The following is a 57671-nucleotide window of genomic DNA, read 5'->3' as shown; positions in this document are numbered from 1 at the left end:
TTTATCACGGAAAATTAGTGCACTCTCGGAGAAACGTACATCACGATATTTTTGGCATCAGTGACGGAATCATCATTCCCTCTATTTATATACGATGCGATGAAATTTAAGCGTGTGTTTACCGTTCTCTTAGGACAATTTTAAACGCATTTAGGCGTTAAGCGTCGTTGACGTAGGCTAACTATGCCTGTAAATCAGCGTCTTGTCTAAATCGTTTTAACGAACTAAAGAGTGCCGACATTAATATTTGCATAACTTTTGGCTTGAAAAGTTATTTTACCGACCCAATATACAGGTTAAGCCATTAACAAACCAGCAATGGCAGCCAAACTGGAGAACGACATGAGCGACAAGATTGTATACCTAAGCGACGATAGCTTTGAAAATGACGTAATTAATTCAGAACTACCAGTTCTGGTTGATTTTTGGGCTGAACGGTGTGGTCCATGTAAAATGATTGCCCCAATCCTAGATGACGTAGCTGAAGAGTACGAAGGTAAGATCACCATCGCTAAATTGAACGTTGACCAAAACAACGTTTCACCAGCTAAGTATGGCGTTCGTAGCATCCCAACATTGCTACTTTTCAAAGCTGGCGAACTAGCAGCAACTAAGGTTGGTGCATTATCAAAGACTCAACTAAAAGAGTTCATTGACGCACAAATTTAATCACCAAATTACCGTTTTATACTAGATAAAGCGGTATATAAGTGACTCCCGACACAGCTTCAATAAGAAAATGTGTCGGGTTTAGCTAAACTTCTAGACGCCCCGCCCTGTTAGTGCTACTTTAATAACCAGAAACATTCTTAATTAACCCACTTCTCGCTATCCGATCGATACTCTAGTAAGCTACAAACCTTTGATCGTAGATGGCATTGCCACGTACAAAACAAGACCCACCAAGATGAATTTATCAGAATTAAAAGACACCTCAATATCAGATTTAGTCCAGCTTGCGCAGGACATGAAGCTAGAGAATATGGCTCGTGCTCGTAAGCAAGACATTATTTTCTCTATTCTTAAGGCCCACGCTAAAAGCGGTGAAGATATTTTCGGTGGTGGCGTTTTAGAGATTTTACAAGATGGCTTCGGCTTCCTTCGTAGCTCTGATGGTTCATACTTAGCGGGCCCAGATGATATCTACGTATCACCTAGCCAAATTAGACGCTTTAACATGCGTACTGGTGACTCGATTTTCGGTAAAATCCGTCCACCAAAAGAAGGCGAGCGTTACTTTGCCCTTCTAAAAGTTACCGAAGTTAACTTCGACAAGCCTGAAAATTCTCGCAACAAAATCCTTTTTGAAAACCTTACACCGCTACATGCACAAGACCGTCTGCGCATGGAACGTGGTAATGGTTCAACTGAAGACATCACTTCACGTATTCTGGATTTATGTTCACCAATCGGTAAAGGTCAACGTGGTCTAATCGTTGCACCGCCAAAAGCCGGTAAAACCCTTCTTCTACAAAACATGGCGCAAAGCATTACTAACAACAACCCAGAAGTGGTGTTGATGGTATTGCTAATTGACGAACGTCCAGAAGAAGTTACCGAGATGCAACGCATGGTAAAAGGTGAAGTAATTGCTTCTACTTTCGATGAGCCAGCAAGCCGTCACGTGCAAGTTGCCGAAATGGTGATTGAAAAAGCTAAGCGCCTAGTTGAGCATAAGAAAGACGTGGTTATCTTACTTGACTCTATCACGCGTCTAGCACGTGCTTACAACACCGTAATCCCTTCATCAGGCAAGGTACTTACTGGTGGTGTTGACGCTAACGCTCTACACCGTCCAAAGCGTTTCTTTGGTGCAGCACGTAACATCGAACATGGCGGTAGTTTAACCATTATCGCAACGGCGCTAGTTGATACAGGCTCTAAAATGGACGAAGTTATTTACGAAGAATTTAAAGGTACAGGTAACCAAGAGTTACACCTTTCTCGTAAAGCGGCTGAGAAGCGTGTATTCCCTGCAATCGACTTTAACCGCTCTGGTACACGTCGTGAAGAGAAGTTAACGACGCCTGACGAACTACAGAAGATGTGGATCCTACGTAAGATCCTTAATCCAATGGATGAAGTGACAGGTATGGAGTTCCTTATCGACAAATTGGCAATGACCAAGACTAACGATGAATTCTTCACAGCGATGAAACGCGCTAAAAGCTAATTAGCTTTTACATTATTCGCCATAAACGAATAACACTAAAAAACCGCATTCGTGCGGTTTTTTTGTCGCTGCGATTTATACCAATCGTCACTCCATCAAGTGGCTCACCCTTACTAAACGTTGCTTGCAGCGCTCACGTAACATATCTCGTAGCAACAGGATCACTGGCGTTACATGCTCTCTTCCTGGGCAAACTAAATATAGGTCAGCCTCTTCGCCTCGATAATCACTAAGCAATGGCACCAAGCGTCCAGACTCAATATCGTCGGTTAGGTCAAGCCAAGACTTAAACACTAAACCTTGACCCGCGACCGCCCAGCGCCGGGCAATGTCGGCATCATTACAAGTGCGATTAGCGGTGACTCTTACCTTATGCTGCTGGCCATCTTTGTTAAAATTCCATTGATCATGAGTCCGCTCATCTAACATAAAAAATAAGCAGTTATGATTAGGTAGTTGCTCAAGTGAAGTGATGTTACCAAAGCGGGCTATATAGTCTGGCGATGCACACAGTACTCGGTGAGAATTACAGATTTTAAAGGCCACCAGCGACGAGTCTTTAGGTACACCTGAGCGCAACGCGACATCGATTTTGTCATGATAAAAATCAGAGAGGTTGTCGCCAATATGCAACCTAAGTTTTAGCTCTGGATACTCCTGCAAAAAGTCATCCAACCACGGCAGCAACACATTACGGCCGACATCAGATGGCACTGAGAGACTCACTGTTCCTGAAATACTCGCTTGGGTGCTTTCAATCGCGCGCTGACCCACTTCTAGATCTGATAAAGCGCGGCGGCAATGAATGAGATAGCGCTCACCCGCATCAGTTAAGCGTAAGCTGCGCGTGCTTCGAATAAATAATGCCGTACCTAATTCCTTCTCTAACCGCTTTAAGCCAGCACTTGCCACAGCTGAAGAGATATCCAGCTCAACTGCAGCAGCCGTTAAGCTGCCGCAGTCAGCAACGCGTACAAATAGCTTCAAGTCGTTAAGTTGCATTATCAATATTCCGTATATAAATATAACTTTATTATAATCTAACTGTAGATAAATAAAGATTAAACGTCATCCACAAAAAAAGCCTGCGTTAAGCAGGCTTTTCGATGTTATTTAATAAGAAATAACGTAACTTAGACTAGCGTAACCGCCATCTTACGGCGAAGGTAAGCAATCTGCTGCATGTGCGGCAAATCTTTCGGACAGTTGTCCTGACAACCTAATAAGGTCATACAACCAAACACACCGTCTTGGTTACCAATCACATGGTAGAAGTCTTCTGCATTACGCGCATCACGGCTATCAAGCTCAAAGCGCGCAATCTTCATTAAGCCAACAGCGCCAACAAAGGTGTCACGCATCTGCTTAGTTGCGCACGCTGACACGCATACACCACACTCAACGCAGCGCTCTAACTCGTATAGCTTTGCCGCTTCTTCTGGTGACATTGGCGTTTCTAATCGATGAATATCATCGTCGCCAACTTTAGGGTGCAGCCATAGCTTTAGACGCTCGGCAATTTCACGCATAAACTTACCTGTGTTTACAGATAAATCACCAATCAATTCAAAGCCTGGTAGCGGCATTAACTTGATTTTACCGTCAGCAAACTTGCTGGTTAGGGTGCGACATGCGAGCGTTGGCATACCGTTAATCACCATAGCGCAGCTACCACAAATACCTGCACGACAAACAAAGTCAAACTGCAGCGATGGATCTTGCAACTCACGCAACTGATTTAGCGCAATAAAGACCGTCATACCAGGCGCTTCTTCGATCTGGTAATCCACCATCTTCGGCTTATCATCCGGCATTTGCGGATCATATCTGAAAATACTGAAAGTTAAGGTGCGGCCCTTAGCCATTTGTTGGCTCATTTAGCGATCTCTCCTGCGCCTGATTGAAGTTTGTCACTCAAGCGTTCGTTCTTTGGTTTTAATGATTCTGGTACGTCAAATGGCATAACCGCCGCTTGTTTTTGATGTCTGTCGGCATCAGGACCTAGCTGGCTAATAATCTCTGCAATTTGCTGTTCACGCTTTTCAGTGTCTGGATGGGCAATAGCGTTGTCGATACCGTAACCACGGTATCCTGGTGGCAATTCCATCTTCATCACATCTAACTGCTCATACTCAAGCAGTGGTGACAAGCTGTTAGCATCTGGCCAGCTTGATAACGTGCGGTTTAGCCAATCTTTGTCGTTACGCTGTGGGAAGTCCTCACGAGCGTGCGCTCCGCGGCTTTCTGTACGCGCAGCAGCGCCTGCTGCAACGGTTAGTGCCACTTTAAGCATACGCTTAACACGCAGTGCTTCGACTAGCTCAGGGTTTGCATGGCGCTTCTTACACTTAAGGCCTAATGCATTGGCTCGCTTAAGCAAGTCTTGTAGCTCACTTACCGCTTTTTCAAGCTCAGGGCCATTACGGAAAATACCCACGTAATCCATCATGATGCGCTGCATCTGCTGTTTAAGCTCAAATGGATTCTCTGTGCCGTCACCATCAATTAGCTCGTCAATTTCACCTTGTAATTTACCCACAAAGGTCTCAACTAGATTGGTGTCGATTTCAAGGGTATTTTGCTCACAGAAGTCAGCAACATACTTACCGATGATCATGCCGCCAACCACAGTCTCAGCTAATGAGTTACCGCCTAAACGGTTAAAGCCGTGCATATCCCAACATGCTGCTTCACCGACACTGAATAGGCCTTTAAGCTGTGGGCTCTGGCCGGCAGCATCAGTACGAATACCACCCATAGAGTAATGCTGCGTCGGTCTGACTGGGATCCAATCTTTAGCAGGGTCTATGCCTAAGAAGTTCTCACAAATTTCTTTTACTTCACGCAGATTCGTTTCAACGTGCTTACGGCCTAGCAAAGTAATGTCTAACCACAAATGCGGACCGTACGGGCTATCTACGCCCTTACCTTTACGCATATGCTCAGTCATGCGGCGCGATACCACGTCACGTGAAGCCAGCTCTTTCTTTTCTGGCTCGTAGTCAGGCATAAAGCGGTGACCATCTTTGTCACGCAATAAACCACCATCACCACGACAACCTTCAGTGGTTAGAATGCCCACAGGTACAATTGCGGTAGGATGGAACTGCACCGCTTCCATGTTACCTAGCTTGGCAACACCGGTTTCTAGTGCTAGTGCTTGACCCACACCTTCACAAATAATCGCGTTAGTCGATACTTCATAAATACGCCCATAGCCGCCCGTCGCAATCGTGGTCGACTTAGCAACATAAGCAATAAGCTCACCGGTAATTAAGCAGCGTGCAACCACACCGTGACAACGCTTGCCATCATGGATCAGCGACAATGCTTCCATGCGCTCATGCACAGGAATATCCATTGCAATCACTTTGTTATCAACCGCATACAACAGCGAATGTCCTGTACCGTCAGCCGTGTAGCAAGTACGCCACTTTTTAGTGCCACCAAAGTCGCGGGCGTTAATTAAACCGTGCGCCTCTTCTGCTTCTTCAATGGTGACTTTCTCTGCATTCACCACCACCTGCCGTGGTCCTTTAGTAATCCGCGTCCAAGGTACGCCCCAATTAGCCAGTTCACGCACAGCTTTAGGTGCACAATGAGCAAACATACGAGCAACATCCTGATCGCATCCCCAGTCAGACCCTTTTACAGTATCTTGGAAATGCACATCTTCATCATCACCCATGCCCTTAACAGTGTTACCAAGACTTGCCTGCATACCACCTTGCGCAGCCGCAGAGTGTGAACGTTTAGCAGGGATCAGAGAAAGCACGACGGTGTCGAGCCCTCTCTCTTTCGAAGCGATGGCGACCCTTAGTCCAGCCAGACCGGCGCCCACGACTAAAGAATCGGTATATATGAGTTTCACGCTTGCTCCTTAAATAGGAATAGGTCGATGTTCTATTGCGCTGTGTCGTGGTTATTACCACCCACAGCGCTATTTTTATTGGTTTTATAGATGCCGATTAACCATCAATATCAGGCAATCAATCTCAAGGCTCAGCATCAAAGAATTTAAGTTAATCGTGCTCTTTATGGGCGAAACGGCTCAACAGGTAGGGTTAACTCGCTACCGATAATCATGTACTGGGCTAGGCTTAACAGGCCAATCACCATTAGGTACACCACTAACACGTGAGCCAACTTACGTAGACCGTTACGATTAGCGCCAATGCCCCACTTCACCGCAACGCGGTATAAGCCAAACATGGCATGAATAACCACGGCAGGTAGTAACACGATATACAGTAACCAAGCTTTATCGTGATACACGCGCTCAGCACTTAAGTGCGGGCCAATTTCTGGCGTGGCGATCATGGTGTATAAGTGCACAGGCACAAGGAAGAATAAGATAAAGCCGCTGACTAGCTGCCAAAACCACACACGAGTATCGCTATGGTTAACCACTTGCATTTGGCTGCGTAGCGCACGCCATTGGCCAATTTGTGCAGGGAAGCGACGTAGTGCAAATGCCGCATGGACTAAAACCACTACTAATAAGAAAATTGAGAATATGCTGGTCAGTAGCGGATAACCATGGCCGGTTTCGCTAAACATGCCGCCTTCTAGAAATTGCACCACATGGTAAAAAGCTTCTTTACCAAACAAGATGCTAGATTCAAAGTGCAGATGCACTAATAGAAAGCATCCTAATAGAATGCCGGTAGCACTTTGTAAACGGTCAGCTTTAGCAGACCAAGCGCTAGCCACTTTTTGTTGAAATAGAGCGGTAGTGTCAGTTAGGGTTCTCACGGTTATTTTTCTTTTATAGTGCCTATTGTCGGGACTTACACCATAACAGGAAGATTTACCCTACAAATATTCGCCATTTTAAAGCGTGAGCTTACTCACCCTTAAGCGCAAAACTCTTTGAGGGCGATCACAAATAAGCACCATCTAACCGAACACTGGTAAAAACTTTTTACCAGTGAAATTCAATAACTTGCAAGCAGATAATAAACATCAAAAACCTAATTTACACTTTCCCATTCAAGCTTTGAAAACACCACCTTTTTAGTAAGTTAATTACAAATTAGTTATTCACTATCTTGGCACAGCTGTACACCTCAACTCAGTGACGATAAAAAACGGCGCTTTTTACTGTTGGCGCTGACGAAAATCAACGAGATGGTTTACAATAACGCCATTATATCTAGCAACAGAGACGATCCCATGCCTTGGATCCAACTAAAAGTCGACACCGACAACCAGCACGCCGATGCCTTAAGTGACATGCTTATGGACCTTGGTTCACTATCTATCACTTATGAAGATGGCAAAGATACCCCAATCTTTGAGCCAACTTTAGGCGAAACACCGCTGTGGAACCACACAGTACTAACGGCATTGTTTGAAGCCGATTACGATCTCGCCCCAATCGTCGCCATGCTGAAAGGTTTGCCATACTTAGGCGAAAACTTCAGCCACAAGATTGAACAAGTTGAAGATAAAGACTGGGAACGTGAATGGATGGATAACTTCCACCCAATTCAATTCGGTGAACGCTTGTGGATCTGCCCAAGCTGGCGTGAAATCCCAGATCCAACCGCAGTTAACGTGATCTTAGATCCTGGTTTAGCATTTGGTACTGGTACTCATCCAACAACAGCACTTTGTTTAGAGTGGCTAGACGGTCTAGATTATACCAATAAAGACGTTATCGACTTTGGTTGTGGTTCAGGTATTTTAGCCGTGGCAGCGCTTAAACTAGGTGCTGAGCGCGTTACCGGTATCGACATCGACTACCAAGCAATTGAAGCCTCAAAAGCAAACGCTGAGCGTAACGGTGTTGAAGATAAGTTAGACCTATACCTACCTGAAGATCAGCCAGCAGATTTGCTTGCAGATATCCTAGTAGCTAACATTCTTGCAGGCCCGCTGCGCGAACTGGCGCCACTTATTGCTGAAAAAGTAAAACCAGGTGGACAATTAGCACTATCAGGCTTACTACAAGAGCAAGCTGAAGAGATCTCAGCTTTCTACAGCCAGTGGTTCGATATGGATGCACCGGCTCACAAAGACGACTGGAGTCGCTTGACAGGTATACGCAAATAGCGGTAACCCGCGGCGCTTTTAGCGCCGCGACTGACTTCTCAGTCAACAAAAGTCAAGCAAAAAAGTTGCCCTCAGGTCATTTATTGACCTTTTCACAGGCTTGAAAAAGGCGTACTATAGCGCCCCTTTGACGAGCAAGGTGTTTTGATAAATGCAGATTGGACCCTATCGCCTGAAAAATCAGTTGATCGTGGCGCCAATGGCAGGTGTCACAGACCAACCCTTTAGAAATCTCTGCTTACGTTATGGCGCAGCCTTAGCCGTGTCAGAGATGCTTTCGTCTAATCCTGAAGTTTGGGATACAGATAAAAGCCGCTTGCGTATGACACACGCAGGTGAAGACGGAATACGTTCGGTTCAGATTGCCGGAGCAGATCCTGAGTTAATGGCCAATGCCGCTGTTGTCAACGTACAACAAGGGGCGCAAATCATTGACATCAATATGGGCTGCCCAGCGAAAAAAGTGAATAAGAAGCTTGCAGGATCGGCTTTGCTACAAGACCCAGTACAAGTAGAAGCAATTCTACGTGCTGTTGTAGCCGCGGTTGATGTGCCTGTCACGCTAAAAATTCGAACGGGTTGGGCTCCAGAGCACAGGAATGGTGTTCATATCGCCCAGATTGCAGAAGATTGCGGTATTGCTTCATTAGCCGTTCACGGCAGAACGAGGCAGTGCATGTACAAAGGCGATGCCGAGTACGACACAATCAAAGCAATTAAAAAACAGATCTCGATACCTGTTGTCGCCAATGGAGACATTTTAACGCCAGAGAAAGCACGTTTTGTGTTGGATTATACTGGTGTGGATGCCCTGATGATAGGACGAGGAGCTCAAGGAAGGCCTTGGATATTTAGGGAAATCCAACATTACCTGGATACAGGTAATAAGCTAGCGCCCGTTGAGATGGATGAAAAGCGTCAAGTTATGCTTGAACACCTGGAACTACTATACAAATTGTATGGTGATTTTAAGGGCATCCGCTTCGCAAGAAAGCATGTTGGCTGGTACCTAGACCAAGAACATCAACGACCTTTTAGGGCCGAATTTAATCGACTCGAAACCGTTGAAGAACAATGTTCCATGGTGGAACGCTATTTTGATGAATTTGTTGCATATTAATAAAGAGCAGAATACGAATGTTTGATCAGACTACTCACACTGAAGTTCACCCACTTACTGTTGGCAAAATCGAAACCGCAAGTGGCGCTATCAAGCCACAATTACTACGTGATGCGGTAAAGCGTGCTGTCACTAACTTTTTCGCTCAGATGGACGGGCAAGAAGCTGAAGAAGTATATGAAATGGTGTTAAGCGAAGTTGAAGCACCTCTGCTAGATATCATCATGCAACACACTCGTGGCAACCAGACTCGCGCTGCCAACATGCTAGGTATCAACCGTGGTACTCTACGCAAGAAATTAAAGAAATACGGCATGAACTAAGACTAACGTCTTAACGTGTTGTATAGAAACGGGTTTTTTGGCGACAAAAAGCCCGTTTTTGCTTATATGTACCCCCATATGTACCCCCGTTGTTTTGTTGCCCTAGCCCTTATCCCCTCTCAGTTTTCGCAATTTCACCCATAAAAAATATCATGTGAAAAGATCTGCCACTTTTCATACTAAAACCCTTCATTTGCTAAAAAGCCCTAAAATTTCGTTTTTACTTGCACTCTCCTCAAAATCCATATCCGCGCAATCAAGCGCTATGAATACGAGGAAATACCAATGAAAGACGTCAATTTAGCTTTAACGGATATCGGTGCAGCAAATGAATTAGTGTTTGACCGAATGGTTAAAGAGAAAGAGCGAAAGCTCATCACCTCAGTAAGTAGATCTGAAGCCTTCCAACTAGAACGCAAAGGCCTATTCCCTAGTCGCAGAAAAATCTCTAACCGCTCCGTAGGTTGGTTGCTCTCAGAATTGCTAGAGTGGGTAAAATCTAGAGATGCTGTAGTGTCATTAGATAATCATAAGCAGGAGTCAGCATTATGATTATTGTCAAAGGTGCAATACACTCGCCACAAATTGAGATTATGCCGCTTATTAGCATTACAGAGATGTGCACGAAATTGCATAAGAGCCGTGCAACTATCCATCGATGGGTAAAAGCTCGTAAGCTGATAACGCCTGTATATCAAAACCATCGAACCATTGGCTGGTGCCCGCTTAAGTTCGAGCAATGGCAATTAGCTCAAAAATAATAACAGCTGATTTGCTGGTGGTGATACATAGCCCTTTCACCATCAGCACCTCCCCTAATCACGACCTAAATAGTTATACAATGTATAACTCAAACTCAGCTATCTTCCCCGCAACGCCTCTCCAAGACAGTCCAAAACACTAAAACCCCCTAAAATTTAGTTTTTACTTGCAAGTTGAGCAGAATCCTTCAACCAAGAGCAATAAAGCCCTTTGGAGCCGAGGAGAAACAAATGCAAACATCGATATTCACGCAATCAATCGAAGACAGTATTGATGAACCTATTATCAATGAGCAGCAACGTAGGTTCATCACATCGGTTAGTCGAGCCCACGCCTTCCAACTAGAGCGCCAAGGCCTATTTCCTAAACACCTAAAGCTAGATAACAACACCAATGGCTGGAAGTTAACAGAGATCCTAGCTTGGGTGCGTTCCCGCCCAATTGCAGAGCTTAAACAAGAGGCTACCAATAATGACTAAATCACCTAACGCAAATACTAGAAACGATAGAAAAGTCAGGCTGTGCCAATTAGTCGCCTCAACCCATACCGTTGAACAAGTGCTCACAGTGGCTCAAATCGCAACTCGACTAGGTAAAAGTACTAAGACCATCAGAAATTGGCTAAGACAAGCCACTGATGCGCCTAAAGCCTTTAAAGACCAGAATGAATGGTTTGTCAGTATATCGGAATATGAAAAGTGGGAAGTTCGCTCACAGCTGTAGCTTTCGACCAATTTAGAAGAGGGCAATGTGTTGCCCTTTTTCAAGGGTAAGGATGAGACAAAATGGGCTGTTATAGTGCTTTATCAAACCTAAAAAATCGAAAAAATCTGTCGATAAGTCAACAACCATGCGGCTTTGAAAGCAAGGTGCTCACAAAACAAACTAGGTTTTAAATATTATTATGTCTTTACTCTTAATAAGTACACCTGAAATAGAAGATGCACTGGAGCATTTACACCATACAGATAAAGCTATAGATGTTGTTCTGGGTGAGTTCATATGGAAAGTAATGCTATTCCAAGAAGGGTTAAACCGCAGACTTCTCACTAAGTTGTATAACGCATTAATGGCCTATATCTCATGCCACTCTAAAGTATTAGTGATCCGCTTCGATGTCTCATTATATGATTCATTACCCAACAACAATACCATCAGTAAGCTAAGAAATTATATTCTGAAGCAACTTAACTCTCATTACAATTCTAAGGCAGAGTTTTGCTGGGTCAGGGAGCAGAACCGACATGATGATAAGTGCCACTATCATTGCTTCATCTTATTGGACGGGCAAAAGGTCAGGAGTAGCTACAGAACGTTCGATCTAGCCCTAAAGGCAAAAGAGCTAATCATCGATATCAATATCCATTTCCCTGAAAATTGTACCTACATGATATTGCCTAACACCCTAAGTAGTATCCAAGCCGCTTTATACAGGCTCAGTTATTTAGCCAAAAATTGGACTAAAGAGAATAATCCAGCTTTAGCCAAAGGTTATTACTTTGGTCGCACAAAACATAAAGCCTAAACAACATGACTTTCAGCCAGACCACCAGCAGCCAACTACAGGTCGTATTTTTACAACAAAAACAGTTAATTAATTGTTAACCATTTCAGTATTTTTTTGATCACAAGCTTATTTCTGGGCTAGTTTAACTTAGCCCCCCTGTGCAACTATTTACATTTCAGTATGTTAGGTTTTAAGTGGGTGTTCCAAAATAGAAATTAGCTAAGAGAGGTAAGAGTGATCACTTTTTTGTGATCACTCCGAATATGCTGAACCTGAGACTGCAGCGATTAACGTCATGAAAGTCGCTTACGAGCGGTTACAAGATTTAGCATTCTAACAACGGTTTGAACGAATAGTGCTATTGATCCAGTCAAGGTGATTAGATTTAAATAAATCAACACCAATCTGTCTAATCCTATCAACCCACATATCTGCATCAAAGCAACCAACATCCAACTCTGAAATTGCTGTTTGTTTTAGGATTCGATGTTCATTTTCAATAGTTGTGGGCATAAGTCCTGCATCGTCAGTGTTTATACAAACATTAATCGGTCCTTTTCTGATCCCAAAAGTATTAAACCTCCCCCCGGGTTGAAGCCAATCAGCAATAGGAGGATTCCACCTAAAAATGGGATGCTCTACATATCGTTTGAATCGACCTATAAAGATATTAGAAGTGGGGCATGCTTCCAAAACAACTTGGCGCTTGCTATATCGCTCAATGAGTAAATCTTGTATTGCATGCATTAATCGTAACTCAGCCCTAGATAAAGTGTCACACAGTGCATCTTCATCTTCATTCCGATGAGTTAAATTACGACAATCTATAGTGACAATATCATCGCATCGTAAAGACCCCACAGAGTCTCTAAAAAGCTCTTTATTTAGGTAGCGCTGCCAAACTCTAACTGCCACACTAGATTTATTTTTTTCTAAATAAAGCATGTCAGGAACCCACAGTTCCCATTCTGAGCCAGCAGCTTGATTTGGCAAAGTCTGCATTAAAGGACAATTACGTCTTAGTTTCCAAGCTTGATATAAATCAGAAGGTGTAGCTTTAATTTCATCACCGAAAATATAGCCTGACCAACGATGTATCTTATTCTCAAGAATAGACAAAATAGGGTTAAATTCAGATTGATGCTGAGCAACCTCTAAAGCTTGAAAATAAAACCACACTAAATTATCTAGATGCTGACCAGCAGTGAGGTACACACGTTGCTGCTTCCTCGCCCAATCATAGACATCGACCCCTAATGCTAATCCGTGCCCTAAACGGTCACCAGCCTTAAAGTTACAAAATTGAACGGCTTCATCAATAGCACGTAAGCCTGAAAGTAAATGTCCATAATCTTCCCCTGCATGAATAGTTAAAAATGGCTGACGTAAACGACTATCATATTTAGATTGATGCTCATGCTTTCCTGCACGCAAAACTCTTAATGTGGGAGCAAATACTTCTATTGGTAACTCATTCTCGTTACCAGCCACATCAAAGCCACGAACTAAAGCTCTTAAGTCCGCATATGTAGAGTCTGAGTCTGAGTCTGAATGGAGTGCAATATCACTATAAGTCGTTGAACTAAAGAATTGCTGTAGTTTCCTAACCTGTGTTAATAACTGCCCCCTGTAAGCTAGCTGATATTGGTCTCCTTGACGAGCTAACGTCGAGTAACCACGAGCAAAATGAATGACAAAATGACTGCGTGCATCTAGGTTTTTTGATGTTAGCTCATTCGCAAATTGAGTTAATTCTTTCGGCAATAATTTAAAATTAGACTTATTTTTTTTCCACTTTTCATGAACAACAAGATTTGGAGAACCTCGAAATTCTCGATAAGTGCTAGCTGAAAAATCATGCGATAAAGAGTGAGCTTTATAGCTAAGGTTTGCACCCGTAGGTTTTCGTAGCTTAAAAGAAAAGTAATCAACAAAGCGACCTAACCCCACTCCAGAAACAACCATGTAATTCCTTAGTAAATTACATGCTCGTATAAAAGCTGTTAGCTTTTTAGTATATTCTAGACCTAGGTCGCGACTTTCCAACATTACAGCAATTGGAAGTATTAACCATCGGACAGGTTCAGAGACCTGAATTAAGTGACTACTAGCCAACAGTGATTGTGCTTGCGTTTTCGCTTCCTGCATCTCTAATGTTACGAGAATATCTGTATTGAATTGTACGAATTCAAGATCGCCCCAATTTGGAATACCAAAGTCACTTTCGCCCCAATGTTCCTTCACCAAAGATGAGAAAAGTTGATTAACCATTACAGGTAACAGAGTTAAATCTAATTTTTCACTATTAAATAAACTGCATTCTTGCCGGTATGGCCATTTACAACGCTTTGTTTCAGGCTTCTTTGTTAGATACAAAGCAAAATCCACCAAAGATAATGAGTTATGACCATGTCCATTTAAATGGACATGATTATCAGCGACCGGTTTACCATCAAAACGTTTAGGCAAAGCAGAAGGACATTGATGCTCAATAACGCCATACAACTGTTCTAAACCTAGAATATGGCCCTTTAAAAGCTCTACATACCCAAAACCAATAATCCATGCTGGATCCAACATAGCAACTACGGATAACCACTCTTCAAGTCTTTCAGGTTTAACTTCAAAATGGTCGCCGCACCAATCTAGAAAATATCGGTACATTTTTTCTAAAATGATATTTATATCTATATTGTTTTCATCGTCTAACCAATTCCCTAAAGCAAATTCGACATCTTCTTTACGTAAAGGCGTTTCCAGATAACACTGATAATCCTGTAGCGCTAAAGCTAAATGATTCTTTAATTTCTTAGTTGTATTTATTTGATCTTCAGGGTTACTTGATTGCAACCCAACGTCTAATAATCGATCAGAACTAAGCAGTACAACTGGAACTAGCCACTGAATATCAATTGTTATCATTATGGTTTTCCAAGTTTATATCTAACCATTTGCATATATTTTGATAAACCACAGCTAATTCAGATAATTTAAATTTATTTTTATTAATTTCTTGTATCATCTGACCTTTAATTTCTTGCGCGACATCACCATTGGGGTTATTAGAAATAAAGTCTAAAATATCCTTCGAACTTTCAAACCCTTTACTTCTAGCCAGCTCTAATGTTTCCGGTAAGGATCTTCTCACTCTTTTGGAAGATTCTAATTTCTGGTTGTCGATATTCTTATTTAAGTCATCAAACTCTAATGGTTTAATATAAACAAACGGTGCTCTTGGGGTTAAACAGTCTTCTTTAGAGTTGTTTGCTCTAAAAATAGGGTGATCCCAAATAGCCGCAATCAACCTACCAGCTATTTCCCCCTCAGCATCCCCTTCCTGTTCAGCAGAATGAGCAATCCCTGTGACAAGATTGACAAAAGAGCCAACATTTCTTGTAAACACATGCTCAGTACGAATAAATTTTGAATGGTTTCTAATTGTGTTCAACGCTGCACTACTTGCTACATTTGACTTGACGACATGAGACTTCTTTAAAAAACTAGCAAATGCATTAACCACTATGTACTCAAAACGGCGAGTAGAGTCACTTAGATGCTCTTTATCTAAACGATTATCCAATTTACCATGAGACTCTCGAAGCAAATGTAGCTGCGTAAAAACCTTATTAAATACTGCGTGTAATAAAGGAATTAAACTCTCTTTCTCTAACAACAATAAAGTATTTCGATGGGTGGTTGCCCACTCGAATAGCTCCTCAGAAAAAGTTACCGAAAATTGAAAATTATCAATCCTTGGCTCTTCTGCTTGTTCTGCCTCAGAAGTGCTTGCAAAAGACTCCTCATTAGAAGTATATCTAGTTGGGTTAATCGCATGAATACTGTAAAACGGAGGCTCATCCACCATATTATTAATCAAGTCAAACCAGACAGCTTTAAACTCTTCACTATTAGCAGGATTTGATGGCATTAACAAAGATGTTGCTAATAACTCAAATGCTCTACTGAAAAACACTTTGTGTATTTGATTGCCCTGAGCACCATAGTAATCCTTATATGTATACAAGTTATAAAGAGCCGTATTATTTTCAAGCTCGTCTTTAATAGCATTGCCAGATAAGGTCATTCTTCGAGTATGCATTTCGAGCGGAGGCATACTGCGCAAAACACATTTATCTATAGCGCCATCTAAAATAAAACAATTAGTTTTAGTTGTTTCATCCTGTTTGAAATATTCGATGGCTTCCAACTGCTCTGCATAAAAATTTTTGTTAGCCCAAGATAACCCTAAGCTTGCTTGATTTTTGGGAGAAAATGGCAATAAACGACTCAATCTCATATCATTTGGATCAGTGGCTCTTGATAAAGCTTGAGCTGCATCAGCATTCGTGTACGCAGCACCATGTTTTTTTGAAAGCGCCCATATCCTAAACGACTCCCACTCCTGCCATGAAAAGCTTTTTTTCAATTTTGATGGTGGTAGTAATCTTATTAACTGAACAACCTCTCTAGAGTTCGCTGGTAATGGAAAATCTGTACTTTTCTCTTGTCCATTAGTTAACCCAAAGAAAGTAATCTTTATTTTATCTACATACTGCTGAAATGATACCTCTTCAAGGGACGAGCCTTCCCCTTCTAGAATTTTAAGCATTGGTAAAAGATGCGAAGCAGGAAGAAGAGATATTCGGTGCTGGTTAGGAAAAACTTTGGTTAAATATGAATCTTGTAATTTCGTAGCAAGCTCAATACCTTTCCTTGCTTCGTCTGAATATGCCTCAAATTTATAAAATGCAGAACCAGTGTCATTAACAAAGTGCTGCTTAACCATATGTTGATAGAGACTCTGATCGCCACTCACTATAGGTATGATAAATGGGCAGCCTAACATTCTACGCACAACATCTAAAACCTCAAATGCACGCTTTAAAGCCATATCTACGTCATCAATCGGAACAACAATTGCGTCTACATCTAATATTTGTATACAAATTTCCACAAAGTCATGAAAAAAACGCTCAACCTGTATGCCAGAGCGATACTTAATAATGCGGTCGATACCTACTCTATCTTCATACTCACTCTCTTGACCAAGCGCTTCAGCAAGTTGTTTTAATCGTATATAAAACTTTGACTTTAGCTCTTCGTGTCCAAATTTTCTTTTACTAAATTCAGTTTCTATTTCGTTGTATAAATGAGCAACGACTACGTTAGTGAAATTGTCATGATCAATCAATAATGTAGGGTCAATTGTAGAGCAAAAATGCAGTTTCCCATCATCACATTTGGAGTGTGTATCCCAGATTTTTTTAGCATTTTTTAGAAAAACGGTCTTGCCAGCACCTCTTCCACCGCTAACAAAGATAGTATCGTGCAACTGAATAGGTTCAGCACCTTTATCAGCTTTCCTTTTCTCTGAATACTGAACAGCCTGCTTTGTAATTGCTTTTAAATTACGATGTAGATCTTTTCCTGCAAGGCTTTGCCATAATCCAGCATTTTCATAACTATCTTCAAAATCAATTTTATTAAGGTTCAATTCAATTAGATTACCCATGGGCTTTCCTTAGCATTCTTCATTTATAATTATTTAAATGATATCTTCAAAAAAAATTAAAAGTCTTTATTTTTTATGCGTCTACAGCACTCGTCACCTTTTATAAAGTTACTCGATGACAAACTAAACAACCAACTTCCCTAAGTTCACTTTGAGCCACTCTTTGTGCTCGGCATAATCAGGCATGACTCGCTCTACTTCTTTCCAAAACTTGGGGGAATGGTCGAGCTGTTTCAGATGGCACAGCTCATGGATCACCACGTAATCCACAACACGATTGGGAGCCATCACGATAACCCAATTAAAATCGAGTTCCCCCTTAGGACTACAGCTACCCCAACGGCTCTTAAATGTTTTGATACCGATAGATTTAGGCTCTAAGCCCATAACCTTTGAGTAGCGCCTCACCTTCTCTTTAATCTTGCGTAAGGCGTTGAGCTTGTACCAACGGATCACTGCATCTCGGACTAAATTACTACGCTTAACGCCATCAGGTAGCGTAGCCACCAAGCGCCCTTGGATAAGCTTTACGGGGCTATAAGCTCCTGCTACTACCTTGAGGCGATAATTACGCCCTAGATAGGCGTAGGCCTCTCCAGAGATAAACTCTCTATCACTGGCAGGCTTTGAAGCTTCATGCAGTGCAATCTTTTGGATTATCCAAAGATACTTGTCAGCCACCAGCTGCTGAATACGCTCAATATCTAATGCTTTAGGCACCACTACAGAAACCAAACCATCATCGACTTTAATCGAGGCTGTTTTGGTTCTGCTGGTACGAACAACATCCACACAGAGTCCTTTAACTTCAACTTGCTCAGGTTTCACTGCCTTCACCGTTACTTATTCCCGAACTCTTTACTTCCGAACTTGGTTTTCGCCAATTCCATAAAGCGGTCTTGCAGAACACCAACGAGTGCCTTACTTTTTGCGATATCTTGGTTGGCGAAAGGTTGATCTAACACGGCACGTTTAATCTCTTTCTGCATACGCTTAACCTCATCGCCCTTATTGAAGAAGTCGATGATATCGGTCGCTTCATCCAGCATAGCGACTAAGGTTTGTGTCATTGCCTTAATAGCATCGTGAACGGCTTCATCAATCACATCACCGTCACTGACTTGAGTCACTTCAGCCATCAAAATACCGTAGAACGCAAACTCTGTTTCGCTTAAGCCAACATCTTGAGCGGCTTGCTGGTGGGCACTACTGATATCGCCTGCAAACTCAAAAAGCAGTTCTAGCTGTTGCGCCCACTTACCATGGGTCTTTTCAATAATATCGCGTAGACGCAAACTCAACGAGCGATAGTATTCAGGGTCTTCATCAAGGTTAATCGTAATATGGTGCTTAATCGCGCTCTCGATTTCTGATGCCTTAGACTCATCAGACTTAGTAGGCTTAATGCTCTCTTTGAAGTTAGCAGCCAATAGGTCAACAGGTGGGATTTTAGGATCAACTCCAGTACTCAGAATATGCTCATCCACCAGCTGCCTAACTTTCTCACCAACTTCACGCATATCCAAGCCTGCGTCGCGGTATAGAGTTTTAGATGCGTTATGGATTTTACCCAGTAACTTCATATCTGGGATGAAAGGTGCTGCTGCGGCATCAGGTAAAATCACATTAAGCTGCTTGGCAAACTGCTTAAATGCCATATCAAATTGGGCACGAACAGCCTCGTCTTTTAAAAGCAGTACACACTCATCAATATCGCGGCTCTTTACGTCCTTGAAGAAAGACATAGCACGGGTATGCTTAGCCTTTAATTTAGGGATCTCATCTTTCAGGCTTTGAATCGTTCCCTCAACATCCTCACTACTAAACAGATCTAAAGCTTCGGTTAGATGAGTCGCCAAGCCATAATAATCGACGACATAGCCACAGTTTTTACCTTTGTAAGTACGGTTCACACGGGCAATGGCTTGCATCAAAGTATGGTCTTGCAGCTTACGGTCGATATACATTACCTGCGCAATCGGCGCATCGAAGCCCGTTAGCAGCATGTCTTTAACGATAAGAAAGGCGGTATTATCAAACTTCTTATTCTTCTCTTCAGTACCCTGCTTATCGATACCGAAAGGCTTTTTGAAGTTGCTAATAACTTTCTTCTGATGAACCTTATCTGTGTATTTAGCGATATAAGCTTTATCGTTATGGTCGCCAGAGATAATCACTTCAGATGGCGGCGCTCCCAGCTCATCTAAGGTCTGCTTAAAAATGGCTGCCGCATGGCGACTTCCCACCACTATCATGGCTTTAAAACCATCGGGGCGAATATGTTCTCTATAGTGCTTAAGCAGATCGATACACACCCAACGAATACGGGCAGGCGCTTCCCTTACAGCACGTTCTACACCATATTTCTTTTTGATTTCACGCTGCTCTTCTGCAGTGTATTCACCAAAGTATTCTTCAAACAGCTTATCCAGTGACTCCCCTGCAACTTCAGAGATCACTTCACGCCCTTCGTACAACAGTTTAACCGTTGCACCATCTTCTACCGCTTGGTTAATCTTGTATTCATCGATATAACCACCGAAGGCTTGCCCCATCTTCTGGGTCTTGAGTAATGGCGTACCAGTGAAGCCTATCTTTGGCGCATTAGGCAATGCCGCATTAATGGTCATAGCCAAGCCACCAAATTGTGTTCGGTGCGCTTCATCAGCAAGCACAATAATCTTGTCGCTAGGGTTAAGATCGGTAAAACCTGCAGCAACGCCTTTTTGCTTTGTTTGCTCTTTTTCCGTCTCTTTCTCTAAATCGGAGAACTTCTGTACCATGGCAGTAACAAGATCAGAGCTATCTTTCTTAAGCAGCTCTTTCAACTGAGCTACAGAGCCCGCGTTATAGACGGTTTCACCCTGAGCATCACGGAAGGTATTAGAAAGCTGTTCGTCAAGCTGAGTACGGTCGGTAATAAACACCAACTTGTATTGTTTAAGCTCTGGGTCACGGCGCATCTTCACCGCTAGCATCACCATCGTGAGCGATTTACCACTACCTTGAGTGTGCCAAACAACACCAGACTTCTCTTTTCTATCAGTACCACTCTTAAGGCGCTCAATGACCTTATTCACTGCACGATATTGCTGATAACGCGCCACTTTCTTAATCATGCGACCATCATCAGTTTCAAACAGAATGAAGTTTTGCAGAATATCGAGAAAGTTAGCCGTACTGAACATACCCGCAAGCAATCGCTGCTGCGCAGTCACATGGGTTAGAGTTTCATAGCTAGCTGGTGGCTTATCGTACTGAGCTAATGGCTGTTGATATTTAGCTGAAGGCTCTGCCACTTGCTGCAGTTCTGCTTCAGAACCAAGGTCACTATCTACAGCATTAGACAGCGCATCTTCAGGTAATTCAATCTCAATACGAGAATGTAAACCTATTACGTTACTCTGCAATAATTGCTGCGAGAGCTGTTCATCAGCTATTTGTTTATCAGAGAAGGGGAAAGCATCCTTCCAATCACCATAATGCTGCGCGCTTGAGCTGATGGTGCCAACTTTAGCTTGGTCTCGACAGGTCGACACCATGAGTTGGTTATACCAGAACAGCTTTTCAGCGCCTTCATCATCTTCACTGTGGCGCAAGTTTGCATAACGACGTAACTGATTGATGCCCTCACTCATAGGGCTTGAGATATAAGGCGACTTACACTCAATCACAGCAAGCGGGATACCATTAACAAAGCAGATAATGTCAGGAATAATCTTCTGATTAACGCCTTCAACCTTGAACTGGTTTGTACAGACAAACTCGTTGTTTTCAGGTCGCTCAAAGTCCACCAGCTTTACCGTTTGCCCTTTACGTCCCTTACCTAAGTCCTGCTCAACCGATAGATAGCTCACCAAGGTTTGATAAAAGGCGTGATTGTATTCCATTAAGCCCGCAAAGCTCGGATGGGTGACTTCACGTGAGACCTTACGTAGGTTCTCATCACTTATCCAAGGGTTAATCCGCTTTATGGCAGCTTCAAGACGCTTAACCAACACCACATCACGTAGATAAGTTCGCTCCGGATGCCCATCAAGAGTTACATGGTCTGGGGAAAGCGCCTTACCAGGAATATATCGCCAACCTAGGCTTACCAACTGCTCAATTGCAGGGGCTTCTACTTTGTTAAATTCATCGTTTTGCATTTATCTTCAGGACTCACTTTTATGAGCGGGTAACTCTACTTGCTTGGTCTTAGCTAGATAATGCTCTATCGTCTCTTTTATTGAAGCGACACCGCATTCAGTCATTAACGACTCTAATGGTATTTCAAAGCCATATTTTGCAAATTTATTGTCAATTTCAATATCAACGCCATCACTGTAATCAGGGTAACGTCCAGCTTCCCACTCCTGATAAAAGCCCGCATCCACATCTTCAAGCGCTCGATAAATGGCAACTCTTAAGACACTTTTAGCATCAGCGACAGCCACTTTTAGGTTTAAAGCATCTGGCTGTCCACTGCACTGCTCATCGTTGACACCCGAGTCATTGATCACAATAAACTCAAGAATATAATCACCCTTCGTCACTGTTTTCAGCTCGTTTACGTTCTTGAAAACATAACGCGTCACTACAGCGGGGAGCAGATCCCACTGCCACTTTTTAAACGGATTTGAGTTACTTTGTCCCGGCGCAGAAAAGCACTGTGGCTTCCAAAAATAAAACTCTGTATCCGCTTCGAGTGCAATCTGTTCAATGGTAGGCAGCAAGCGTTGATAATACGCAGCGAGTAGACGGTGCGCGGTGCGAACTTGAGAAAAGAGTTCATCCATTTCGTTAATCATGACTAATCCTTTATATCGTTCTTTAGATAAGGTTGAATCGACTGCAAGTCGAGAGGTTGAAACTTATTAGCCAGTAGCTCACTCATCGACGGAGGAGCTACGGCGATATTCGCAGCGTTAAGAGAAATAGACTGTAATAAGCGATGCTCTAGAGTCAACTTAGGCAAAGGGTAAGGATTAAACTGCGACCATTTGAAGGGAGAAGTTTGCAAGCCATAAAGGCTTAGCCCTTCCAATATGTCCAATAAAATACGCCTGTCTTGTTGGGTAATAGATAGCTCAGGCGCAGAATTGCCTACATAAGTGAGTCCCATTATATAGGAGCTAACTTCCTTCCACTCCAAAGCAGCCAAACCTTTTAGCTCATCAAAATACTGTAACAACTCCCCTGCCCAGCACTTAGCATCAGCCTGCCCTATGCGCCCAATAGCAAGAAAGTACAAAGGCTTATCTTGGTCGCCGTCAGATTGCAGAAATGACTCAACTTCTTTCTTCCATTGACCAAAGTATTGATCTCCACCTGCTGGTGGCTTGACCTCAACGATGATATTGCATTGGTCAAAGTGGATGATTAAGTCGGGTTCTACTTCGTTACTGCCAGCCTCATGCTCATGAGTAAATCGAGGCCAATAAGTAATCCCTTCAAACTCACCAAAGCTATCTGGGATCACGCCATGGTAATTTTTGAAACACTGCGTAAGCAGGGAGCCCTGCAGGGAGCAAGACAAATAAGCAAAACGCTCAAATACCGTGGAGGTAAGCAGATCTTCACGGGCTTTAAATAAGCTAGACCAACTGACCGACTCACCTTCGTTGTGGTCAATGCGCCCAGCCTTACCGTGCAGAATCGCTTTTAGCATATGAATAGTCCCTTAACTTCAATTCCTTATTATCGATAAGCAATATTACACACAGTTCAACACCGAGAAAGCTAAACAGCTCTCAGGATTTTAAAAACTTTCAAATAATTGCAATTTGGACAATTTCCCCCCCACTGCAGCAGCAAATTACTCAGGCATTATTCCCGGCGTTGGCAGAGGCTTCTACCAACATAACTTTCAAATTGGAGATTCAAAATGAGTAATAACAAAACACCAATGACACCTCAAGCAGCCGCTCGCATTCAAAGTGCAACGGCTAAGCAAAATGGTGGTTCGGTTCCTAAAGGAAGTGTGGCATCAAGAGCTTCAAGCGCCGCCGCTAAAAATATCAATAGTGAAAAACAGGGAGGTAAGTAACATGTCAAAACATGACGATGATAATCATGCTAACCAACTTAACCCTAATAATGACGAGTATTGGGGAAGTCGCGGCGAAGATGAACGACCTGAAGATTGGCAAGAGCAGCTCGATGATTAGTCTTAACGATTAAACAAATGACTTAGCTACCGAGCTAAGTCATCAACTGAGCTTGAATCCGGCATTTTTTGTCGGTAATGTTTCAAATACTCAGGATACCGAGCTAATGCTCTTTTCCAAATGGAGAGGGCTTCCAAGTTATTTGATTGCATAGCCCACCGATTCACTTTAATGTCCAACGCTCTTGCGATACGAAAATAAACGAGCATTGCATCGACATCATAATTGCCATGGAACTGAAAGGCCGATGTTACAAACTTATCTAATCGCCCCCATGAAGGTAGGTTATCACCATTACGCCAGCCTTTAAGTTGCTTGTATTGTCTATCAGCAAGGCTTTCAGCACTGTCAGATGAATCATCAATCGAAATAAATGTCGCAAGTTTACGCCAGCCGACCTCTGCTCCACCTTTTGAAACTAGACGCTTGAGCTCATTCAATACAGCTCCATAGCAAGTACATTGATGCCCCTCACCAGTCCAGGTAGCTATAACTCTAGTGAATACGCTGACTTCACTGCCTGCATCATTAATCTTACCGAGACGCTGATAGTATGAAATCAAACCAACTTCATAATAAGCAACTGCAGTTAGATAAAAATCGAAATGTAAATGGGCGACGGCTTCTAATACACTAAAAAAAGTTGAGGTTTGTTCTCGTTCAATAGCGCCAAGATCGCTCGCATAGTGGCTATAAATCTCTAGTTGCTCGACAGGAACAAGGCTGTGCTGCTGCCAAGTTAGAAGCTGTTCTTGCCAAATAGCACTACTGTCATCTTTATCTATGACACCTGCCTTAATCTTTTTTTTAATGGTTTTAACCATAAGGTAGTCAGCTTTTGCGCGATCATTAAAACCTCTGGCTAACCACAGAAACTCACTATCAATAGTCGATAAACTAGCACCTTCAAAAAGTGCATGCCAATCACCTGCATTCGATCCCACCTTATCCGCACGTATGCTTTTTCTTAACTTTGCAAGTTTCAGCAATGACTCGAATGGCACTGCTAGGTTACTAGCCATCTTAAACAACTTATTCACTGTCGCCTTGCCTACCCCGACCGAAGTTAGACTGGCTTTTGAAGAGCGGCTTATCTGGGAGTCGATATCGTAGGTGGATTCAAAGTAAGTGACTTGTTGGCTAAGGTTTTTGGGCAGGTCTAAGAGAGTTGCAATTGAAGCCACCGACGGCAAGAAAATACTCGCATAATCCGCATTGGGAAAAACATACTTGCCATCTTTATTGGGCTTAAACATATTAATCCTTTATATGTTATCGATAACCAGTCTTACTGTTCTAACAACTGTTGACGTTCTCGCTCAAGCTCAATTCGCAGCTCTTCTTCCGTGGGTAAGTAGGCGAGATATTTGGAAGCAAACAGCTGCTTACCATCGGCGAGTACCGAATACTTGGCTACCGCTTCACTTTTTTGGCTGCACAGAATCAAACCGATAGTCGGATTATCATCAGGCTCTTTCTTCAATTGGTCGTAGATCCGCACATAGGTATCCATTTGCCCAACATCTTGATGACTGAGCTTGCCAATTTTTAGATCCACCAGCAAAAAGCATTTCAGCTTGAAGTTGTAGAACACCAAATCGAGGTAGAAATCTTGATCATCGGTACTGATCCGCTGCTGACGTTCAACAAACGCAAAGCCTTTACCTAGTTCCAGTAAGAAGTGCTGTAGATTATCAATCAGCCCTTGTTCGACCTCGCTTTCTACTAACGATTGCAGGGGTAAGTTTAAGAAGTCGAATATATACGGGTCGCGTAGATAATCTTTGGCTGTCACGCTAAGTGCTGAGGTTTTTTGCTGCGCTTCTAGCTCTACGGGCGCTCTGTCTTTGCTCGACAATAAACGCTCATAATACAAGGCACCTATTTGTCTATCTAACGCTCGCGCCGACCACCCTTGGTTTATGGCTTCTTCGAGATACCACTGCCTTGCCGTTGGCTGCTCGACACGCAGCAACGCCCGATAATGTGTCCAGCTCAATTCGGTACGCAGTGCGTCCCGAATTGGGAAGGTTTGATAAAACATGCGCATATTACGCAAATTTCGAACATCAAACCCCTTACCAAACTCAGCAGTTAATTCGGTAGATAACAGCTGTAACACCTGCTTGCCATACTCGGCTCGCGCTTCGCCTTGCTGTTCATCTTCAACAATCAAGCAACCGACTTGCCAGTAAGTGAGCACCATAGTGCTGTTGACTGCATATTGTAACTGCTGGCGGCTTTGGCTGAGCAACTCACGTACGGCAACCAATAAAGTCGCACTGCTTTTATTAGCAGATGAATCTGCTGACGCCTCTACTGATGTCGCCACGGTTGGCTCTGTACGCGGTTGCTTGCTCATAGTTATCCTTTGTTTTGTACTTTTGTTTTTATCTAGCTATTTTTAGCCTGCTATTTCTATCCAACTCTTTCTACCCAGCTATTTCTCTCCAACTAAGTGCGCAGTCCCTAGACTCTCGACACTTTCAACATAAGCAACTGCCTATTTTGTGACTGTGCACTTGATGACGCTTTACTCAAGCTCATTAAAGACAGAGTTAAAAACCGAATTAGAGAAAGTTACCTGCGGTTGTTTACGAAGAAAGCGCTCATAGGGTGCGCCTTCATCATGTTAGCTGTAGCCTTTAATCAAGCTTGACCCGCACCTTGCCCGTTAGCAGATCTTGCATCAGGGCTTTTTTAAGCAATTTTGATTGCTCTAACTTATCCTCAACAGCAAAAATCTTTAATTCAATACTAGAAAGGGTTGCACTAATAAATTGTTGCTCACTGTCAGAAGGCACTGCAATCTGCATTTTCCGTAAACTAGCGAGCGTAACTTCTTTAAAAGTTGAGCCCTTTGCTTCAAGCTCATTTTGTAAAGTTACATAGGGGGAACGCATTGCCCATAGAAGGTAATTAGTATTGATTGCTTCACTCGGGGATATTCTTGCAGTCCCTTGAGTTAAGTTCGCACCTTCAAGCTCACTTGGCACTATGTGCACATGACCTATCATCCCCCTAAGCGCATAAACAATATCACCAGCACAAACAGCTGAACGCTCATATTTTTTAGCAATGTCAGAAGATGTTAGAAGCATTCCCTTCTTAGTTAAGTGCCTTGAACTCATATCTGACACTCGAATATACGGAACCCCACCTTCACAATGTGGACCTGCCTGAACAATTCCATATGTAATCTTCTTGTCCGCTTTAACAAGACTCTCAAGCGGTACAACCCCCCAGCTCTTCGGGATTCTGCCGACGGGTGAGTCTTTAAACTCGGTGTGCGGGATGTATCTCTCGCTATTACTAAGTGCCGCTGCGCTTTGCTTAGTGCCAACACCACTCTTTTCAGAAGGAAGCAGCAGCTCTTGCATCATGGCGGTTTTAAGGTCTTTAAGCTTATCAATTTGCGCTTGGGTCTTTTCAATCACCTCATCCACTGACGTCAAAATCGCAGCAATCTTTTGCTGTTCAGGGAATGGGATTTTGACATCCAGAAACTCTTGATTTCTGATATGAACCTGAGTACTCCCCACAAAGACTTTTCTCATTTCACCCCGATACCACGAAGTATTTGAGACTTGCGCTAAATATCCATCATCTACGTTTTTCGTTTTTAAGCCGTATACCCCTTGAGCAAGGATAAATGAACCTTTTTCACTCAAAACACCTATAACTCCAATTGTCGGTCCTGATGGAACAAGATCTCTTAATGTTGTAATCAGAAATTGATTATCAACCACATTTCTTTTATTACTTTCAGCAAATTCACTTGTACAGAATGTCTTAATATCAAAATGAATTTTCCCACCAAACTGAACAGCTTTTTTAGGTATAACTCTCACGCCAGAAGTTGAAAAGTCACTCGGTTTCAAGGGAGCGCCGCCCACCATCTTTTCAACATAATCACCTATAGGTTGAAAACCCCAATCTTCAGGAATCGCATTAAAGGTAACCATTACTCAACCGCTCCTGCGCATCCATTCGCTCGCGGCACTTGTGCTTCCTGCACATCATAACCCAGCTCCTTCAAGTAGCCTTGCATCACCTGCTCTGCTGTCGCGACTTCAGCATCAAGCTGGTGCAGTGATACTTGGTACTTGTCCCACCAGCGCTCTAGCTGACTAATGATAGTAGCCGCAGGCGCTTGCTCACCTAATACAAGAGCCGTCGCGGACGCTTGCTCTGAACTCTCTACTCGCTCAAGGCTGTTTTCAACACTTTTCTCAACACTCTTTTCTACAAGCGAGCGGATCTGTTCTTTGGTCTCGATTTCGGCTTTAAATGCGTAATAGCCATCATTGGCTTTATCGAACACAGCCGAGACATCGAAGCCTTTGAGGATCTCTTGCTGAATGTACTCATCTTCCACTTCACGCACCGGAATGCCGCCGTGCAAAATGGCGCGCACATCGAAGATCTCTGCTGGTGGCGAGGTGTCGGCATAACGGCGAATGTTGAGGTTGTAATCGTTATCAGCAATCTCGCTTAGCTCAACCACTTTTGAGTAACGTGACTGTTCTGTGTAATTGTCGAAGGTTGCAACAATCTTGGCGATATCTTGCGGACGCAGTTTGTTTTGGTTCTTGCCCTCTTCAAACTCAAGCTCACTGTTGATAAACAGCACTTTGCCTTTGCGCTGCTCTGGCTTTTGCTTATTGATGATAAGTAGGCATGCAGGAATGCCCGTACCGTAGAATAAGCCCGATGGCAGACCGACAACCGCTTCAAGCAGGTCATCTTGTAATATGCCTTGGCGAATGGCTTTCTCGCTTGAGCCGCGGAATAACACCCCATGTGGCATAACAACGCCCACCATACCTTCACTGTTGGTACTGGCTATCATGTGCTGAACGAAGGCTAAGTCACCCGCATCTTTTGGCGGTGTGCCGTAGGGGAAGCGCCCAAAGCCATCATTGTCGCATTCATCCTTGCCCCACTTTTTAAGTGAGAAAGGTGGGTTTGCGATAACGCGGTCAAAGTGCATTAGCTCACCACCTTGGGTGTGCCTAGGTTCGCGCAGGGTGTCGCCCTTTCGAATATCAGCACTGTGCACCCCATGCAAGAACATGTTCATCTTACAGATTGCCCATGTGTTCAGGTTCATCTCTTGCCCAAACAGCGACAAGTTAGCTGCGTTCTCGCCATGGCTGGCAAGGTAGTTACGGGTTTGCACTAGCATACCGCCCGAACCAGAGGTTGGATCGTAAATACGCATACCCGCGTGCGGCTTAAGCAGTGCCACCAGCAGCTGTACCACTTCAGATGGGGTATAGAATTCACCACCCTTTTTACCCGCGCTGTCGGCAAACATCTTAATCAGGTATTCGTAAGCTGTACCCAACATATCAGGGCGTTCAAAGTCGGCATTACGCAGACGGTGTTTATTAAAGTGCGATATCAGGTCTTGTAGCTTCTTATCTGATAGCTTGTTCTTGATGTTAAAGTCGATAGTAACAAGCACGCCTTCAAGGCTTGAGTTGTGTTCTTCAATCGCTTCGGCTGCGGTATTAAGCGCCTCACCAATGTTGTGCTTTAAATCTTTTAGCGCAGACCAACGGGCGTTAGCTGGCATGAAGAAAGTATTGTCATACTCATCTTCATCTTCACTAAGCTCTTCGGCTTGTTCTAGTGACTTACCTTTATCGAGATAATACTGCACTACCTTTTCACGCTCTTCATCGAACGCATCAGACAGACGTTTAAGGAACATCATGCCAAAGATGTAGTCTTTAAATTCAGACGCATCCATATTGCCACGCAAGATATCAGCGGTTTCCCACAAGAAAGATTCAAGCGTTTGAAGAGTGAGTTTGTTAGTCATTGAGCTGCCTTAACTAAGAGCCGTAAGCCTGCATGGGTTAGGTACGTTTACCTACCCCATACTTAAACTGTGTATTGCGGCAGATTCTACGGTGTTGTTGCTGGTGGAGCAATCAAGCTTGCTTAGTTGTTTGATGGTTAGCTGAAGTTTTCAGTTTCACATATACGCACCACGCGACGAGCTCTTATAACTCTATTGCCTTATTTGACTCAAATAATCTATACCCATCCCCATCTCCATAACCGCCGCACTTTTAAGCGCCAAAAAAATCACTACAACACACTTTTATGCGCATAAAAGTGTGAAAACTTGCATTTTAATGCGCATTAAAGTGTAATTGGAATACGCTTTGATATTGGAATAATGGTTATGCAAAGGTTACTACTCGATAAACTACTACAGTGGAAAGGCAAGAGTGAGCGTAAACCCTTATTGATTGATGGTGCTCGCCAAACAGGTAAAACTTATCTGCTGCAAACTCTGCTAGGCGAAACATTTGAACAGGTTTTACGCATTGATTTTCTTGAGTCGCCAGAGATGGCTGAGGCTTTTGCTGAATCACTTAACCCTAACGACGTTATTTCAAATATTGAGTTATTAACTGGTGAGACTTTCAACCCAGAAACCCACTTGCTAATTTTAGATGAAATCGGCGAATGTCCTCGCGCCGTTACAGCGCTAAAATACTTTGCTGAAAAAGCATCGCATATGTTCGTTGCTGCTAGTGGCTCAAATATCGGCTTACTTAATACTTTCCCCGTGGGTAAAGTTGAGCAACATAACCTTCGACCACTCACTTTTCATGAGTTCTTAATCGCTTCTAATGAAGCACCACTGATTAAAGCGTTTGAAGCACAAGCGAGTACATCGGCCGCCCACACTAAACTCTTCGACAAACTCACCGACTACTATTTTACAGGCGGTATGCCTGAGGCTGTTAGCACTTGGTTTACGATGGCTGACAATAGTATTTTGAAGCGTGTTGAGGCAGTGACAGATATCCAAGCCGATTTGATTTCGGGCTATCAACGAGACTTTGGCAAGTACTCAGGCAAAGTTGATACAGGACTCATTGAGGCGGTATTTAATAATGTGCCTTCTCAGTTATCTGCTGTAATAGACGAATCTGTGAAACGCTTTAAGTTTAAAGGCGTTCATGAGCGAAAATCTCGCTATGGTGAACTAGAAAGTGCCATTACTTGGTTAGATAAATGCCGATTAGTATTGAAAAACTACCCTATAGAGGGCGCACCTAAAAGTCCGTTAGCTGCTTATAAAAAAGACAATATGGTCAAACTCTTTATGTTTGATGTCGGGCTGCTCAATCACATGCTTGGCGTTAGCTATAAAGAAGTGAAGCAACAGGGCTATGAGTATAAGGGCTATGTTGCCGAAAACTTTGTTCAACAAGAGTTTGCAGCCCAAGGTATCGACCCAACATATTCATGGGGTGATGCACGAGCTGAAATAGAGTTTATTATCGCTGATGATGAAGGCCGCATTGTGCCTATTGAGGTAAAAAGCGGTAAACGCACTAGAGCGAGGTCACTGGAGTCCTATATCGGCAAGTGTCAGCCACATAAAACGATTAAGTTAACGGGGACTCAGGGCTCACCAGCGACTGAGCAAGTTAACCTAGTCATCCCTCTTTATTTTGCAGAGTTTGCCGTTAATAAACACCTAAAGAGTTAAAGAGTTAAAGAGTTAAAGATGATCTTTAACTTGGTATCTAAATTGAACTCTTGAATAAGTGTTAATGATTAGTCACCACGACCAAGTGACTAATCATAACCGCTTAGCACGCCTTTACGAAATCAATCTCAACCACGTTATCAATGGGGTTTGCCAGCCTATCGAGCCACTCACACCACATATCCAGTGCCGCTGCAGATTGCTTAAGGTATTTACTGTGGTTGTAATGTCTCTCTGAGCCCTTAATCACATGGCCTATCAATTTATCCACTACTCGTGAGTCGACCTCAAGGTCATTTAGGATGGTTGAGAAAGTACTTCTTAAGTCATGAAGCGTCCATCGCTCTATATGCTTTAAACTTTCACAAATCCCACCGCCAGAGCTACATACACTGGTATCTTCTCTTAGCTTACCTAGTAGATAACCTTGTTTGGCATTGCGCTTAATCAGTAACGCAATAACAGGTTTTATTTGCTGCGGTATCGGCCTAACAATCACTGCACCCGTTTTACTGTGCTGTTTTGGCACAGTCCATAAGTCATTTTCTAAATCCCATTCGTCGATAGTTGAGAGCCTAACCTCCTGCGTGCGTGCACCAAACACGATTAACAATAAACACAGGTAGCGCATATAAAAGGAGCCTTTGCGTCCATGGCTCCACTGCAATACGTCCTTTAGTTCGCTATATGAAAGCACTCTGTCTTTTACTTTTGCTTTCTTCCCAACATCGCCCACTACAAGATCATCCAATTCATGAGTTATTGCATACCCTCGAACACGACAGAATTTTAAGGCTTGCTTACAAGTCTGTAGTATTTGCCCTGCAGCAACTGCCGCTGGCTTTTGTTTACCCTCAATACCAGTATTAATACGGTCAAAACAATCAAGCCAATGAGTGATTTTAGTTTGCTCTAAAGGGTAATGGCCGATATAGGAGTAGATATGCTTGTTAAACTGACCTCGTATTTTTTTAAAGCTCTTTCGCTTCACACGCGCATACTTTTCAATCCAATACTCCAAGGCTTCTTTAACCGTCACAGGTTCTAAGGTTTTATCCCTTGCCATTTCACGTGCAACTTTAGGGTCATGACCACCAGCTAACCAAGCTCTGCATTTATCTCTTTCATCCCTAGCTTGTTTGAGGGATAAATCAGGAAAGTAACCTAAATCTATACGCTTATTTTTACCTTTGATTTTGTAGCGAAATTGGAATCGAATACGGCCTTGTTTAGAGACTCTAGCACCCAGCCCCAGTCCGTCACGATAAACTTTGGTTACTGCTTGAACCTTTCCATTCATGGAGTACAAATGTGTTTTGTGTAACATGATTATCCTACTGATATTTACGGGGTAAATTGTTTACCCGCACGACCTAAATGTGAGTAAATATAAGCATAATCAATACCACCAATCCTATAGCCAGAGGGTGCGTAAAATCCTCATCAGTGTGGATAAGTCGCAAATAGCAAATACAAACAGATACCTATAAAAACCAGTGAAAACAGCATAGTGTTATCTAGTTCACACTATGCTGAGGCAAGATGACGCTATAGAAGAGAGTTCGTTTGGAAAGTGAAGTGTTACCCGTATCTCGCAGAGCCAATAAGTACAACATTATCAGCAGGATTAACTAGCAGTTCTAACCATTCACACCACATATTAAGCGCAGTTAACTTCTCAGGTAGATATTGACTGCGATTATAGATAGACATAACGCCACCTAACGAGTGACCGAGCAGCTGTTCAACCACATAAGGCGCTACGCTCAAATCGTTTAGTTTGGTCGTGAAGGTTCTTCGCAAGTCATGCAATGACCAAGACTCTTTATGCTTAAGGCGTTTGTGGATTAAGCTACCCGCACCGCTAACGGACTCACCACTTTTTAGCTCGCCAAGAAGGTAACCAGAGTCGCCATGGCGTTTATATAAAAACTCGATAATTGGCTTAACTTTAGCGGGAATTGGCCTAACAATAATCGTATTGGTTTTGCTATGCGCTTTAGGAACTGTCCATAGATTTAACTCTAAGTCCCATTCATCAAAGGTCGATAACCTTAGCTCTTGTGTGCGAGCGCCAAAAATAATGAGTAAACGACATAGGTAGCGCATATAAAAGGTGCCTTTGCGGTTTGCAATTGAGCCCATCAAGTCGTACAACTCAACATCGGTCAGCACTCTATCTTTCTTCTGTTGCTTTTTACCCACATCGCTAGCAATCAAATCATCCAGTTCGCGACTAATGGCATAGCGCCTTACTCGACAAAAGCGTAATGCTTGTTTGGCATTTTGTAGAATTTGTCCAGCAGCGACAGGCGCGGGCTTTTGTCTACCAGCAATGCCACGTCGAATACGGTCAAAACAATCAATCCAGTGGCGAGTCTCTGTTTGCTCTAGTGGGAAGTGGCCAATGTAGGGGTATATATGCCTTTCAAATTGGGCGATATTTCTGTCGACATTAGCGCGATTATCTCTAGCATAATTCTCAATCCAATACTCTAGCGCTTGCTTAACTGTCACTGGCGTTAGCGTTTTCTCTCTACCCATGCAGCGCTTTATTTTAGGGTCATGGCCTTCAGCCAACCAAGAGCGGCACTCATCAGCAACATCCCTAGCATGCCTGAGTGATAAATCTGGGTAAGCGCCAATATCCATGCGCTTATTTTTGCCATTGATTTTGTAACGGTACTGGAAACGAATCTTCCCTAGTTTAGACACTCGCACACCTAAACCCTTACCATCGGCAAGCTCGATAGATTGAGGTTGATGCTTGCCATTTAGTGCCCGCAAACTAGTTTCGTACAGCATGATATCTTGGCTCATTTGGGTGGGAATACGGCCAATTCCATGTACCCCCATATGTACCCCCATGTAACCATAGGAACCAAAACCCACCAATACCAATGAAGACACGAAAATATCTTTAGCTATTGATAAATAAGAAAAAATACCGCAAAAAAAAGACAATTGAAAACCACTCAAAACAGCCAGTCGTACTCTACGGCATGAACTAAGACTAACGTCTTAACGTGTTGTATTAAAACGGGCTCTCAAGTAATTGAGGGCCCGTTTTGCTTTTATATGTACCCTCATATGTACCCCGCTATTTCTATTGCCCCCATCAAAAATCGCATTCATTCCATTTGTAAATCAAGCAAATAAACCTCAAACCATGCAGCGCTTTCAGCTTCGGCTAATTTTCACCTTGTAGACTCGCAAACCATGTGACAATTTCTAACAAGTTTTAACTTAGTTGTTAACTCGAAAAGTGATAAATTGCACCACCCGCCGCGACTCAACAAAGCATGAGCACGGCTCATAGTGCAGATTGAAGAATCAGTATCATTACAACAATTAAAGCTGCGGCATATTTGCAAACATGACCGCAGAACTAAATCCCGATAGAGGACATTATGCTAACTAAGAAAACCCTATTAAGCAGTGCATTAAGCCTAGGTCTATTAACCAACTTCTCTGCAAATGCTGAAACATTTGATTTTGTCGAAAAGCAAGCTAACAACATCGACACCTTAGTGGTCTTCCAAGCGGGCGAACAAGCATCAAGCGCGCTTAGTAAGCTAGATAAACAATCAAAGCAGCAAATTAGCAATGCGCTAGCCCTGCAAGAGTTCACTGGCGAAAAGAAACAAATCGTTGAGATTTTAATGCCTATTGGCATTGATGCTAAGCGCCTTGTAGTGATCGGTGTAGGTGAGCAAGCAGAGCTGACTCCCGGTGAAGTGAATAAGCTTGGCGCAGAAATTACTGCTCATTTTAACGGTATTGAAATAAAAGACATTCAAGTATTGACCGATGGCATTAGCGATGCCACCAGCAACGCTAGCTTCGCTGCAGAGCTTGCTCACGGCATTAACCTGCGTGCGTATAAGTTTGATAAGTATTTCTCAGAAAAGAAGCTTGCCGAAAAGAATTACACAGTGAACGTGAGCAATTCAAAAACGACTGACAAGCTATACACTCAGTTAGCAGCTATTGAGCAAGGCGTATTCTTAGCCCGCGACTTAACCTCTGAAACCCCAACTGAAATGACACCGGTAGACTTTGCCAATGCAGCAAAGGAGCTTAAAAAACTCGGCGTTAAAATTACCATTCTTGAGCCTAAGAAAATCGCCAAACTAGGTATGGGCGCACTGCATGCTGTTGGGCGTGGTTCTCTAGAAGGCTCTCGCCTAGTAGTTGCCCACTGGGAAGGCAATGACGACGCCCCAATCGCGCTTGTAGGTAAAGGTATCACGTTCGACTCTGGTGGTTACAACATTAAGGCATCTGGCGACTCTATCTCACGCATGAAGTCTGACATGGCAGGAGCGGCTGCAGTACTTGGTGCGGTTAAGGCTATGGCACTACAAAAAGCCGACGTTAACGTCGTTGCCGTAATGCCAATGGCCGCTAACATGGTATCAGAAACTGCACTTGCCCCAGGCGACGTATTAATGACAGCCGAAGGCTTAAGCGTTGAAGTACTGAATACCGACGCAGAAGGTCGCCTAATCTTAGCCGATGGCATGTGGTACGCCCGTGAATACTACAAGCCACAAGTTATGGTTGATGTTGCCACCCTAACCGGCTCTAAAGTTCGCGCACTCGGTAAACGCTACACTGCGGTATTTAGTGACGACGATACTCTAGTCGATGAGCTCACTTTCTCTGGCAAAGCAGTAGATGAAAAGCTTTGGCGCTTACCACTTGCATACGATGACTTACTTAAAAGCCCAATTGCAGATCTGAAGAACGCCGGCTTTGGTGGCCCAGGGGCTACCACTGCAGCTGTATTCTTACAGCAGTTCACTGGCGACACTAAGTGGGCGCATTTAGATATTGCGGGGAGTGCATTGGCGGCAAAAGATGTGGGTGTAACTCCTGCTGGCGGTACAGGCCATGGCGTACGCTTACTAAGTAACTGGCTGATGACCCAAAGTAAGTAAAAACGTACTATCGGCACAATCTAGAAGTCATAAAAAAGCCCTGCAATGCAGGGCTTTTGTTTTACTGGCGGACTGAACTCCTACTTTTGCAACCAAGCTTCACGCTAAGTTAGAGCGACCAGCAATTTGTGTCGCTCTTTAGCGATAAGAGTTAACTCTTAGATAGTCGCCGCCTCATCAGAAACTTTGTGTTTATTCTCACCACGCTGGTGCGCCATACGATATAAAATTGGCAACACGAACAAGGTCAGAATGGTCGATGAGATAATTCCGCCAATCACTACTGTGGCAATTGGGCGCTGCACTTCTGCACCAGTGCCTATATTCAGTGCCATAGGCACAAAACCTAGACCTGCGACTAAGGCTGTCATCAATACTGGACGCAGTCTGATAAGCGCGCCATCGATAATTGCAGACATTAGCTCGCCTTTCTCTTGATAAAGCTGGCGAATAAAGCTCAGCAACACTAAGCCGTTAAGCACCGCCACACCTGAGAGTGCAATAAAACCTACGCCTGCTGATATCGACAGCGGCATATCTCGTAGCCACAGAGAAATTACCCCGCCAGTTAAAGCCAGTGGAATACCAGTAAAGATAATTAGCGCATCTTTGACCGAGCTAAAGGCCATCACTAACAAACCTAGAATGAGCGCTAGCGTTAATGGCACTACAATCGATAGGCGCTGACTCGCCGATTCTAATTGCTCAAAGGTACCGCCATATTCAAGCCAATAACCCGCCGGAATATCTACCTCTGTAACAATTTGCTGTTTAGCCTCACTAACAAATGTACCTAAATCGCGACCACGGACGTTAGCAGTAACCAAAATGCGGCGCTTACCGTTTTCACGGCCGATCTGATTAGGCGATGGTGCGATGTCTAGCGTCGCCACCTCAGATAACGGCACATACTGCCCTGATGGCAACACTATAGGTAGCTCATGCAAGCGCTCTACATCTTGGCGGATTGCTTCAGGTAAACGCACCACCATTTTAAAGCGGCGATCGCCCTCAAAGATAGTACCAGCTTGCTCGCCACCGATTGCCGTTGCGACAAAGTCTTGTAACTGATCCACTGTTAACCCGAAGCGAGCCAATGCCATACGATCAGGTTGGATCGTGAGCATAGGTAAACCAGTGACTTGCTCAACTTGCAGATCCGCAACACCATCGATCTTTTCTAGCACTTCATGGATCGCGTTAGCTGAAGCTAATAGCTGTTCGAGATCATCGCCGACAACTTTAATCCCCAGATCGGCGCGCACACCTGAGATCAATTCGTTAAAACGCATCTCAATTGGCTGTGTCAGCTCAAAGTTATTACCCGGTTGCCCAGAAACAGCGTCAACAATATCCGCAGCTAAAGCGTCGTGACTCATCTTAGGGTTAGGCCACTCATTACGCGGCTTAAGCATAATAAAAGTATCGGCAATATTTGGCGGCATAGGATCGTTAGCCACTTCAGGGGTACCGATCTTAGAAAATACATTTAACACCTGCGGGAAGTGCTTAATGCGATCTTCTAACTGCATCTGCATATCTACCGACTGCTCTAGACCTGTGCCTGGAATACGGATCGCCTGCAGCAAGATATCTTCTTCATTGAGCTGCGGAATAAATTCCGATCCCAAGGTTGTTGCCAACCAGATAGAGAAGCCCACTAACGCCATTGCTGCACCAAGTACCAACCAACGCAGTTTCATCGCCGCAATAAGTAACGGCTTATAAACTGATTTAGTGGCGGTAATAACACGACTCTCTTTTTCCGTCACTTTACCCGTCATAAACAGTGCTACAGCGGCAGGCACTAGCGTTAACGATAGCACTAGCGCAGCTAGCAATGCCATCACCACGGTTGCCGCCATTGGGTGGAACATCTTGCCTTCAACACCGGTTAAGCTAAACAGCGGAATGTAGACCACGGTAATGATCAGCACACCAAATAAGCTTGGGCGGATCACTTCATTAGTGGCAGCAAACACCACCTGCAAACGCTGCTTACGCCCTAATACCTGACCACCATTTTGCGCTTGTGCATGGCCGAGTCTGCGGATTGCGTTTTCAACTATGATCACCGCACCATCGACAATCAAACCAAAATCGAGAGCACCTAAGCTCATAAGGTTAGCCGAAACACCAGCTTGCACCATACCTGTCATCGTGGCGAGCATCGCTAACGGAATAACCGCAGCAGTGATTAACGCAGCTCGTGCATTACCCAGCAGAATAAACAGCACTACAATAACTAGCAGCGCGCCCTCAACTAGATTTTTCTGTACCGTATAAATCGCTTTATCGACCAAAGTGGTGCGATCGTAAACCGCTTCTACTTTTATGCCATCTGGTAGCGATGCTTTGATATCTTCTAGCTTTGCCGCCACAGCGAGTGATACCTCACGTGAGTTTTCACCCACCAGCATCATTGCGCTACCAAGTACGGTTTCTTTGCCGTCACGAGTTGCCGCACCGGTACGCAGCGCTTTACCAATACCCACTTCTGCTACATCAGCTATAAAGATTGGCGCGCCATCAATATGCTTAATAACCACTTGCTCAATATCGCTGATGGTTTTTAGCTGCGCAGCAGAGCGCACAGTTAACTGTTGCCCTTCGCGTTCAATAAAGCCTGCGCCGCGGTTATTGTTACTGCTTTGCAATGCCTGCTTGATATCAACCAAAGACACGCCGTATTGCAGCATGCTCGTTGGTAATGGTGTGATATGGTATTCCTTATCGTAACCACCAATGGTATTGATCTCTGTAACACCCAGCACTTGAGCTAACTGCGGCTTAATGATCCAGTCTTGGATCTCTCTAAGCGCGGTTGCATCAAACTCACTGCCATCAGCTTGTTTGGCATCAGGCAACGCTTCAATGGTGTACATGTAGATCTCACCGAGACCGGTGGAGATCGGTCCCATCTCCGGCTCAATATCACTGGGTAACTTGCCCTTGATCGCATTTAAACGCTCATTGATCAAGTTACGGGCAAAGTACAGATCTGTACCTTCATCAAATACCACTGTCACTTGCGATAAACCATAGCGCGATAGTGAGCGTGTATAAGAAAGCTTAGGGATCCCCATCAAAGCATTTTCGATCGGATAGGTAATTCGCTGCTCAGTTTCCTGCGGTGAGTAACCTTCTGCGCGAGTACTAATTTGTACCTGCACATTGGTAATATCTGGTACAGCATCAATAGGTAGTTTTTGATAGCTCCACAAGCCTACTGCAACAAGCAGCATGGCAAGGAACATCATCATCCAGCGTCTATCAATCGAGAGACGCAATATAGATTCAATCATTGTCGTCTCCTTTAGTGAACGTGGCCAGCGCTTGATTTCTCAAGATCCGCTTTTAACAAAAAGCTCTTTTGCACCGCATATTCTTCGCCAGCACTTAGCCCTGACAACACCTCTGTCATTTGGCTATCACGCAATCCTAGCTCAACCACACGTTTTTCAAAACCTTCTGCAGTGCGCACAAATATCACTTGTTGACCTTCCATTTCCTGCACCGCTAAGTTTTCTATCATCAAACCAACGGCTTGTTTACTCAGAGTGACATAACCTGAGACTAAACTGCCTAGCGGCCATTGGCCGTTAGTATTATCAAGCGGTGCACGTGCAAGCTGGTATAGCTCGCCTTTTGGTGCGCTCAATAGGTACTTGATGTTAGATTCAACTTGTTGCTGTGTGGCTGAGATCAGTAACTCCTGACCAACCGCAATACTGCGCATTTGTGCAGGAAAGATTTGATATTCAGCCCACAGGCGGCTGTCATCTATAATGCTTAGCAGCACATTATCTGCTGCCATCTCGCCAGCGTTGGCATTACGTTCAACCACCACTCCGGAGATAGGCGCTTTAATTGCGTAACGCTTTAAGCTTGAATTAGACTCAACCTCAGCGATGATTTGCCCCGCTGTGACCCTATCGCCTACGTTAACTTTCACTTGAGTGATTAAACCGGCAAAACGGGCTCTAACTTGACTGCTAGCTGCTTCAGGCAAGATTGCTCGGCCATATACGGTAACAGTTTGTTTAATATCCCCAGCTTGGGCTAATTGAGTCGCTATGCCAGAGCGCAGCATCTGCTCTGCAGTAATGTGGACCTTGCCCTCTTCATGCTCGTCATGACCGTGTTCATCGCCATGCTCATCACCGTGACCATCATGTTCGTCTTGATGACCATCATTATGTTTATCATGACCATGTTCATCCTTATGTCCATGCTCATCATCGTGCTTATCATGACCATGTTCGTCATGGCGCTCAGTGTGCTGTTGATGCTCATGAGCGTGGTCATCAGAGGCATGCACTGGTGTCACAAGCATACAAGCTGTAATAACCGCAGTCACAGCAAGATGAACGAGAGAAAGTTTAGTTAATGTGTTAGCGCTCATTTTGTGTGTCCTTTAGCTGCATTAGAAAAGTCTGCTGGATCGGAAAAGTCATTAAAGAAAGTATGTTGTGAAGCAGGTAATGGCTCAGCAATCAGTTGCTCTATATCGACGCCATAACGCAGCGCTGAGGCCGCAGCATCAATCAGTGCTCGACGAGCAAATAACAGCTCTTCACGTGCAGTTAAATAATCAAGATAGCTGTACAAGCCTTGCTCATAAGCGCGTTTGGTATCTTCAAGGGCTAAGGTTAAGGTAGGAATAACACTCGCTTGCAAACGGTTAACCGTCACCATTGCCTGCTTGCGGCTGGCATAGGCGCGATATAACTGACCATAAAGCTCTAATAAAGCGACTTCTCGGTTAGCCAGCACTTGCTCTTTTGCCGCTTGAGCAGAAAGGATTTCGCCAGTATTTCGCTCAGCATTAAACAGCGGCATACTGAAGCCAGCGGTCAATGCCATATCATTAGTTTGTTGAAACTGTTTAACACCAACCGACCAGCTAATATCAGTGCTCGACTGGGTTTTGGCAAAACGCAGTTCAGCCTCTTTAAGCTGTGCCTGAGTTAAATAAGCAGTGATCGCTGGGCTGTACTTTACCTTCTCGAATAGTGGTTCGAGCGCGACATCATCACTAAAGGCAAACAAGTTGCCTTGCAACGAATCAAAGCCGACCTGAGATTCGCCCCACATCATGCTTAAAGCTAATTTAGCGTAATCGAGCTGCTGCAGTTGAGTTTCGGCAACCAGTTTTGCATTAAACACCGCCGCTTGAGCACGTTTGACTTCCGCGTCCGGAGTTACCCCGGCTTGAGCGCGCTTAGCCACAACCGTTTGTGTTTCTTCGGCAAGCTGTAATGAATCAATGGCAAGCTCTAGTTGAGACTGCGCCGCTAATACATCAATATAACGGCGAGTCGCTTCTGCGAGTACGTTTAAAGCAGCAATTTTTTGCTCAGCATCTAATAGCGCACGTTGCTCACTCACAATACCGCTGCGGGCATCCAGTTTATCACCGAGCTCAATCACCGATGATAAAGACACGCTAAACTCCGCACTTTCGATACCTTGAAACTCACCGCTTCCCACAATATTGTCAGCATCAAAGCCGATTTCAAAACCCGTTGTTAGCGCTTGGGTTTGCGCCGTACCATCAAGAGCCTTAGCTCTAAATTCAAACACTTTAAGGGATGGGTGTTGCTGTTGAACCCGTTCAATAACCGTGGTTAACGACAGCGTACCTGTTTGCGTTTCAGCCTTGGCGAGCAAGGGCGCTGCAAATAACAGAGTAATGATAACGAGAGTGCTAAACAGCCCTCGCCAAAGACAACGCATCGCCATTTTTAAGGCGTCGTTGCCAGCATAAGTATTATAAAACATCAGAGAATAAGCCTCGATTTAATACAAAAAATACAGAGCTGTTAGTTAAATCCAAAAGAGGTCTAACAGATCTTCAGCCAGCAGATAAAAGCTCGCTAAATGAATAAAATTTTGATTAAACGATTAAGGCTTTAGGCGGGCGCAAGAAAGCGAAATAAGGGGATTCAACAGAGGTAGAGCTAAAAGCAAAAAGGTGGCTATTTGGGCTTGCCGTCATAGATGTTAATGCGGTAACAGGGTGCATCAAGGTCATACAGCATGAGCAGCAATTATTACTGCATTCAGCGCAGTCATCATCTACATGGCTGACAGTTGCAACTTCATCACATTGTGGTTGCTTGTCGGCGCTATTACTTTGCTCAACAATATAGCTTGCGTCACTGCCACAATCATCGTGGGACGAACTGCAGTCATCAGCCATCGTCACCATAGATTGCATCGTTAAAATCACGATCAACAACATCCGCCCCAACTTAGCTGGAGAGGTGATGAATATTGCTCGGATAAAACGCGATAAGCTCGACATTAGGCCGCAGCATTACCTTTATTTTTAATAACGTACATGACTGACTTTATTGCGCACTCGTATCACTTTGATGCTGGCTAGTTTAAATTAATCAAAATTAAAACACTATGCGTTTATAAATCTTAATCCGCTCTCTGTATAAAAAAGTTTCAAAAACATCGATGAGCCCACACCTATAGCAACCAATTTCCCCTTCCCCCCCCCTACCTCTATCGAGTTAATTTACAGCGAAAAGTGTGATTACCCGAGCATTTTACTCAAGTAATAATTGAACCACCCAAAAGATGTAAATAATATACATGTAAATTTAGCGTCACACTTGCCTTGGAGATACCAATGTCTCAACCAAATATATTTCAGCCAGAATCACTGCACGCAAAAGAGCAACTGCTTGCCTGTCGCGTTGGTGAATTAGTCGCAAATGATTTTCGCAGCGCACATTTGTTTAGTCAGCACGGTATTGATTTTTGTTGTGGCGGTGGGATCTCATTAGCACGGGCAATTCAGCGCTTTGATGCAGATGAAACAGCCTTACTTGAAGACTTAATGGCACTCGATAGCCAAGGCGATAAGCAGCCAGGTTTAGATCAACTGCCTCTACCTGATTTACTTAACTATATTGAAGCAACGCACCATACATTTGTAAGGGATAAAGCGCCTTTACTTGTGGAGTACAGCCAAAAAATGGTTCGCGCTCATGGTGAGAAGCATGCTGAAATCAAACCCTTGGCAGGCTGGATCCGTGCACTCGTCGAAGACTTAATGCCGCACCTGATGAAAGAAGAGCAAATTCTGTTTCCGGCAATTTTAGGCCTACACAACCAAGTTGAGATGCAAAATTGCTTTGGCCACATTGGTAACCCTATTAATGCCATGCTGCATGAGCATGATGATGCATTACAGATCTTTGAAAAGATACGTGAGCTAACAAATGACTTTCAACCACCAGCGCACGCTTGCACCACTTGGCGAGTTTGCTATGCCAGCTTGGCAGAGTTTGAAGCAGACTTAAAACAGCATATCTATCTTGAGAACAATATTCTGTTTCCAAAGGCGTTAGCGCTAACCGCTTAGAGCCAATGCTAGGGTTTAGGCATCAACAACGAAAAGGCTCACCTAAGTGAGCCTTACTAATACAATGCGCATTAACAATTCGTAAAACTAGACTAGCTGACGTAACTGCATGACTGACGAGATTTCAATATGCGGCAGTTGCCCAGTCGCTAGCGACTTTGAACTGACACCAAAACCTGGATTTAACCACACAGCTTGGCAGCCTGCCGCTCTTGCGCCATCGACATCACTTTTAGCGCTATCGCCTACATGCAGCATTTTATCTAAGGGTAAGGCTAATTTGCTTGCAGCCAACTCAAACATGTCTGCTGCAGGCTTTTGCGGATAACCTAGACCTGGATGCAGTACAAACTCAAATACGCCACCTAAACCAATGCGTTGATAATCAACATTGCCATTGGTAATGCCAACTAAGCGGTACTTTTGCTTAAGCTGCGCTAATAACTCGATTACTTCAGCAGACACCTTAAAATGACTACGGTGCAGCGCAAAATGTGCCAGCCCGGCTTTAGCACCTACTTTGGCGGTTTCTGTATCGTACCCAAGCTCATTTAATCCCAGCTCTAGCATCTGCAACCTTGCTTTACTGGTATCGTGACGTAGCTCTGGAGAGCGACGCAGCATACGTGATTTGAGCGCACGCCAATCATCAAATTGCCACGCGACTGCTTTCGGATAATGTTGCTGCAGGAAATTCTGTAGCGCCTTTTCAGCCGCAACAATAACCGGTCGATTGTCATAAAGGGTGTCGTCTAAATCAAAACTTATGGCCTCAAAAGCTTGCGGCCGAATAAAGATATTCATTAAGACTGACCTCTTTTCTTCGCTCTTGGGTGCGCACCATCGTAAACCTTAGCCAGATGCTGAAAATCCAAGCTGGTATAAACTTGTGTGGTCGACAGGTTAGCGTGGCCTAATAACTCTTGCACCGCGCGCAGATCGGCACTGGACTCAAGCATATGCGTCGCAAACGAGTGCCGCAGTTTATGTGGATGCACTTTTATGCCGATAGCCTGCTCTTGGCCCCACTTAGCTAAACGCGCCTGAATGCTGCGGTGCGCTAAACGCTTGCCTTTAGCGGTAACAAACAGGGCATCATCTTCACAAGGAATATCGCGCTTGATATCCAACCATTGAGTTATCGCTTGCAGTGCCAATTTACCAATCGGCACAATTCGCTCTTTACTGCCCTTACCGAGCACTTTGACTTGCGCCTGTGAAAACTGAATATCAGCGGCATTTAACGCTGCAAGTTCTGCTAGGCGTAAACCCGAAGAATAGAACAGTTCCATAATGGCTTTATCGCGAAAACTTAAGGGATCGTTGGTGTCGATTTCCAGCAGATGAGTCACTGAATCAACATCCATATTCTTAGGAAGAGGCTTGCCTTGCTTAGGCGCACTAAGACTAATCGCCGGGTTCACTTTGATAAGCTGCTCACGCAGTAAAAACTCGTAAAACTGTTTAAGTGAAGATAACGTCAGTGAAAGTGAACGGGGACTAAGGCCTTTGCGGTGTAACTTAGCCAGAACAGCCTGCAAAGAATCGTGCTGCTGCGTTAACCATGAGTCTGTTTCAGTAAACAGTTTGGCAACCCGATTAAGTTCAAACAAATAATTACGCACCGTATAAGCCGACACTTGGCGCTCGGTACGTAAATATCGTTCAAAGTCTGCTAACGCTTTATCAGCCATATCGCCTCGCGATTAGATTTTTGTCAGCTGGTGATCGAGTAATTGTTTCAGCTGCGACAACAGCAGGTGATCCATTTCTGGATGAAAGTGCATTGGATCTTGGCTAGCGATGGCAAAGATGACCTGACCGCACTCTTTAGATAAACGAGAAAGTGCTACAGAGCCCACTTCAGTACCAAACAAGCGCTTGGATTCTTCATTGGTTAAACGACCAAAGTAATAGCCAGAATCTAAACGTTTGCTCCAGATCTGCGACAGTTCACTGTCGATATCATGCACTGTGATTAGCCTAACGTGACTAAACTGAAATTGCTCGATTAGCCCATTAGACAAGACTTGGCGTAAGTCGCCCATGTCTTCACATTTTAGCAGCTGCATAGATAATCGGCTGTTAAACATGTAGATCTGCTCATTACGTGATGCCATAGCCAATAGCGCAGTGATCTCTTCCTCTAATTGACGCACCCGTTGACGCAAGCTTTCTTGCTGGCGTTCAACTAACGACACCGCGCCACGCTGTGCATGAGGAATGCGCATCGCCAGTAATAACTCTGGATAGCGACTAAAAAAATCTGGATTATCCAGCAAATATTCGCGGATCAAGATCTCGTCAAAAGGGGCGTTTGAATTTGGATTATCGATCATTGTGCGATCTGCCCATCATAAACATGCTCTGCAGGCCCCGTCATCCATAAAGGTTTGCCTTCGCCGTCCCAGTTGATCATCAATGTGCCACCTGGAAGATCAACTTGCACATTGCGATCTAACTTACCTTGTTGAATGCCGACAACCACAGCAGCGCAAGCGCCTGTGCCGCAAGCTAAGGTTTCCGCTGCGCCGCGTTCATACACCCGCAGTTTAATATGACCAGAGTTAACCACCTGCATAAAGCCAACATTAACGCCTTTAGGGAAACGCTCGTGATTAGTCAGCTCTGCGCCTATGGTATCCACATCAGTTGTTGCTGCATCATCCACTTCAATCACACAATGTGGGTTGCCCATGGAAACCGCGCCACACAGATAAGTGCCGCTATTAGCCAACAGCAAGTAGGTTTTTTCTACTTTCTTGGCAGTAAATGGGATCTTACTTGGTTCGAGTACCGGCACGCCCATATTAACTGTGACTTTACCGTCGCGCTCAAGGCGTAAAGTGATCTTACCCGATGAAGTGCTTACGCGAATTTTATGTTTATGCGTTAAACCTTTATTACGCACAAACCGTGCAAAACAGCGTGCGCCATTGCCGCATTGCTCTACTTCGCTACCGTCAGCATTAAAGATGCGATAATGAAAATCTAAATCGGGATCGTAGGGCGGCTCAACCAGTAATAACTGATCAAAACCCACACCAAAATTCCGATCGGCTAAGCGCTTAATTTGATCTGGCGAGAAAAACACATTCTGTGTGACGCCATCGACGACCATAAAATCATTGCCTAACCCATGCATCTTAGTGAATTGGATCAAGGGGACATCCTTAAAAAGTATCAATAGCGGATCTCAAGATCCGCTACTTAGTATTATGCTAGTTTACGGCAGGATCTGCTCACCTTGCCATAACTGAGCGACTTTTTCTCGCTCTCGAATGACATAAGCGTTATCTGCATCAACCATCACTTCGGCTGCGCGTGGGCGTGAGTTATAATTCGAAGCCATCGTAAAGCCGTAGGCACCTGACGAACGCACCGCAAGGTAGTCACCCGCTTGCACGTTCAATTGACGATCTTTACCTAAAAAGTCGCCGGTTTCACAAACTGGGCCAACCACATCATAGTTGTGTGTTGTACCTGCACGCTCGATCACAGGAATGATCTTTTGCCATGCACTGTAGAGTGATGGGCGGATCAAGTCGTTCATTGCGCCATCAACTAACGCAAAACGCTTATCGCTGTTTTCTTTTAGATACAGTACTTGAGTAACAAAGATCCCGGCATTAGCCGCAATCGCTCTGCCCGGTTCAAAGATCAGTTTCAGATCGCGATCACCCAGACGCTCAAGCAGCGCTGCCGCATACACATCAGGCTGAGGTGGTACTTCATCGTCGTAAGTCACTCCGAGTCCACCGCCCACATCAAAGTGTTTAATCTTGATCCCTTGCTCTGCTAGGCGATCAATTAGTGCCAACATGCGATCCATAGCATCTAAAAACGGTTTAATCTCGGTTAGTTGGGAACCGATATGGCAATCAACGCCCTTAACAGCAAGACCTGGTAATTCGTTAGCGCGAGCAAAAATAGCCTCGGCTTCTTCCATGGCGATACCAAACTTGTTTTCTTTTAAACCGGTTGAGATATAAGGGTGAGTGCCTGCATCGACATCAGGGTTAACCCGCAAAGACACTGGCGCTACTTTACCCAGACGCAAAGCCACTAGGTTTAGCTGCTCAAGCTCTGCAGCAGATTCAACATTAAAGCAATAAATGCCTAGGTTAAGCGCCATTTCCATCTCAGCGACCGTTTTACCGACGCCAGAGAAAACCACTTTAGCTGGATCGCCGCCAGCTTCTATTACCCGTGATAGCTCGCCGCCAGAAACAATATCAAAACCACTGCCTAAGCGCGCTAGCACGTTAAGCACAGCTATATTTGAATTTGCTTTTACCGCATAACAAATAAGATGTGGATGATCACTCACCGCGTTATCAAAAGCGTGCCAATGACGCTCTAGCGTTGCGCGAGAATATATATACAGCGGTGTTCCATGCTGTTTTGCGAGTTCGGCAACTTGGCACTGCTCCGCATAAAGCTCATCTGCTTGATATAAAAAGTGATCCAACGTCTTTAGTCCTTTTTGTTTTGTTCGCTTTGCTCATGCTCTGCGTCAGGCACCTGCTTATCAGTTGCCTGCTGATTAACTTCCTGTGGCGGCGCTCTAAATAACGCACTTTTTTGCCCACAGCCCAACAGTACTAGGCTACCAAGCCCTACCAGCAAAAACAGTCTCATTTTTTTCAACATCAGGTGACCCTTGCAGCAATAGCACCCACGCTTGCTATACGGCTAAAATTGTTAATCCTGATGTTTGCAGACAAGTCCGCTATGCGTCAACCCTCTAACGCATTTATATCGGGGCTTTATTGCATAATATCTCGACCAAGAAGCACTCATTTCGCTTGAGTTAATTAACATAAATCAGCAGTTGGTTATAAAAAATGCCACAAGCACAAAAAAAATCATCATTTACCCACATAAGCAGCGCAAACATTCAAGTGCCATAAACATGGCAAACCATTAAAATATATATGATTTACTTGTTTTCGAGATTGATAAAATTAATTAGCTTTCGATTAACCACAAAATTAATGTGATTGGTAATCAGGCTAGTGATTGGTAAGATGTTGGTATTACCTAAATCTGAGGAAGAATTAGCATGGCTATAACAGATTTCGAATTTCATCAATTGGTTGATGAGATATTTCAAACAATTGATAACGCATTAGAAGTGCTAATTGACGAGCAAGATGCCGATATCGATGTTGATGGCTCTGGCAATGTACTGCAATTAGAGTTCAACGGTACTTCAACAATCGTAATGAACAAGCAAGAACCCCTGCATGAGATTTGGTTAGCAACTCAGTTTGGTGGTTATCACTTTGCTTATGTTGACGGTAAATGGATGGACGAGCGCAATGGTAATGAATTTATGCCGTTTGTGGTTGAATCTATCTTTAAGCAAAGCGGATTAAAGCTAGATATTTAACTTAGCGGTTAGACGTTTGAAAAGGAGCAGCGCTCCCTTTTATTGTTTCTAGTGGTTTGAGACTTTAAAAATCCACCTCAGATGACTCATGGGTCACGCCAAATGGCACAGCTGTTAGCTCCCCTTTTACCCGCTTTAATTTAAAAAATTGCGGTAAGTTGAAGTTATCTTTAGTCAATTGTGGGTCTTCAAAAGTATGGTAATGGCTGAGTTTATTGACTAACGCATCCACATCTGTGCCCTGCTGCACATAATGATTCAGCTCATTAGCTTCATCTAAAATAAACACATCTAAACCTTGCTTGCGTTGACGCAAGAAATATTGAATCGCGCCTTTGGCCGCATAGTCCTGAATCACAGCTGGCAGTTTGGCAAACGGCTCATCACCTAAGGTCGGCCTCGGTAACTCCAGTAATTTGCGCTGCGACAGTTGCTGATAAAAAGATTTAGCGTCGCTAAGGTTCTCGTAATGCATGCCTCGATTATTAAAAAATAAGCCATAGCGTAGTTTTCCTACCTGCAGCGCATAACCTAATGTTGTTGAGCTTTGCGCTTGACGACTAAGCCTTACCGCTCGATACAATAAGTCTTTTACTGTGCGCTCGGTTTGCGAGCGCAACTTAAGCGAACAACTGATAACCTCTACTGACACTTCCGCGCTAGCGCGCTTCATCCCGGGAGTTACAAACGACAGCGCATCGAGAATGCTCTTTTCCCCTTCAAAATGATGGCAATGCCACTCGCCCCAGCTGTTAAGGCTAATCACATCGATTGAGTCGACCATATTGCGGTGACTACGGCCGATAGAGAACACGTTACTATTCATGTAATCAGCCATAATATCTTGCCCTGACCAGCTCTCAGTTGGATCGCTATTAAAATTTAAGAGGAAAACGAGCTTACGAAAGTGCCAAGGTTGATACAGTGCCATTTTAGATACCTTGGTGAATGCATTATTCACCAAGCCATCAAGCCGATTTGCCGCCTGAGTTAAGTAAAGTGATTTACGTTTACTTTGCCGCACTTCATACCAACGTGTTTTGATGTCAGCAATCCCATTTAGGCTAGCCCATACCAATAGCTTTGCTTTACTTTTAGAGTGAAATACCGCGCTATGCTCAAGAAAGTTCTTCGGATTAGGAGAGCAACGATAAAGATAATAAGATTTATCTTGCGTGCTATATATGATCGATAGACATGGCTCCAATATAGACTTACTCCACAAGGAGTTAAGCCTCATTATTTGATGTATATCTTCACTAAAATAAGTATGCAATTTACGGGTAAGTAAACCAAGCTCGGAGATCCGTAAGCTTTCACTCAGCTTCTGAGTCGATGCAAATTGCAGTAAGGTGCGATAACTTCCCAGCATCAGCTCTTTAAGTTGTTCGTTAAACCATTGCAACTGACCACAATGCCAGTTTTCACAGTCATCTAAAGTTTTCAATAAACTTTCTGACCAGTTCCAATCAGCAACCAGCTTTTGCATCTTAAAGTAACGCCAGTCTATAGGTTGATCATGCAAGCTTAACTTAACGCCACATTTTAAATAAAAACAACGTCGAGTTAGCTCTAATCGCCTTCTCTCTCCTCGCTTTAACAAATATGACTCTATCGCTTCATATAACAAGTAATACGCATCATTCGCCGATGAGAAATCTCCCTCTAAGGTATGTTGCCAGATACGCTCGCTGACCAGCTGAGTATTCGGGTATTCGCTGGCATACGCCTCAAGCAATAGCACCTTTAACAATGCTTTATGGGGCTTTTCTACCCCTTTATATAATTGCCAAAGTGAGGCGCCAAAATACTCACTTGCCGGAAGCGAAACTGGATCGCCTAAAGATAATAACCTTGGATTGATAGTCGCATTCGGCCACCACGCAATAGGTTTACCAGCTAGTCGAAACTGACTGCGATAAAACTCTTCAAGTAACAACCAGTGTTGCGCACTGCCACTATGCTCTTGACCCATGCAATTATAAAAATCGGTTTGCTCTCCTTGCTCACGAACAAATTGCTCTGGATGCACCAAGTAAAAGTTAACCTCTAAATCAAACTGAGCAAACCACTGAGTTAACAGCACCACTTTATTGGCAAGTAGTTCACAAGCCCCTTTACTCAATTGCGCGCTATGCACTAGCCATACATCAATATCACTTTGTGGGTTCTGACCAAAACTGGCCGTACTCCCCATACTATAAATCCCTTCTATTAAGGGAGCTGACACGGAAGTGAGTTTGCTAAAATCAATATTAAGCGTGTCACACGCTTCTATGGTCTCGGGCACAGGTTCATAGTCCACAACCCCACAAGGGGTCAACGGACCGTTATAACCAGGTAATTTAGGCATGTGGTAATGGATAAAAACTGGGATAAGCCGCAAAAGGTAGCGCTTTAACGGCGACAATAATGCTATCGATCTCGCGTATCTAATGACATCTAATCTATGAGCCGCTTGCTCAAGTTTATCAAGTTCTTCTGGCAACAGTGCCGTCCCTAAAACGCAGATAACTACCCACTAATTTATACGGCAAAAGCACTCACAGCAAGTAAATGCGATCTTGATCACACTTTTTAACCTAGGTAGAACTGGGTAGACTTCAAAGAATCAACAACAGAATGTTACATCTATATTCTGGCAATGTTAGCATTGGCGCAAATAAGTTCTAAGATGGAATACCGTGCATGTCTCAAAATCTAATCCGTATCGCAACACGTAAGAGCCCTCTTGCCATGTGGCAAGCCGAATTTGTGAAAGCCGAGCTGGAAAAAATCCACGAAGGTCTCACGGTTGAATTACTGCCGATGAGCACTAAAGGCGACATCATCTTAGACACACCACTTGCTAAAGTGGGTGGTAAAGGTTTGTTCGTTAAAGAACTTGAAGTGGCTATGCTTGAAGGCCAAGCTGATATCGCAGTGCATTCAATGAAAGACGTGCCTGTTGAGTTTCCAGAAGGTCTAGGTCTTGAAGTGATTTGTGAGCGTGAAGATCCGCGCGACGCATTCGTATCAAATACCTACAAAACAATTGAAGATTTGCCACAAGGCGCTGTTGTTGGTACTTCTAGCCTACGTCGTCAATGCCAAATCCGTGCTGCACGTCCAGATCTAGTGATTAAAGATCTACGTGGTAACGTTGGTACCCGTCTAGCTAAGCTAGATGCAGGTAACTACGATGCCATTATTCTTGCAGCAGCAGGCCTTAAGCGTCTAAAGCTTGAAGAAAGAATCGCTAGCTTTATCTCTGCTGAGCAATCTCTACCCGCTAACGGCCAAGGCGCTGTAGGTATTGAATGTCGTACTGATGATGCTCGTGTTAAAGCGTTACTTGCACCACTTGAACACACTGAAACACGTATGCGCGTTACCGCAGAACGTGCGATGAACACTCGTCTTGAAGGCGGTTGTCAGGTACCAATTGGTGCATACGCTGAGATCGACGGTGATACATTAAGCCTACGTGGTTTAGTGGGTAACCCAGATGGCAGCCAAATCATCACAGCTTCTTCAACTGGCAGCACTGCTGACGCTGAAAAGCTTGGTGTTGCACTAGCTGAAGAACTGCTCGAGAAAGGTGCAAAAACCATTCTTGATGCTGTGTACGCAAACGCGTAATTAGCATGAAAGTCTTACTGACGCGCCCTGAAGGGCGCAATCAGTTGATGGTAGAGGCGTTGACACAACGCAACGTCTCTTACTTTGTTACACCCCTTTTAAACGTACAACCCACTTCAAATCTTGATGCTGAGCAAATAGATACGGTATTAAAGCAAGCCGATATTATTATTTTTATTAGCACCAATGCAGTGACTTTTGCCTCTCAAGCAATTAACCATCAATGGCCTCAATCTGCTCACTACCTTGCCGTTGGTGATGCGACTTACGCAGCTTTAAAACAGATTGGCATTAATGCAGAAAAAGCCCCTGAAGATTGCCAACAAACCGAAGGCTTATTAACCCTAGACTCGCTGAGCCAAATTCAGGACAAACATATTGTCATTGTTAGAGGTCTGGGAGGTCGTGAAGATTTGGCTACCGAGCTAATCCAACGAGGCGCTAAACTTGGCTATTGGGAAACCTATAAACGTGGTTGCCCAGCTATCGATACAGCCAGTATTTGCCAACAATGGCGAAGCTTCGGTATTAACACTATTATCATTACCAGTGGCGAAATACTCGATAACCTCGTTAAAACAGTACCAAAAGAGCTATTTGCTTGGTTGCAAACTTGTCATATTATAGTGCCAAGCTCCCGAGTATATGAAAAAGCAAAAGCGTTCGGTCTCGTGCATATTAGTAATGCCAAAGCCGCTAACACCAATGCTATGTTGGCTGTGTTATTTCAAAACTAGTTCGCCGCTAAGCTCATACTCGCTCTTTCTGCAGAACCATAGCTTTCAAGGACTGTTTAATGGAAACCAAGAACACTGATGCCAGCGCTTCAGAGCCTACAACTGAGCCAACAGTTGCAGCGCAGCCCGTTGTCGAACCCCAGTCAGCGGCAGTACCTGAACCGCAACCAACTAGCAGCGAACATACGGCGCCATCAGACACTGCGCAAAATAAAAATACGCCTTGGGGCACTATCATCACTTTATTCCTATTGCTGATAGTCACTTTTTCTGCAGTTGCGGGGGGGTATTACCTCTACCAGCAATTACAAATGCAGCAGGCAGAATCAGCAAAGCTCAACCAAAAACTGCAAGCTGCGTTAGTTGAACCCAATCAACGTATTACCATGCTTGAGCAACAGCAAAACCAATTCAAGTCTAATGTAGATTTAGCCATGGCTCAGAGCTTTGAGCAACAAACTCAACTTGAAGAACGCGTGTCTATTATTGCTCAGCGTAACCCTAATCACTGGCGCGCCGAAGAAGCTAAATACCTCGTTAGATTAGCAGGCCAAAAGCTGTGGTTAGAGAAAGACCCGAGCACAGCAACAAGCCTACTCAAGGCTGCTGATGAGCGCATCAAGTCAATGCGCGATCCATCGCTAATGCCGCTAAGAAAAGCATTAGCGAAAGATATCGCTGCGGTTGCAGCGGTTAAAAACACCGATATTTCAGGCACTGTGCTGACCTTAGATTCGATTATCGATAACCTTGATACATTGCCATTAAATCGTGCTGAAACCCACTTTTCGGCTGAAGAACTTGCCGATACCCAAGTGAGTGATTCACTTGATGATTGGCAATCTAATTTAGCTAAATCTTGGCAAGCACTAATTGACGACTTTGTTATCGTAAGAAAGCGCACAACTGATGCTGCACCATTATTAGAACCAGATCAACAATGGTACTTAGTTGAAAATACTAAGAACAAACTACTACAGGCGCAATTGGCTTTATATCGTCAAGATCAAGTGAATTACCGTAACTCTATTAAGCTTGCGAGAAAGTGGATATATCAATATTTTGATCTTAAAGACCAGCAAACTACTGACACTCTAGCCACTTTAGATGCGCTAGAAACATTGAAAATTCAGTCAAGCAGTATTGACCGCTTCCAGTCTTCTAACCTACTAAATCAGTTAGTGACTTATGGCAACCTAATGACTGAGGAGGGGCAATAATGATCCGCGCCCTCGTTTATCTCATCATTATTTTATTGGGCTTATGCATTAGCCCTTTTCTGGTGGGTAGCAAAGGCTACCTATATTTGGCCATTGGTGAATACCAAGTTGAGACCAGCATTGTCTTTGCTGTTATTGCGCTAATTATATTTTACAGCTTATTACAACTGGTTGAGTTTGTAGTGGTTTGGCTGTTTAATTTAGTCCTTAACAGCCGTTATTTACCTGAAAGGTGGCGTCGAAAAGCTGCTAGAAAACACACACTTTTAGGTGCTCTCGCATTAGCAGAAGAAAACTGGCCAGCAGCAGAGAAAGCGATGGCAAAAGGGGCTGAAAAAGGTGAGCTTCCAGCGTTAAACCTATTAGCCGCCGCTCGTGCAGCCCATCACCAAAATAACCACCAAGCCCGCGATGAATACTTAGCAAAAGCCCAGTTAGAACCTTTAGCGGTTAAAGCAGTCAGTACAACGCGTACTCGTTATTTATTGCAGCAAGGTGACTTAGTCACCGCAAGAGAAGAACTCGATAAACTAAATCCAACCAGCAAGAGTAAGTTTCCAGTACTTAAGCTGGCCATTGAGCTTTATCAAGCTCAGCAAGATTGGCAAGCGCTTAAACTACTGCTACCAATTATCGGTAAAAAACATATTTTAAAAAAAGATGCGTTTAATGCATTATCGCTAAAAACTAATATCGCGTTATTAACTGAAGCAGCAAAATCAAACGAGCAAGAGCTGGAAAAATGCTGGCACTGGCTTACTAGAGCTGAGAGAAAACAAGCTGAATACATAGCACTTTACGCCATTGGTCTAAGCCGATTCGAACGTAAAGCTGAAGCAATAAAATTACTCATAAAGCAGGTAAAATATTCAGCTTCTGAGGCAATATTTAATGCTTTGGCAGAAGTCATTACACCTGCTGATGTTGAAGCGAAAAAGCAATTATTGGCGCTAGATAGTCAATATGAAAATAATGTCGACTATCAAATTTGTATCGCCAAGTTGTATCAACAAAATCATGACCACCACCAAGCTAAAATCTGGTGGCAAAAAGCTTGTTACCTCAAAGACGATAAAGATAATCTGCATGCGCTAGCGGATGCCCAAGAACATTTGGGCGAACTTAGTCGAGCGTTACAAACTAGACGTAACGCAGCCAAATTAAGCTAAGATTTATACCTTTTTAAACTAAAGGCCGGACTCTACTCGGCCTTTAGTTATATCAATATAAGCAATACATCTCCCCTTATCTTTTAAGCAACTGATAAAAAACAGTTAAGCCTGATAAATATAAAAAGCCATAAAATCCTTTAACCTCACTTGACTTCCCCCTAATTTGACAACGGCTCAATTCAGTACAGAATTTGTACTGTCAGTGCAAAAATAAAAAATGATTAAGCGCTGATAATCCTTCATTTCGCTCATGGATGAGATAGTTAGAGAATTTTATGATGGATAAATTTATTCCAAAGCAGGATGCCAAAGTTCTTGAGCTTTCTGGTGCCATAAACACAAGTAATGAACAAGGTGATAAAACGTCTCTTAAAATTGGCGACACCTTAACTCAAGACGGTGTTTATAGTACTTCTGCGGGCACAACATTTGTATTGCAATACAATGATGGTACTAAAACCTCGCAATATGAGCTGGCGAATACCTCGTCAGTTAGTGGTGAGCCCCCAAAAACAGCTGAGCTAATGGAAACGGTCCATGAAGATCAAACCGCATCTCTACAAGCTAAAATATTAAATGGCAAAGATCCTACAACAGACCTTCCTGACACAGCTGCAGGTGAAGTATCCCGAACAGCAAATGAAGGTGGAGACTATGTATCTGTAAGTCGAACGGGAAACGAAACTCTTGCGAATGCGGGGTTTGATACGATAGGGCCGCAATTTGTACAAACAGAGGAGCCCCGAAATAATTCAGAAACCATCGACTCTGTTAATAACCCAACAATTGCATTAAATGATCGCAAAACTGTGGCTGAAGATACCATAGCGACTGGCAATGTACTCGCTAACGATTCGGATGTAGATAATACACTCACAGTTGTGAGTTTTGAGGTAAACGGTGAAACCTATGCCGCTGGTACAACTATTAATCTCGATGGTGGCGAACTTCTCATTAATGAAGATGGCTCATACACCTTCACGCCCAATGATAACTCGAACGGTACCGTTCCAGTTATTACTTACACCACAAATACTGGATCGACTGCCACATTAGCACTTGAAGTCGTCCCGGTTGATGATGCGAGTGTATTAGTCAATGACAGCAACACCATTGAAGAAGGTGAAGTTGCAACCGGTAATGTACTCACTAACGACTCGGATGTAGATAATACACTCACAGTTGTGAGTTTTGAGGTAAATGGTGAAACTCATGCCGCTGGTACGACTATTGCTCTCGATGGTGGTGAACTGCTCATTAATGAAGATGGCTCGTACACCTTCACACCCAATGATAACTGGAACGGCACGGTTCCGATTATCACCTATACCACCAATACCGGCTCAACTGCCACATTAGCACTTGAAGTCGTCCCGGTTGATGATGCGAGTGTATTAGTCAATGACAGTAACACCATTGAAGAAGGTGAAGTTGCAACCGGTAATGTACTCACTAACGACTTGGATGTAGATAATACACTCACAGTTGTGAGTTTTGAGGTAAACGGTGAAACCTATGCCGCTGGTACAACTATTGCTCTTGAGGGTGGCGAACTGCTCATCAATGAAGATGGATCGTACACCTTCACACCCAATGATAACTGGAACGGCACCGTTCCGATTATCACCTATACCACCAATACCGGCTCAACTGCCACATTAACACTTGAAGTCGTCCCGATTGATGATGCGAGCGTATTAGTCAATGACAGCAACACCATTGCAGAAGATGAAGTTGCAACCGGTAATGTACTCACTAACGACTCGGATGTAGATAATACACTTACAGTTGTGAGTTTTGAGGTAAACGGTGAAACCCATGCCGCTGGTACGACTATTGATCTTGAGGGTGGCGAACTACTCATCAATGAAGATGGATCGTACACCTTCACGCCCAATGATAACTGGAACGGCACCGTTCCGATTATCACTTATACCACCAATACCGGCTCAACTGCCACATTAACACTTGAAGTCGTTCCGGTTGATGATGCGAGCGTATTAGTCAATGACAGCAACACCATTGCAGAAGATGAAGTTGCAACCGGTAATGTACTCACTAACGACTCGGATGT

47 protein-coding genes are annotated in these 57671 nt (G+C 43.8%); 20 read left to right on the top strand and 27 right to left on the bottom strand.

Annotated elements, in window-relative coordinates; all coding sequences use genetic code 11:
- Positions 1-342 precede the first annotated feature (342 nt).
- Both trxA and rho read left to right on the top strand, forming a co-directional pair.
- Positions 343-669, top strand: a complete 327-nt coding sequence (gene trxA, locus L2748_RS13370) for a thioredoxin TrxA (protein ID WP_220780383.1) — start codon at positions 343-345, stop codon at positions 667-669.
- Between the two features lie 238 nt (positions 670-907).
- The gene (gene rho / locus L2748_RS13365) at positions 908-2173 is read left to right on the top strand and encodes a transcription termination factor Rho (RefSeq protein WP_220780384.1); all 1266 of its coding nucleotides are present in this window, start codon (positions 908-910) and stop codon (positions 2171-2173) included.
- 87 nt (positions 2174-2260) lie between these two features.
- On the opposite strand, the gene L2748_RS13360 is transcribed toward rho, so the two are convergent.
- The 4 genes from L2748_RS13360 to L2748_RS13345 form a co-directional block, all read right to left on the bottom strand.
- Complete coding sequence (locus tag L2748_RS13360; RefSeq protein WP_220780385.1) at positions 2261-3175, bottom strand: LysR family transcriptional regulator; 915 nt, start codon at positions 3173-3175, stop codon at positions 2261-2263.
- Positions 3176-3306: 131 nt separating this feature from the next.
- Entirely contained in the window at positions 3307-4038 is a 732-nt protein-coding gene (locus L2748_RS13355; RefSeq protein ID WP_220780426.1) for a fumarate reductase iron-sulfur subunit, read from the bottom strand.
- Positions 4039-4046: 8 nt separating this feature from the next.
- Positions 4047-6044, bottom strand: a complete 1998-nt coding sequence (locus tag L2748_RS13350; protein ID WP_220780386.1) for a fumarate reductase flavoprotein subunit — start codon at positions 6042-6044, stop codon at positions 4047-4049.
- A 164-nt stretch (positions 6045-6208) separates the two neighbouring features.
- Positions 6209-6928, bottom strand: a complete 720-nt coding sequence (locus L2748_RS13345; protein ID WP_246616117.1) for a fumarate reductase cytochrome b subunit — start codon at positions 6926-6928, stop codon at positions 6209-6211.
- Positions 6929-7348: 420 nt separating this feature from the next.
- Here L2748_RS13345 and prmA point away from each other — a divergent pair, with 420 nt between their 5' ends.
- From prmA to L2748_RS13305, 8 genes are all read left to right on the top strand, one after another.
- On the top strand, positions 7349-8230 hold the full coding sequence (prmA, locus tag L2748_RS13340; RefSeq protein ID WP_220780387.1) for a 50S ribosomal protein L11 methyltransferase: 882 nt from the start codon (positions 7349-7351) through the stop codon (positions 8228-8230).
- A gap of 151 nt (positions 8231-8381) precedes the next feature.
- Positions 8382-9350, top strand: coding sequence for a tRNA dihydrouridine synthase DusB (gene dusB / locus L2748_RS13335; protein WP_220780388.1), 969 nt, complete (start codon positions 8382-8384; stop codon positions 9348-9350).
- Between the two features lie 17 nt (positions 9351-9367).
- Positions 9368-9673, top strand: coding sequence for a DNA-binding transcriptional regulator Fis (gene fis / locus L2748_RS13330; RefSeq protein WP_012153658.1), 306 nt, complete (start codon positions 9368-9370; stop codon positions 9671-9673).
- Positions 9674-9958: 285 nt separating this feature from the next.
- A complete protein-coding gene (locus L2748_RS13325) occupies positions 9959-10225 on the top strand; it encodes an AlpA family phage regulatory protein (RefSeq protein WP_220780389.1) in 267 nt (88 codons plus the stop codon).
- Positions 10222-10434: a helix-turn-helix transcriptional regulator gene (locus L2748_RS13320; RefSeq protein ID WP_248957707.1), complete on the top strand. Its 213-nt coding sequence runs from the start codon at positions 10222-10224 to the stop codon at positions 10432-10434. The genes L2748_RS13325 and L2748_RS13320 overlap by 4 nt, the downstream gene beginning before the upstream one ends.
- A gap of 231 nt (positions 10435-10665) precedes the next feature.
- Positions 10666-10914, top strand: coding sequence for a helix-turn-helix transcriptional regulator (locus L2748_RS13315; RefSeq protein WP_220780390.1), 249 nt, complete (start codon positions 10666-10668; stop codon positions 10912-10914).
- Positions 10907-11158, top strand: a complete 252-nt coding sequence (locus L2748_RS13310) for a helix-turn-helix domain-containing protein (protein WP_220780391.1) — start codon at positions 10907-10909, stop codon at positions 11156-11158. Before L2748_RS13315 ends, L2748_RS13310 begins: the two co-directional genes overlap by 8 nt.
- A 181-nt stretch (positions 11159-11339) precedes the next feature.
- Entirely contained in the window at positions 11340-11960 is a 621-nt protein-coding gene (locus L2748_RS13305) for a YagK/YfjJ domain-containing protein (RefSeq protein WP_220780392.1), read from the top strand.
- 315 nt (positions 11961-12275) lie between these two features.
- Here the strand turns inward: L2748_RS13305 and rdrB are convergent, their stop codons facing one another.
- The 6 genes from rdrB to L2748_RS13275 form a co-directional block, all read right to left on the bottom strand.
- Positions 12276-14864, bottom strand: a complete 2589-nt coding sequence (gene rdrB, locus L2748_RS13300) for an antiviral RADAR system adenosine deaminase RdrB (protein WP_220780393.1) — start codon at positions 14862-14864, stop codon at positions 12276-12278.
- Entirely contained in the window at positions 14851-17454 is a 2604-nt protein-coding gene (gene rdrA, locus L2748_RS13295; protein WP_220780394.1) for an antiviral RADAR system adenosine triphosphatase RdrA, read from the bottom strand. Before rdrA ends, rdrB begins: the two co-directional genes overlap by 14 nt.
- Before the next feature lie 123 nt (positions 17455-17577).
- Positions 17578-18282, bottom strand: a complete 705-nt coding sequence (locus L2748_RS13290; protein ID WP_220780395.1) for a M48 family metallopeptidase — start codon at positions 18280-18282, stop codon at positions 17578-17580.
- Positions 18283-18293: 11 nt separating this feature from the next.
- Entirely contained in the window at positions 18294-21602 is a 3309-nt protein-coding gene (locus L2748_RS13285) for a type I restriction endonuclease subunit R (protein WP_220780396.1), read from the bottom strand.
- Between the two features lie 6 nt (positions 21603-21608).
- Positions 21609-22244, bottom strand: a complete 636-nt coding sequence (locus L2748_RS13280; RefSeq protein ID WP_220780397.1) for a hypothetical protein — start codon at positions 22242-22244, stop codon at positions 21609-21611.
- Between the two features lie 2 nt (positions 22245-22246).
- Positions 22247-23104 (bottom strand): hypothetical protein, encoded by an 858-nt coding sequence (locus tag L2748_RS13275; protein ID WP_220780398.1) that lies wholly within the window; start codon positions 23102-23104, stop codon positions 22247-22249.
- Between the two features lie 216 nt (positions 23105-23320).
- Between L2748_RS13275 and L2748_RS13270 the strand changes: the two genes are divergently transcribed.
- Positions 23321-23482 (top strand): hypothetical protein, encoded by a 162-nt coding sequence (locus L2748_RS13270; protein ID WP_220780399.1) that lies wholly within the window; start codon positions 23321-23323, stop codon positions 23480-23482.
- A gap of 147 nt (positions 23483-23629) precedes the next feature.
- On the opposite strand, the gene L2748_RS13265 is transcribed toward L2748_RS13270, so the two are convergent.
- The 4 genes from L2748_RS13265 to L2748_RS13250 all read right to left on the bottom strand — a co-directional run bounded on the left by L2748_RS13265 (position 23630) and on the right by L2748_RS13250 (position 29433).
- The gene (locus L2748_RS13265; protein WP_220780400.1) at positions 23630-24859 is read right to left on the bottom strand and encodes a hypothetical protein; all 1230 of its coding nucleotides are present in this window, start codon (positions 24857-24859) and stop codon (positions 23630-23632) included.
- A 32-nt stretch (positions 24860-24891) separates the two neighbouring features.
- On the bottom strand, positions 24892-25965 hold the full coding sequence (locus tag L2748_RS13260; RefSeq protein WP_220780401.1) for a PDDEXK nuclease domain-containing protein: 1074 nt from the start codon (positions 25963-25965) through the stop codon (positions 24892-24894).
- A 283-nt stretch (positions 25966-26248) separates the two neighbouring features.
- Positions 26249-27568, bottom strand: a complete 1320-nt coding sequence (locus tag L2748_RS13255; protein WP_220780402.1) for a restriction endonuclease subunit S — start codon at positions 27566-27568, stop codon at positions 26249-26251.
- Positions 27568-29433, bottom strand: coding sequence for a type I restriction-modification system subunit M (locus L2748_RS13250; protein ID WP_220780403.1), 1866 nt, complete (start codon positions 29431-29433; stop codon positions 27568-27570). Before L2748_RS13250 ends, L2748_RS13255 begins: the two co-directional genes overlap by 1 nt.
- 369 nt (positions 29434-29802) lie before the next feature.
- Between L2748_RS13250 and L2748_RS13245 the strand changes: the two genes are divergently transcribed.
- Positions 29803-31125, top strand: a complete 1323-nt coding sequence (locus tag L2748_RS13245) for an ATP-binding protein (protein ID WP_220780404.1) — start codon at positions 29803-29805, stop codon at positions 31123-31125.
- Between the two features lie 103 nt (positions 31126-31228).
- Here the strand turns inward: L2748_RS13245 and L2748_RS13240 are convergent, their stop codons facing one another.
- Together L2748_RS13240 and L2748_RS13235 are read right to left on the bottom strand one after the other, a co-directional pair.
- Entirely contained in the window at positions 31229-32452 is a 1224-nt protein-coding gene (locus L2748_RS13240; RefSeq protein ID WP_220780405.1) for a tyrosine-type recombinase/integrase, read from the bottom strand.
- Between the two features lie 254 nt (positions 32453-32706).
- Entirely contained in the window at positions 32707-34035 is a 1329-nt protein-coding gene (locus L2748_RS13235; RefSeq protein WP_220780406.1) for a tyrosine-type recombinase/integrase, read from the bottom strand.
- Positions 34036-34535: 500 nt separating this feature from the next.
- Between L2748_RS13235 and L2748_RS13230 the strand changes: the two genes are divergently transcribed.
- The gene (locus L2748_RS13230) at positions 34536-36068 is read left to right on the top strand and encodes a leucyl aminopeptidase (protein WP_220780407.1); all 1533 of its coding nucleotides are present in this window, start codon (positions 34536-34538) and stop codon (positions 36066-36068) included.
- Between the two features lie 158 nt (positions 36069-36226).
- Here L2748_RS13230 and L2748_RS13225 read toward each other — a convergent pair whose 3' ends face one another.
- The 4 genes from L2748_RS13225 to L2748_RS13210 form a co-directional block, all read right to left on the bottom strand.
- Positions 36227-39373 carry an efflux RND transporter permease subunit gene (locus tag L2748_RS13225; protein WP_220780408.1) on the bottom strand — a complete coding sequence of 1049 codons (3147 nt, stop codon included), beginning with the start codon at positions 39371-39373 and terminating at the stop codon, positions 36227-36229.
- An 11-nt stretch (positions 39374-39384) separates the two neighbouring features.
- Complete coding sequence (locus L2748_RS13220; RefSeq protein WP_220780409.1) at positions 39385-40473, bottom strand: biotin/lipoyl-containing protein; 1089 nt, start codon at positions 40471-40473, stop codon at positions 39385-39387.
- Complete coding sequence (locus tag L2748_RS13215) at positions 40470-41852, bottom strand: TolC family protein (protein WP_220780410.1); 1383 nt, start codon at positions 41850-41852, stop codon at positions 40470-40472. Before L2748_RS13215 ends, L2748_RS13220 begins: the two co-directional genes overlap by 4 nt.
- Before the next feature lie 115 nt (positions 41853-41967).
- Positions 41968-42378, bottom strand: coding sequence for a hypothetical protein (locus L2748_RS13210; RefSeq protein WP_220780411.1), 411 nt, complete (start codon positions 42376-42378; stop codon positions 41968-41970).
- Positions 42379-42714: 336 nt separating this feature from the next.
- Between L2748_RS13210 and ric the strand changes: the two genes are divergently transcribed.
- Entirely contained in the window at positions 42715-43452 is a 738-nt protein-coding gene (gene ric / locus L2748_RS13205) for an iron-sulfur cluster repair di-iron protein (RefSeq protein ID WP_220780412.1), read from the top strand.
- A gap of 87 nt (positions 43453-43539) precedes the next feature.
- On the opposite strand, the gene L2748_RS13200 is transcribed toward ric, so the two are convergent.
- The 6 genes from L2748_RS13200 to L2748_RS13175 form a co-directional block, all read right to left on the bottom strand.
- Positions 43540-44256 (bottom strand): HAD-IA family hydrolase, encoded by a 717-nt coding sequence (locus L2748_RS13200; protein ID WP_220780413.1) that lies wholly within the window; start codon positions 44254-44256, stop codon positions 43540-43542.
- Positions 44256-45146: a tyrosine recombinase XerC gene (gene xerC / locus L2748_RS13195; RefSeq protein WP_220780414.1), complete on the bottom strand. Its 891-nt coding sequence runs from the start codon at positions 45144-45146 to the stop codon at positions 44256-44258. Before xerC ends, L2748_RS13200 begins: the two co-directional genes overlap by 1 nt.
- 12 nt (positions 45147-45158) lie before the next feature.
- Positions 45159-45791 carry a DUF484 family protein gene (locus tag L2748_RS13190; protein ID WP_220780415.1) on the bottom strand — a complete coding sequence of 211 codons (633 nt, stop codon included), beginning with the start codon at positions 45789-45791 and terminating at the stop codon, positions 45159-45161.
- Positions 45788-46615: a diaminopimelate epimerase gene (dapF, locus tag L2748_RS13185; RefSeq protein ID WP_220780416.1), complete on the bottom strand. Its 828-nt coding sequence runs from the start codon at positions 46613-46615 to the stop codon at positions 45788-45790. Before dapF ends, L2748_RS13190 begins: the two co-directional genes overlap by 4 nt.
- Before the next feature lie 63 nt (positions 46616-46678).
- Positions 46679-47923, bottom strand: a complete 1245-nt coding sequence (lysA, locus tag L2748_RS13180) for a diaminopimelate decarboxylase (RefSeq protein ID WP_220780417.1) — start codon at positions 47921-47923, stop codon at positions 46679-46681.
- Positions 47924-47928: 5 nt separating this feature from the next.
- Complete coding sequence (locus tag L2748_RS13175) at positions 47929-48105, bottom strand: hypothetical protein (RefSeq protein WP_220780418.1); 177 nt, start codon at positions 48103-48105, stop codon at positions 47929-47931.
- 412 nt (positions 48106-48517) lie between these two features.
- Between L2748_RS13175 and cyaY the strand changes: the two genes are divergently transcribed.
- Positions 48518-48847: an iron donor protein CyaY gene (gene cyaY / locus L2748_RS13170; protein ID WP_220780419.1), complete on the top strand. Its 330-nt coding sequence runs from the start codon at positions 48518-48520 to the stop codon at positions 48845-48847.
- A gap of 64 nt (positions 48848-48911) precedes the next feature.
- Here cyaY and L2748_RS13165 read toward each other — a convergent pair whose 3' ends face one another.
- Positions 48912-51335: a class I adenylate cyclase gene (locus L2748_RS13165; RefSeq protein ID WP_220780420.1), complete on the bottom strand. Its 2424-nt coding sequence runs from the start codon at positions 51333-51335 to the stop codon at positions 48912-48914.
- A gap of 200 nt (positions 51336-51535) precedes the next feature.
- Between L2748_RS13165 and hemC the strand changes: the two genes are divergently transcribed.
- The 5 genes from hemC to L2748_RS13140 all read left to right on the top strand — a co-directional run.
- Entirely contained in the window at positions 51536-52468 is a 933-nt protein-coding gene (gene hemC / locus L2748_RS13160) for a hydroxymethylbilane synthase (RefSeq protein WP_220780421.1), read from the top strand.
- Between the two features lie 5 nt (positions 52469-52473).
- Positions 52474-53205 (top strand): uroporphyrinogen-III synthase, encoded by a 732-nt coding sequence (locus L2748_RS13155; protein WP_220780422.1) that lies wholly within the window; start codon positions 52474-52476, stop codon positions 53203-53205.
- Between the two features lie 59 nt (positions 53206-53264).
- Entirely contained in the window at positions 53265-54425 is a 1161-nt protein-coding gene (locus L2748_RS13150; RefSeq protein ID WP_220780423.1) for a uroporphyrinogen-III C-methyltransferase, read from the top strand.
- On the top strand, positions 54425-55594 hold the full coding sequence (locus L2748_RS13145) for a heme biosynthesis HemY N-terminal domain-containing protein (protein ID WP_220780424.1): 1170 nt from the start codon (positions 54425-54427) through the stop codon (positions 55592-55594). The genes L2748_RS13150 and L2748_RS13145 overlap by 1 nt, the downstream gene beginning before the upstream one ends.
- 278 nt (positions 55595-55872) lie before the next feature.
- On the top strand, positions 55873-57671 hold a 1799-nt coding region (locus tag L2748_RS13140), incomplete at its 3' end, for a retention module-containing protein (protein WP_248957706.1).

The sequence above is a fragment of the Shewanella sairae genome (assembly GCF_023283535.1).
Taxonomy (GTDB): Bacteria; Pseudomonadota; Gammaproteobacteria; order Enterobacterales; family Shewanellaceae; genus Shewanella; species Shewanella sairae.
Note: the sequence above shows the minus strand (reverse complement) of the source record. Positions and strands in the feature narration are given on the sequence as shown.

What these genes read in the sequence shown, in the direction of transcription:
- trxA (WP_220780383.1), top strand. Translation starts at nt 343, where the DNA reads ATGAGCGACAAGATTGTATACCTAAGCGACGATAGCTTTGAAAATGAC.
- rho (WP_220780384.1), top strand. Translation starts at nt 908, where the DNA reads ATGAATTTATCAGAATTAAAAGACACCTCAATATCAGATTTAGTCCAG.
- L2748_RS13360 (WP_220780385.1), bottom strand. Translation starts at nt 3,175, where the DNA reads ATGCAACTTAACGACTTGAAGCTATTTGTACGCGTTGCTGACTGCGGC.
- L2748_RS13355 (WP_220780426.1), bottom strand. Translation starts at nt 4,038, where the DNA reads ATGGCTAAGGGCCGCACCTTAACTTTCAGTATTTTCAGATATGATCCG.
- prmA (WP_220780387.1), top strand. Translation starts at nt 7,349, where the DNA reads ATGCCTTGGATCCAACTAAAAGTCGACACCGACAACCAGCACGCCGAT.
- dusB (WP_220780388.1), top strand. Translation starts at nt 8,382, where the DNA reads ATGCAGATTGGACCCTATCGCCTGAAAAATCAGTTGATCGTGGCGCCA.
- fis (WP_012153658.1), top strand. Translation starts at nt 9,368, where the DNA reads ATGTTTGATCAGACTACTCACACTGAAGTTCACCCACTTACTGTTGGC.
- L2748_RS13325 (WP_220780389.1), top strand. Translation starts at nt 9,959, where the DNA reads ATGAAAGACGTCAATTTAGCTTTAACGGATATCGGTGCAGCAAATGAA.
- L2748_RS13320 (WP_248957707.1), top strand. Translation starts at nt 10,222, where the DNA reads ATGATTATTGTCAAAGGTGCAATACACTCGCCACAAATTGAGATTATG.
- L2748_RS13315 (WP_220780390.1), top strand. Translation starts at nt 10,666, where the DNA reads ATGCAAACATCGATATTCACGCAATCAATCGAAGACAGTATTGATGAA.
- L2748_RS13310 (WP_220780391.1), top strand. Translation starts at nt 10,907, where the DNA reads ATGACTAAATCACCTAACGCAAATACTAGAAACGATAGAAAAGTCAGG.
- L2748_RS13305 (WP_220780392.1), top strand. Translation starts at nt 11,340, where the DNA reads ATGTCTTTACTCTTAATAAGTACACCTGAAATAGAAGATGCACTGGAG.
- rdrB (WP_220780393.1), bottom strand. Translation starts at nt 14,864, where the DNA reads ATGATAACAATTGATATTCAGTGGCTAGTTCCAGTTGTACTGCTTAGT.
- rdrA (WP_220780394.1), bottom strand. Translation starts at nt 17,454, where the DNA reads ATGGGTAATCTAATTGAATTGAACCTTAATAAAATTGATTTTGAAGAT.
- L2748_RS13285 (WP_220780396.1), bottom strand. Translation starts at nt 21,602, where the DNA reads ATGCAAAACGATGAATTTAACAAAGTAGAAGCCCCTGCAATTGAGCAG.
- L2748_RS13280 (WP_220780397.1), bottom strand. Translation starts at nt 22,244, where the DNA reads ATGATTAACGAAATGGATGAACTCTTTTCTCAAGTTCGCACCGCGCAC.
- L2748_RS13275 (WP_220780398.1), bottom strand. Translation starts at nt 23,104, where the DNA reads ATGCTAAAAGCGATTCTGCACGGTAAGGCTGGGCGCATTGACCACAAC.
- L2748_RS13270 (WP_220780399.1), top strand. Translation starts at nt 23,321, where the DNA reads ATGAGTAATAACAAAACACCAATGACACCTCAAGCAGCCGCTCGCATT.
- L2748_RS13265 (WP_220780400.1), bottom strand. Translation starts at nt 24,859, where the DNA reads ATGTTTAAGCCCAATAAAGATGGCAAGTATGTTTTTCCCAATGCGGAT.
- L2748_RS13260 (WP_220780401.1), bottom strand. Translation starts at nt 25,965, where the DNA reads ATGAGCAAGCAACCGCGTACAGAGCCAACCGTGGCGACATCAGTAGAG.
- L2748_RS13255 (WP_220780402.1), bottom strand. Translation starts at nt 27,568, where the DNA reads ATGGTTACCTTTAATGCGATTCCTGAAGATTGGGGTTTTCAACCTATA.
- L2748_RS13250 (WP_220780403.1), bottom strand. Translation starts at nt 29,433, where the DNA reads ATGACTAACAAACTCACTCTTCAAACGCTTGAATCTTTCTTGTGGGAA.
- L2748_RS13245 (WP_220780404.1), top strand. Translation starts at nt 29,803, where the DNA reads ATGCAAAGGTTACTACTCGATAAACTACTACAGTGGAAAGGCAAGAGT.
- L2748_RS13240 (WP_220780405.1), bottom strand. Translation starts at nt 32,452, where the DNA reads ATGTTACACAAAACACATTTGTACTCCATGAATGGAAAGGTTCAAGCA.
- L2748_RS13230 (WP_220780407.1), top strand. Translation starts at nt 34,536, where the DNA reads ATGCTAACTAAGAAAACCCTATTAAGCAGTGCATTAAGCCTAGGTCTA.
- L2748_RS13225 (WP_220780408.1), bottom strand. Translation starts at nt 39,373, where the DNA reads ATGATTGAATCTATATTGCGTCTCTCGATTGATAGACGCTGGATGATG.
- L2748_RS13220 (WP_220780409.1), bottom strand. Translation starts at nt 40,473, where the DNA reads ATGAGCGCTAACACATTAACTAAACTTTCTCTCGTTCATCTTGCTGTG.
- L2748_RS13215 (WP_220780410.1), bottom strand. Translation starts at nt 41,852, where the DNA reads ATGTTTTATAATACTTATGCTGGCAACGACGCCTTAAAAATGGCGATG.
- L2748_RS13210 (WP_220780411.1), bottom strand. Translation starts at nt 42,378, where the DNA reads ATGTCGAGCTTATCGCGTTTTATCCGAGCAATATTCATCACCTCTCCA.
- ric (WP_220780412.1), top strand. Translation starts at nt 42,715, where the DNA reads ATGTCTCAACCAAATATATTTCAGCCAGAATCACTGCACGCAAAAGAG.
- L2748_RS13200 (WP_220780413.1), bottom strand. Translation starts at nt 44,256, where the DNA reads ATGAATATCTTTATTCGGCCGCAAGCTTTTGAGGCCATAAGTTTTGAT.
- xerC (WP_220780414.1), bottom strand. Translation starts at nt 45,146, where the DNA reads ATGGCTGATAAAGCGTTAGCAGACTTTGAACGATATTTACGTACCGAG.
- L2748_RS13190 (WP_220780415.1), bottom strand. Translation starts at nt 45,791, where the DNA reads ATGATCGATAATCCAAATTCAAACGCCCCTTTTGACGAGATCTTGATC.
- L2748_RS13175 (WP_220780418.1), bottom strand. Translation starts at nt 48,105, where the DNA reads ATGTTGAAAAAAATGAGACTGTTTTTGCTGGTAGGGCTTGGTAGCCTA.
- cyaY (WP_220780419.1), top strand. Translation starts at nt 48,518, where the DNA reads ATGGCTATAACAGATTTCGAATTTCATCAATTGGTTGATGAGATATTT.
- hemC (WP_220780421.1), top strand. Translation starts at nt 51,536, where the DNA reads ATGTCTCAAAATCTAATCCGTATCGCAACACGTAAGAGCCCTCTTGCC.
- L2748_RS13155 (WP_220780422.1), top strand. Translation starts at nt 52,474, where the DNA reads ATGAAAGTCTTACTGACGCGCCCTGAAGGGCGCAATCAGTTGATGGTA.
- L2748_RS13150 (WP_220780423.1), top strand. Translation starts at nt 53,265, where the DNA reads ATGGAAACCAAGAACACTGATGCCAGCGCTTCAGAGCCTACAACTGAG.
- L2748_RS13145 (WP_220780424.1), top strand. Translation starts at nt 54,425, where the DNA reads ATGATCCGCGCCCTCGTTTATCTCATCATTATTTTATTGGGCTTATGC.